This is a genomic window from Paraburkholderia eburnea (assembly GCF_002917095.1).
Taxonomy (GTDB): Bacteria; Pseudomonadota; Gammaproteobacteria; order Burkholderiales; family Burkholderiaceae; genus Paraburkholderia; species Paraburkholderia eburnea.
This window is the reverse complement of sequence record NZ_PQGA01000006.1, coordinates 230,107-287,777: the sequence shown is the minus strand read 5'-3', so window position 1 is coordinate 287,777 and position 57,671 is coordinate 230,107. Positions and strand designations below refer to the sequence as shown.

49 protein-coding genes and 1 pseudogene (2 of these 50 only partly in view) are annotated in these 57,671 nt (G+C 62.1%); 24 read left to right on the top strand and 26 right to left on the bottom strand.

Annotated elements, in window-relative coordinates; all coding sequences use genetic code 11:
• Positions 1–1,031 carry the 3' portion of a vWA domain-containing protein gene (locus tag B0G62_RS14670; RefSeq protein WP_167401254.1) on the top strand. Its footprint begins 337 nt before the window's first position, so 1,031 of the gene's 1,368 nt are visible here — the last part of the coding sequence; its start codon lies off the left edge, out of view; its stop codon occupies positions 1,029–1,031.
• A gap of 93 nt (positions 1,032–1,124) precedes the next feature.
• Here the strand turns inward: B0G62_RS14670 and B0G62_RS14665 are convergent, their stop codons facing one another.
• Positions 1,125–2,141, bottom strand: a complete 1,017-nt coding sequence (locus B0G62_RS14665) for a helix-turn-helix domain-containing protein (protein ID WP_244193250.1) — start codon at positions 2,139–2,141, stop codon at positions 1,125–1,127.
• 133 nt (positions 2,142–2,274) lie between these two features.
• Between B0G62_RS14665 and B0G62_RS14660 the strand changes: the two genes are divergently transcribed.
• The 3 genes from B0G62_RS14660 to B0G62_RS14650 all read left to right on the top strand — a co-directional run bounded on the left by B0G62_RS14660 (position 2,275) and on the right by B0G62_RS14650 (position 5,679).
• Complete coding sequence (locus B0G62_RS14660) at positions 2,275–3,051, top strand: SDR family NAD(P)-dependent oxidoreductase (RefSeq protein WP_103704920.1); 777 nt, start codon at positions 2,275–2,277, stop codon at positions 3,049–3,051.
• A 64-nt stretch (positions 3,052–3,115) separates the two neighbouring features.
• Complete coding sequence (locus B0G62_RS14655) at positions 3,116–4,663, top strand: amino acid permease (protein WP_103704919.1); 1,548 nt, start codon at positions 3,116–3,118, stop codon at positions 4,661–4,663.
• 221 nt (positions 4,664–4,884) lie between these two features.
• The gene (locus tag B0G62_RS14650) at positions 4,885–5,679 is read left to right on the top strand and encodes a metallophosphoesterase (RefSeq protein ID WP_244193248.1); all 795 of its coding nucleotides are present in this window, start codon (positions 4,885–4,887) and stop codon (positions 5,677–5,679) included.
• 34 nt (positions 5,680–5,713) lie between these two features.
• On the opposite strand, the gene B0G62_RS14645 is transcribed toward B0G62_RS14650, so the two are convergent.
• The gene (locus B0G62_RS14645) at positions 5,714–6,424 is read right to left on the bottom strand and encodes a FadR/GntR family transcriptional regulator (protein ID WP_103704918.1); all 711 of its coding nucleotides are present in this window, start codon (positions 6,422–6,424) and stop codon (positions 5,714–5,716) included.
• 267 nt (positions 6,425–6,691) lie between these two features.
• Here B0G62_RS14645 and B0G62_RS14640 point away from each other — a divergent pair, with 267 nt between their 5' ends.
• The 3 genes from B0G62_RS14640 to B0G62_RS14630 all read left to right on the top strand — a co-directional run bounded on the left by B0G62_RS14640 (position 6,692) and on the right by B0G62_RS14630 (position 9,644).
• A complete protein-coding gene (locus B0G62_RS14640) occupies positions 6,692–8,026 on the top strand; it encodes a C4-dicarboxylate transporter DctA (RefSeq protein ID WP_103704917.1) in 1,335 nt (444 codons plus the stop codon).
• 63 nt (positions 8,027–8,089) lie between these two features.
• On the top strand, positions 8,090–9,118 hold the full coding sequence (gene alc, locus B0G62_RS14635) for an allantoicase (RefSeq protein ID WP_103704916.1): 1,029 nt from the start codon (positions 8,090–8,092) through the stop codon (positions 9,116–9,118).
• Between the two features lie 13 nt (positions 9,119–9,131).
• Complete coding sequence (locus tag B0G62_RS14630; RefSeq protein WP_103704971.1) at positions 9,132–9,644, top strand: ureidoglycolate lyase; 513 nt, start codon at positions 9,132–9,134, stop codon at positions 9,642–9,644.
• Between the two features lie 23 nt (positions 9,645–9,667).
• Here the strand turns inward: B0G62_RS14630 and B0G62_RS14625 are convergent, their stop codons facing one another.
• The gene (locus tag B0G62_RS14625) at positions 9,668–10,735 is read right to left on the bottom strand and encodes a phosphatase PAP2 family protein (RefSeq protein ID WP_244193247.1); all 1,068 of its coding nucleotides are present in this window, start codon (positions 10,733–10,735) and stop codon (positions 9,668–9,670) included.
• 251 nt (positions 10,736–10,986) lie between these two features.
• Between B0G62_RS14625 and B0G62_RS14620 the strand changes: the two genes are divergently transcribed.
• The 3 genes from B0G62_RS14620 (at position 10,987) to B0G62_RS14610 (ending at position 12,999) form a co-directional block, all read left to right on the top strand.
• The gene (locus tag B0G62_RS14620) at positions 10,987–11,589 is read left to right on the top strand and encodes a DUF1326 domain-containing protein (RefSeq protein ID WP_103704914.1); all 603 of its coding nucleotides are present in this window, start codon (positions 10,987–10,989) and stop codon (positions 11,587–11,589) included.
• A gap of 49 nt (positions 11,590–11,638) precedes the next feature.
• On the top strand, positions 11,639–12,430 hold the full coding sequence (locus tag B0G62_RS14615) for a DUF2182 domain-containing protein (RefSeq protein ID WP_103704913.1): 792 nt from the start codon (positions 11,639–11,641) through the stop codon (positions 12,428–12,430).
• Between the two features lie 269 nt (positions 12,431–12,699).
• The gene (locus B0G62_RS14610) at positions 12,700–12,999 is read left to right on the top strand and encodes a hypothetical protein (protein ID WP_208624227.1); all 300 of its coding nucleotides are present in this window, start codon (positions 12,700–12,702) and stop codon (positions 12,997–12,999) included.
• Positions 13,000–13,021: 22 nt separating this feature from the next.
• Here the strand turns inward: B0G62_RS14610 and B0G62_RS14605 are convergent, their stop codons facing one another.
• From B0G62_RS14605 to B0G62_RS14595, 3 genes are all read right to left on the bottom strand, one after another.
• Complete coding sequence (locus tag B0G62_RS14605; protein ID WP_103704911.1) at positions 13,022–16,219, bottom strand: EAL domain-containing protein; 3,198 nt, start codon at positions 16,217–16,219, stop codon at positions 13,022–13,024.
• Between the two features lie 544 nt (positions 16,220–16,763).
• On the bottom strand, positions 16,764–17,153 hold the full coding sequence (locus tag B0G62_RS14600) for a DUF4148 domain-containing protein (RefSeq protein WP_103704910.1): 390 nt from the start codon (positions 17,151–17,153) through the stop codon (positions 16,764–16,766).
• A gap of 131 nt (positions 17,154–17,284) precedes the next feature.
• A complete protein-coding gene (locus B0G62_RS14595; protein ID WP_103704909.1) occupies positions 17,285–18,037 on the bottom strand; it encodes a pentapeptide repeat-containing protein in 753 nt (250 codons plus the stop codon).
• 221 nt (positions 18,038–18,258) lie between these two features.
• On the opposite strand from B0G62_RS14595, the gene B0G62_RS14590 reads away from it, so the two are divergent.
• Both B0G62_RS14590 and B0G62_RS14585 read left to right on the top strand, forming a co-directional pair.
• Positions 18,259–18,681 (top strand): hypothetical protein, encoded by a 423-nt coding sequence (locus B0G62_RS14590; protein WP_103704908.1) that lies wholly within the window; start codon positions 18,259–18,261, stop codon positions 18,679–18,681.
• Positions 18,682–18,838: 157 nt separating this feature from the next.
• Positions 18,839–19,966 carry an aminotransferase class V-fold PLP-dependent enzyme gene (locus B0G62_RS14585; protein WP_103704907.1) on the top strand — a complete coding sequence of 376 codons (1,128 nt, stop codon included), beginning with the start codon at positions 18,839–18,841 and terminating at the stop codon, positions 19,964–19,966.
• A gap of 18 nt (positions 19,967–19,984) precedes the next feature.
• Here B0G62_RS14585 and dinB read toward each other — a convergent pair whose 3' ends face one another.
• From dinB to B0G62_RS14500, 17 genes are all read right to left on the bottom strand, one after another.
• Complete coding sequence (dinB, locus tag B0G62_RS14580; protein ID WP_103704906.1) at positions 19,985–21,148, bottom strand: DNA polymerase IV; 1,164 nt, start codon at positions 21,146–21,148, stop codon at positions 19,985–19,987.
• Between the two features lie 97 nt (positions 21,149–21,245).
• Positions 21,246–22,235 carry an FUSC family protein gene (locus B0G62_RS14575; protein WP_167401252.1) on the bottom strand — a complete coding sequence of 330 codons (990 nt, stop codon included), beginning with the start codon at positions 22,233–22,235 and terminating at the stop codon, positions 21,246–21,248.
• A 454-nt stretch (positions 22,236–22,689) separates the two neighbouring features.
• Positions 22,690–24,270: an isocitrate lyase gene (locus B0G62_RS14570; protein WP_103704904.1), complete on the bottom strand. Its 1,581-nt coding sequence runs from the start codon at positions 24,268–24,270 to the stop codon at positions 22,690–22,692.
• 324 nt (positions 24,271–24,594) lie between these two features.
• The gene (locus B0G62_RS14565; protein WP_103704903.1) at positions 24,595–26,064 is read right to left on the bottom strand and encodes a caspase family protein; all 1,470 of its coding nucleotides are present in this window, start codon (positions 26,062–26,064) and stop codon (positions 24,595–24,597) included.
• Between the two features lie 49 nt (positions 26,065–26,113).
• Positions 26,114–26,914 carry a hypothetical protein gene (locus tag B0G62_RS14560; RefSeq protein WP_146055285.1) on the bottom strand — a complete coding sequence of 267 codons (801 nt, stop codon included), beginning with the start codon at positions 26,912–26,914 and terminating at the stop codon, positions 26,114–26,116.
• 25 nt (positions 26,915–26,939) lie between these two features.
• Positions 26,940–29,357, bottom strand: coding sequence for a tetratricopeptide repeat protein (locus B0G62_RS14555; RefSeq protein WP_103704901.1), 2,418 nt, complete (start codon positions 29,355–29,357; stop codon positions 26,940–26,942).
• Positions 29,358–29,411: 54 nt separating this feature from the next.
• On the bottom strand, positions 29,412–31,121 hold the full coding sequence (locus B0G62_RS14550; protein ID WP_103704900.1) for a SulP family inorganic anion transporter: 1,710 nt from the start codon (positions 31,119–31,121) through the stop codon (positions 29,412–29,414).
• Complete coding sequence (locus B0G62_RS14545) at positions 31,122–31,508, bottom strand: hypothetical protein (RefSeq protein ID WP_103704899.1); 387 nt, start codon at positions 31,506–31,508, stop codon at positions 31,122–31,124. It lies immediately after the preceding gene.
• A gap of 15 nt (positions 31,509–31,523) precedes the next feature.
• Positions 31,524–32,204, bottom strand: coding sequence for a hypothetical protein (locus B0G62_RS14540; protein ID WP_103704898.1), 681 nt, complete (start codon positions 32,202–32,204; stop codon positions 31,524–31,526).
• Positions 32,197–32,379: a hypothetical protein gene (locus tag B0G62_RS14535; RefSeq protein WP_103704897.1), complete on the bottom strand. Its 183-nt coding sequence runs from the start codon at positions 32,377–32,379 to the stop codon at positions 32,197–32,199. Before B0G62_RS14535 ends, B0G62_RS14540 begins: the two co-directional genes overlap by 8 nt.
• Positions 32,380–32,401: 22 nt before the next feature.
• The gene (locus B0G62_RS14530) at positions 32,402–33,106 is read right to left on the bottom strand and encodes a hypothetical protein (RefSeq protein WP_103704896.1); all 705 of its coding nucleotides are present in this window, start codon (positions 33,104–33,106) and stop codon (positions 32,402–32,404) included.
• A gap of 87 nt (positions 33,107–33,193) precedes the next feature.
• Positions 33,194–34,966 carry a zinc ribbon domain-containing protein gene (locus B0G62_RS31915; protein ID WP_103704895.1) on the bottom strand — a complete coding sequence of 591 codons (1,773 nt, stop codon included), beginning with the start codon at positions 34,964–34,966 and terminating at the stop codon, positions 33,194–33,196.
• An 18-nt stretch (positions 34,967–34,984) separates the two neighbouring features.
• Positions 34,985–36,526 (bottom strand): hypothetical protein, encoded by a 1,542-nt coding sequence (locus tag B0G62_RS14520; RefSeq protein ID WP_103704894.1) that lies wholly within the window; start codon positions 36,524–36,526, stop codon positions 34,985–34,987.
• A 216-nt stretch (positions 36,527–36,742) separates the two neighbouring features.
• On the bottom strand, positions 36,743–37,846 hold the full coding sequence (locus B0G62_RS14515) for a zinc ribbon domain-containing protein (protein ID WP_103704893.1): 1,104 nt from the start codon (positions 37,844–37,846) through the stop codon (positions 36,743–36,745).
• Complete coding sequence (locus tag B0G62_RS14510) at positions 37,846–38,997, bottom strand: hypothetical protein (RefSeq protein WP_103704892.1); 1,152 nt, start codon at positions 38,995–38,997, stop codon at positions 37,846–37,848. The genes B0G62_RS14515 and B0G62_RS14510 overlap by 1 nt, the downstream gene beginning before the upstream one ends.
• Positions 38,998–39,518: 521 nt before the next feature.
• Entirely contained in the window at positions 39,519–40,172 is a 654-nt protein-coding gene (locus B0G62_RS14505) for a DUF445 domain-containing protein (protein WP_103704891.1), read from the bottom strand.
• Positions 40,169–40,813: an RNA polymerase sigma factor gene (locus B0G62_RS14500; protein ID WP_103704890.1), complete on the bottom strand. Its 645-nt coding sequence runs from the start codon at positions 40,811–40,813 to the stop codon at positions 40,169–40,171. Before B0G62_RS14500 ends, B0G62_RS14505 begins: the two co-directional genes overlap by 4 nt.
• Before the next feature lie 249 nt (positions 40,814–41,062).
• Between B0G62_RS14500 and B0G62_RS14495 the strand changes: the two genes are divergently transcribed.
• The 6 genes from B0G62_RS14495 to B0G62_RS14470 all read left to right on the top strand — a co-directional run bounded on the left by B0G62_RS14495 (position 41,063) and on the right by B0G62_RS14470 (position 46,352).
• Entirely contained in the window at positions 41,063–42,265 is a 1,203-nt protein-coding gene (locus B0G62_RS14495; protein WP_167401250.1) for a caspase family protein, read from the top strand.
• A gap of 261 nt (positions 42,266–42,526) precedes the next feature.
• Positions 42,527–43,267 carry a hypothetical protein gene (locus tag B0G62_RS14490; RefSeq protein WP_146055283.1) on the top strand — a complete coding sequence of 247 codons (741 nt, stop codon included), beginning with the start codon at positions 42,527–42,529 and terminating at the stop codon, positions 43,265–43,267.
• 132 nt (positions 43,268–43,399) lie between these two features.
• Entirely contained in the window at positions 43,400–44,689 is a 1,290-nt protein-coding gene (locus B0G62_RS14485; RefSeq protein ID WP_103704887.1) for a hypothetical protein, read from the top strand.
• A 148-nt stretch (positions 44,690–44,837) separates the two neighbouring features.
• A complete protein-coding gene (locus B0G62_RS14480; RefSeq protein ID WP_103704886.1) occupies positions 44,838–45,455 on the top strand; it encodes an ABC transporter ATP-binding protein in 618 nt (205 codons plus the stop codon).
• 95 nt (positions 45,456–45,550) lie between these two features.
• Positions 45,551–45,835 (top strand): CppA family protein, encoded by a 285-nt coding sequence (locus B0G62_RS14475; RefSeq protein ID WP_103704885.1) that lies wholly within the window; start codon positions 45,551–45,553, stop codon positions 45,833–45,835.
• Between the two features lie 202 nt (positions 45,836–46,037).
• Complete coding sequence (locus B0G62_RS14470; RefSeq protein ID WP_103704884.1) at positions 46,038–46,352, top strand: helicase; 315 nt, start codon at positions 46,038–46,040, stop codon at positions 46,350–46,352.
• Between the two features lie 67 nt (positions 46,353–46,419).
• Here B0G62_RS14470 and B0G62_RS14465 read toward each other — a convergent pair whose 3' ends face one another.
• The 3 genes and pseudogenes from B0G62_RS14465 to B0G62_RS14455 all read right to left on the bottom strand — a co-directional run.
• Complete coding sequence (locus B0G62_RS14465) at positions 46,420–47,082, bottom strand: hypothetical protein (RefSeq protein ID WP_103704883.1); 663 nt, start codon at positions 47,080–47,082, stop codon at positions 46,420–46,422.
• A 37-nt stretch (positions 47,083–47,119) separates the two neighbouring features.
• Complete coding sequence (locus tag B0G62_RS14460; RefSeq protein ID WP_103704970.1) at positions 47,120–47,482, bottom strand: translation initiation factor Sui1; 363 nt, start codon at positions 47,480–47,482, stop codon at positions 47,120–47,122.
• 204 nt (positions 47,483–47,686) lie between these two features.
• A pseudogene (locus tag B0G62_RS14455) lies at positions 47,687–47,884 on the bottom strand (PadR family transcriptional regulator); the annotation flags it as partial.
• 274 nt (positions 47,885–48,158) lie between these two features.
• Between B0G62_RS14455 and B0G62_RS14450 the strand changes: the two are divergent.
• From B0G62_RS14450 to tssF, 6 genes are all read left to right on the top strand, one after another.
• Entirely contained in the window at positions 48,159–48,593 is a 435-nt protein-coding gene (locus B0G62_RS14450) for a hypothetical protein (protein ID WP_146055282.1), read from the top strand.
• 551 nt (positions 48,594–49,144) lie between these two features.
• Positions 49,145–51,949, top strand: a complete 2,805-nt coding sequence (locus B0G62_RS14445) for a type VI secretion system Vgr family protein (RefSeq protein ID WP_103704881.1) — start codon at positions 49,145–49,147, stop codon at positions 51,947–51,949.
• A 2-nt stretch (positions 51,950–51,951) separates the two neighbouring features.
• On the top strand, positions 51,952–54,150 hold the full coding sequence (locus B0G62_RS14440; protein WP_103704880.1) for a T6SS effector phospholipase Tle3 domain-containing protein: 2,199 nt from the start codon (positions 51,952–51,954) through the stop codon (positions 54,148–54,150).
• Between the two features lie 7 nt (positions 54,151–54,157).
• On the top strand, positions 54,158–55,780 hold the full coding sequence (locus tag B0G62_RS14435) for a type VI lipase adapter Tla3 domain-containing protein (protein ID WP_103704879.1): 1,623 nt from the start codon (positions 54,158–54,160) through the stop codon (positions 55,778–55,780).
• A 12-nt stretch (positions 55,781–55,792) separates the two neighbouring features.
• Positions 55,793–56,053 carry a PAAR domain-containing protein gene (locus B0G62_RS14430; protein ID WP_103704878.1) on the top strand — a complete coding sequence of 87 codons (261 nt, stop codon included), beginning with the start codon at positions 55,793–55,795 and terminating at the stop codon, positions 56,051–56,053.
• Positions 56,054–56,113: 60 nt separating this feature from the next.
• Positions 56,114–57,671 carry the 5' portion of a type VI secretion system baseplate subunit TssF gene (tssF, locus tag B0G62_RS14425; protein ID WP_103704877.1) on the top strand. 296 nt of this gene lie beyond the right edge of the window, so only the first 1,558 of its 1,854 coding nucleotides appear in the window; its start codon is at positions 56,114–56,116; the stop codon falls past the right edge of the window.

Here is a 57,671-nt window from a genome sequence, read left to right as displayed (position 1 = left end):
CGTCACAGGCTGTATCGACGTACAACGGCATTCAGGTTATGCAGCAGGCGAATGTGCCGCTGTTCTTTGCACGGATCTTCGGCATCAATAGCAAGACGATTTCGGCGACCTCGAGAGCGGGAGCGGGCTTTGGCGCCGCGCCGTACAACGTCATGATCGTGCTGGACACCACGCGGTCGATGGCGACGACGACCGACAGCCACTGCAAGAATTCGAGCGGCGTGACGCTGACGCGGCTGGCGTGCGCCGAGGCCGGCGCATTGCAACTGCTGGCCGGTCTATCGCTTGCGGGCGACAACGTCGGCCTGATGGTGTTTCCGCCGATCAGCCCTTCTTCGTCGGGTTACAGCTTCTCTTGCTCGTCGACGGAACCGGGCGTGGTTTCGACGGGACAGAACGGCTATTCGGCGGTGGGCGCTTCAGGTTCGAACGCCACTTATCAGATTTCGCCGTTGGGCGGCGGATACCTCAGTGGCGGACAGCTCAGCACCGCTTCGGGCGTCGTGCAGGCGCTGGGCGGCGCATCGAGCAAGTGCGGCGGCATCAGCGCGCCAGGCGGGTTGGGCACTTTCTACGCGCAAGCGATCGCTTCGGCCAATGCCGCACTGACGAGTTTTTCGCGCGGCCAGAATCCAGCAGGAAAGAACGCCATCGTGTTGTTGAGCGACGGCATCGCGACAGCGACTACGGCGCAGCTGGGGAACGTCTACGGGAAATCCGGCGGATCGAGTTATGTCTACGGCAGCGAGTGCCAGGCGGCGATCAACGTGGCGAGCACCGCGAAGAGCAGTGGCACGACGGTATACACCGTGGCGTATCTGGGCGGAGAGAGCGCGAGCGCGCCGTCATGCGGTGACGGCGCAGACACGCTCACGGCCTGCGGGACGATGCAGTCGATTGCGACCAGTCAGGCCGACTTCTACTCGGATACCTGCACGAATGCGAGCAGCACCCAAAGCCTGAACCAGATTTTTTCGAGTATCGCGTATAGCCTGACCAAGGCGCGCCTCATACCACCGAACGCTACGTGATTGCCTGAGCGTGCGAGGGGCAGAGATGCGCGGCTTATTGATCAGGTTACCGAATTAAGTCAATGAGGACAGACCGCAGCGCCGCGAAAGCAATCAGCTTGCTGCCTGAGCACGATTTCTTCGCCACGTTTCACTAGGCAATTCGCCGTATTGCTCGCGGTATTCGTTGGCGAAATTGCCGAAATGCCAGAACCCCCAGCGCGTGGCTACCTCGGTGACCGTCGCGGCATGCACGAGGTCCTTGCGAACTCTCGCCAGCCTCACCGCGCGCATATAAGCCAATGGGCTGATCCCCGTGGTCTCTTCGAAAGCGTATTGCAAGGTGCGGCGGCTCGCATGCATGCGTGCGCAAAGTTCGGCGACGGACAGCGGACAATCGGGCGCCCCTTCGACGATATCTCGCACGCTGCGCACCAGTTGCCAGCTTCTTGCGATGCGTGCTTCACCGCGTTCCTGCTGCGTGATATCCGGAAAGTCGTGGAGCGCATCGCTCAGGCCATACACGATGGACTTCTCGAAGGATACGGCGCTTTCGTGCTCCCGGAGCACGCGCGGGGCGCTCGCTACGCTGTCGAGCAATATTCTCAGCACTTCGCGAAACGGCTCCAACCGCATCGGAGCGATATTCACGACGCCCGCTTTTACGCCGATGCGCGCAACGATCGAATCCAGTTGGGCGCGCGTTGCCGGGTCCGCGACGGCGGCAGGCTCGATTTCGAGGTTGACGAAGACGTGCTGATCCGGAGAAAGGAATTCGAATCCGTCCTTGCCGGAGAAAACGTGTAGCGCGTCGAGATGGCTCGTTTGCCCCGACAGGAGCGCGTGTCCTTCGAGGTGAAACGGAATGCCCACGGCGAATTTGTTCCCGTCGACATGTCCGCGCTGATAGACGGTCCGGTTCAGCTTCTCGACCAGCACCTTCACGGCGCCCGCCATGAACCAGGTCACCGAGCCGTCGAAAAGACCTCGCGAAAGCTGGCAATAGCTCTGGTTCCATGTGTCGAGCAGCGCCGCCTGTTCGTCGACGCTGCGGCAGCTCCGAAACTGTACGGCCTCGTCTGGCCAGTGGCCCGCTTCCATTGTGTCTTCCTCGACAAAGCGTTCATGCATCGCAACAACGCCGCTCTCCACCTGCGTGATCCCTGATTTTTACGGCAATTTTATTTTTTTGCCAAATTTGGATAGTTGCGGTTTTTTTGCGCACCTAATTTGTGCATACGGTGGATTCGACCAGGAGCCAGGCATGAATGAAAGGGCAAGAAAGCTGGAAGGGAAGATCGCGATCGTATCGGGCGGGGCGACAGGAGCGGGCGGCGCGGCGTCACTGCTGTTTGCCCGTGAAGGCGCGCAGATTGCCGTCGTCGATGTGAATCGCGGCGCGGGCGAGGAGGTCGTGGCGCGTATACGTGCCGAAGGCGGCGTGGCCGAACTGTTCGTGGCGGACGTCTCGCAACGCCCGGCGGTGGACGCCGCTGTGGCCGGCGTCGTCGAACGCTTCGGCCGTATCGATACCTTGTTCAACCACGCGGGCAGCATCGTGGTGAAGCCGTTTCTGGACACCAGCGACGAAGAATACGACTGGCTCATGAACGTCAACGTGAAGAGCATGTTCATGATGACGAGAGCGGTCCTGCCTCATATGCTCGCGGCGGGCCGCGGTTCGATCGTTTGTACGGCATCGATTTCATCCGTCGCGGCCACGCCGCTGGAAGTGCTCTATTGCACGACCAAGGGCGCCTGCGCGATGTTTGCGCGTGCGATTGCCGTCGAATACCGCGATCGCGGCATACGTTGCAATGCCGTGTGTCCGGGCTTCATCGACACACCCCACGGCCAGCGAGAAATCAGTGCGCTGGCGAAGTACGGCTTCGATGCCAGCGAAGCGGCATTGTCGCTTCAGCAGGGACGCCTGTGCAAACCAGAAGAAGTAGCGCAGGCCGCCTTGTTCCTCTCCAGCGACGACGCGAGTTTTATCAACGGCGCGCATCTCTTCGTCGATAACTGCTTTACGGCTGCGTGATACGGAATCCTGATTAAGGATAACGAGTTCGACGCTTCAATCACCTCGTTTGAAGGAACGTCATATGGACGCGAATACACTCGAACCAGCGGCTGAGCAAGCCGGACATGCCGACCAGGATGTCTCGTTGCTGCACAAGATGGGCTACGCGCAGGAGCTATCGCGCCGCATGGGGGCGTTCTCCAATTTCGCTGTTTCTTTCTCGCTGATCTGCATTTTGTCCGGCGGTATTACTTCGTTTCAGATGGGCTTTTCCGCGGCAGGCGGCGCCTCGATCGGGCTGGGCTGGCCGCTCGGTTCGCTGTTCGCGCTCGTGGTGGCGGCAGCGATGGCGCAGATCGCGTCGTCCTATCCGACTGCCGGCGGCCTCTATCACTGGGGCTCGATTCTTGGCGGCAAAACGTGGGGGTGGCTTACCGCCTGGCTGAATCTGCTCGGTCTGGTGTTCGTCGTCGCGGCGATCAATTACGGCACCTACGATCCGTTCTTTCGCACGCTGATTGCACCGATGTTCGGCGTCAAACCTGATTCGCTCGGCTGGTTGGATCAGACGATTTTCCTCACGCTGATCACGGCATCCCAGGCATTCCTGAATCATCGTGGCATTCGCATCACCAGCAAGATTACCGATCTGTCCGGCTACCTGATTTTCGTCGTCACGGTCGTGCTCGTCGTGTCCTTGCTCGCCTATTCGCCGGTGAAGCTGGACCTTTCGCGTCTTTACACGTTCACGAACTTTACCGGCACGGACGGCGGCGCATGGCCCAAGCAGACGATGGCCATGGCGTTCCTCTCGGGCCTGCTGTTAACCGCGTACACGATCACCGGCTTCGACGCCTCCGCGCACACTTCGGAAGAAACGCATGAGGCCGCGCGCAATGTGCCGCGCGGCATCGTCGGGTCGGTATTCTGGTCGACGACGTTTGGTTATGTCATGGTGTGCGCGTTCGTGCTCGTCATGCCGGATCTCGGCGCGGCGGTCAAACAGGGCACGGGATTTTTCGAGGCGATCCTCGCGCCGATTCCCACGCCATTGCGCATCGTCATTGAACTGCTGATGTTCTTTATCAACTACGCGTGCGGGCTTGCCGCCGTCACATCGACGTCACGCATGATGTTTGCATTCGCGCGTGACGGCGGTCTGCCGGGATCGAAATGGCTTCGCAAGGTGAATCCGGCTCACCGGACACCCGGCGCTGCAATCTGGACGTCAGCCGTTCTCGCTATCGCAGCGACGCTCTATGGCGACGCCTTCACGGTGCTGAGCGCCGGCAGTGCAGTGTTTCTTTTCGTCTCGTACGCGATGCCGATCGCAGCGGGTATTTTCGCGGAAGGCCGCACGTGGACGGAGAAGGGACCGTTTCAACTGGGCAAACTCTCGAAGCCGTTCGCCATTGCGGCCGTCGGCGGCGCACTGATTCTCGCCTATGTCGGCATTCAGCCGCCGAACGAGAAAGTCCTGTATCTGATCGGCGGTCTTCTGGTCGTGCTCCTCGCGATCTGGTACGTGGGTGGCGTACGCCATCGCTTCGCGGGGCCGCCGATTGCCCAGCCCTCGCGTGAACGCGAACAGCAGTTGAGTCTCGCCGAACACGAAATCAGCGCGAAATAAGGTAGTGAAATAAGGTAGTGAAATAAGTTTGTGACGCCGCTGCATCGCTGGATGCGAATTGTCATTCCTCGATGCAGCGCAACCGATAGAAATGCAGACGCATGGTGCCCGTAAGCTGATTGCTTGCACGTCCTTACCGCTCGTTACACATATAACAAGTTCGTCCTCATTTTCGGGCACCGCCTGAAATATGATGGGCCGATTGTCGACGAGAGATGAGAATGGGCCCGAACAGTCATCAGCAGCCGCTACTCAAGCGCCTGGGTTTGCGCGGTATGCATGCCCTGCAGCAAGGGGCTGCGCGCGCAGACGCGGCGTATCCGGATCCCGTCGAATCCGGAGTCGTGCGACACGGTGCGAACGCGCTCGGCCGCGATTTCGTAATTGGCGATATTCACGGCTGCATGACGGCGTTCGAGCAATTGCTGGCTGAAATCGATTTCGACATCCAGCGCGACCGGCTGTTTTCCGTAGGTGACCTGATCGATCGCGGCAAGCAGAGCGAGCGTGCGTTGAGCTTGCTGGAGAACGACTGGTTTTATCCGGTGCTCGGCAATCACGAAGAAGCGTTGTGCGCTGTGGCCGATGGACGGTTGCCGCGTAATCGCTGGTACGAAGTGGGCGGCGAGTGGGCGCAATCGCTATCCGATGGCGAACTCGCGGGCTATGCCGCGAAACTGAATCTGCTGCCGCTCGCACGCATCGTGGGCGTCGGACCCGCGCGCTTCAATGTCCTGCACGCCGAATTCCGTGGCAACGACGAGCAACTGGCCGCCGGCAATTTCGAAGCCGCCGTGCGCCGCCGGATGCTGTGGGGACGCGATCTGGCGTTCAGCGTGGCGCCGGCCCGGCAGGCATTGTCGATCACCTACTGCGGGCACACGACGATGCGCGAAGTCCGCCAGATTGGCGCGCACATGTACATCGACACCGGCGCATGCAGTCCAGGCGGCAAACTCACCCTCGTTGAACCCGCCACCGGCCGGCTATGGTCGAGCGGCGCGCTTTGCGCGTGACGGCGCGCCGCTATTCCTTCGTCTATTCCTTTGTCTACCCCTGATCGACGGCCGCACGGCCGGGCACCGGAAAATGCACGCCCGCGCGCTGGGCGGCGGCCGTGATGTGCGCTTCGATCGCCTCCCCCGCGATGGCCGGATCGCGCGTCTTGAGCGCCGCTACGATGGCGCTATGTTCGCGGTAAGTCGACAGCACCAGTTCGCGCCGGTAGAACGGCATGCGCTGGCTCTCCTTCATGATGTCCGCGCTGCTGCGCAGGATCGATTCGATCGCCGCATTGCCCGCGAGACTCACGATCCGCATGTGGAATTCGAAGTCGAGCTGTGATGCTTCGTCGATTTCGTCGTGACTGAGCGCCGCGTGCAGCGCTTCCACATTTGCTTCGAACCATGCCACGTCGGCGTCGCCAATTGCGAGCGCGGCCATGCGTGCAGCGAAACCTTCGAGCGCGTAGCGCATCTGGTAAGTGTCGGGCAGCGACGTCTGGTCGGCGAAGCGCCACGGATGCGCGCTCGCCGCCTGGGCGCTCGTCACATACACCCCTTTTCCCGCGCGGATCGTCAGCATGCCGAGCGCCTCAAGCGTCGACAAGGCCTCGCGCAGCGACGCGCGGCTGATCTCCAGTTCCTCGGAAAGCTGGCGTTGTGCCGGCAGCAGGCTGCCAACCGGATACAGGCCGTCCTCGATCCGGGCGCGGATCGTGGCGATGGCGGCGTCGGTGACGGTATGCGGAACGTTCTTCATCGGTGGCGGGGCTGGCGTGGTCTGACCGGTATTGTAGTCCTGCGCGGGCCAATCCACGCATCGGACGCCTGCCCGTAGCCGACCTTGCAAGGGTAAACACGGTTTTTTGACGGCTTGACGCGACTATATCGGCTTCCTACTATCCGTTATAACAACACTGGTCAGACCAGTCCGAACAGTTGAAACGGTTAGCCGATCCCCTGCCGGCTTTGCATGGGACGGGACCAGGCGCTCAAGCGTCCAGTCCCATCGACAAAGGAGAAAGTCGTGACGAAGTTCTTCAATTCGCTGTTTGGCCGGGTCGTCATTGCGCTCGTCGTGGGCATTGTCGTCGGGGCGATATTTCCCCATTTCGCCCAATCGCTCAGGCCGCTTGGCGACGGTTTTCTCAAACTCATCAAGATGGTGATCGGGCCGATTGTGTTCTGCGTGGTCGTGAGCGGCATGGCCCACGCGGGCGACCTCAAGAAAGTCGGGCGGGTCGGGCTTAAGTCCGTGATCTACTTCGAGGCGATGACGACGATCGCGCTCGTGATCGGCGCGGTGCTCGCTTACGTGACGCGTCCCGGCGCGGGCATGAATGTGAACCTGCATTCGCTTGATGCGGCCTCGCTCGCGACTTACACCGAGAATGCCAAGAGCCTTAAGGACACCGCCGCCTTTTTGCTGAAGATCATTCCCGATACTGCCTTCGACGCCTTCGCGAAAGGCGACATCCTGCAGATTCTGGTGTTTTCGGTGTTGTTCGGCAGCGCGCTTTCGCTGCTCGGCCCGAAGGCGCAGCGCGTGAATGCGATCGTCGACGAACTCGCGCAAGTGTTCTTCCGCGTCATGGGATTCATCATCAAGCTCGCGCCGTTTGGCGTGCTGGGCGCGATCGCCTTCACGACGGGCACGTACGGCGTGGCCTCGCTCAAGCAGCTTGGCCTGCTCGTGATCGTGTTCTACGCGAGCTGTATCGTGTTTGTCGCGATCGTGCTGGGCGTCGTGATGCGGCTGGCGGGCTTCAGCATCTTCAAGCTGATCCGCTATCTGCGTGAGGAACTGTCGATCGTGCTCGGCACCGCGTCTTCGGATGCCGTCCTGCCGCAAGTCATGCGCAAGCTCGAATTCATGGGCGTCAAGGATTCCACCGTGGGTCTCGTGATTCCGACCGGCTACTCGTTCAATCTCGACGGTTTTTCGATCTACCTCACGCTGGCCGTGATCTTCATCGCTCAGGCGACGAATACGCCGCTGTCGGTGCATGACCTGATCGTGGTCGTGCTGGTTTCGCTCGTGACCTCGAAGGGCGCGCATGGCATTCCCGGCTCGGCCATCGTGATTCTCGCCGCGACGCTTTCGGCCATTCCCGCGATTCCCGTGCTGGGCCTCGTGCTGATCCTGCCGGTGGACTGGTTCGTCGGCATCGCACGCGCAGTGACGAACCTGATCGGCAACTGTGTCGCGACGGTGGTGGTCGCGGTTTGGGAGCGCGATATCGACAAGGCGCGCGCCAGGCGCGTACTGAATTTCGACGAAGGCTATCTCTACGTGCCTGGCGGCGACGAAACGGCAGTTGCACACGACGATGTGCTCGGCGGGAGCGCCGCGCATGCGTGAGCGCCGGTGCACCACGCGCAATTGATTCGAATAACTGAATATCTGGTTCAAAAGGAGACAAACATGGCGATTCCTACGCTCGACCCTAACGCACCGGCCTTTACGCGCCGCTACATGAATCTCGCGGACGCACGCCTGGGCGCGCGCGCACTGGTCGCAAGCGACGAGTTCTTCGCGCCCAAGGAACGCATGCTGGAGCCGCAGGCCGCGGTTTTCATTCCCGGGAAATACGACGATCACGGCAAATGGATGGACGGCTGGGAAACGCGCCGCAAGCGCACGACCGGTCACGACTTTTGCATCGTGCGGCTGGCGCGGCCGGGCGTGATTCACGGCGTCGATCTCGACACGAGCCACTTCACCGGCAACTTTCCGCCGGCCGCCTCGATCGAGGCGTGCTATGCAGAAGGTAAAAACGGCAGCAACGACGACGCGCCGCCCGAAAACGCCGACTGGCAAACCGTTGTTCCCGCAACGACGTTGCAAGGCAACCAGCACCACTACATCGAAGTGAGCGATACGCGCGCATTCACCCATCTGCGCGTGAACCTTTATCCCGATGGCGGTCTTGCGCGCCTGCGCGTGTACGGCCAGCCCAGGCGCGACTGGAGCCGCGTGGAGCGGGGCAGTCTCATCGATCTCGCCGCGATCGAAAACGGCGCGTATCTCGTGGCGGCGAACAATCAGCACTTCGGCATGGCGTCGACCCTTCTGATGCCGGGGCGTGGGGTGAACATGGGTGACGGCTGGGAAACGCGCCGTCGCCGCGAGCCGGGCAACGACTGGGCCATCGTGGCGCTCGCGCGGCCGGGCGTCATTCACAGGGTCGAGGTCGATACGGCGCACTTCAAGGGCAATTATCCCGACCGCTGCTCGCTGCAGGCCGCGACCGTGACAGGCGGGACCGACGATTCGCTTGTCACGCAGGCGATGTTCTGGCCGACGTTGCTCGGCGAACAGAAACTGGAGATGGACAAGCAGCACTTGTTCGAGACCGGCATTGCGGCGCTGGGCCCGGTCACGCACGTGCGTTTTAACATCTATCCGGACGGCGGCGTGTCGCGTCTGCGTCTGTGGGGCGAACTCGCCTGAACGGAGAATGGCGATGGAAACTACGCTTGGCTTGCGGCTGGAAACCCTCACGCGTGATGCGTTCGCGCCGTTCGGCGATGTGATCGAACTTGACGGTGCGCGCCACTTTCCGATCAACGGCGGCACGACGGAGCGCTTTCACGATCTTGCATCCATCGACGTATGCGACGCGGGCGGCCGGCCGCTCGTCAGCGTGTTTCGCGCACAACCGCGCGCATGGCCCGTCCCGATTGCGATGATGGAGCGGCATCCGCACGGTAGTCAGGCCTTCGTGCCGCTTGGTCCCACGCGCTATGCCGTCGTGGTGGCCCCTGCGGGCGAGTTCGACCCGGCGCGCCTGCGGGCGTTCTGGGTGGACGGCACGCAGGGCGTCAACTATGCGAAGGGCGTCTGGCACCATCCCTTGCTTGCGTTCGATCGCGTCAGCGATTTCCTCGTGATCGATCGCGGCGGTGCGCAGCCGAATTGCGACGAGATCGACCTTGAGTTGGCGCTGGAACTTCACGAGCCGATTGGCGCACGCTGAGTTAAACAGCCTCAGGCGTGGCTTTACGGACTATCCGCCGTATCGGGCTTCGTGAGCGTAACCAGATCGACACTACGAACCGGCGTCTCGCCGTATGCCGGTTCGACAAAGATCTTGCGGACGAAATAAATCACTGCCAGCCCGACGACCAGACCTGCCAGCACGTCGGACAGATAATGTCCCCCCTGCGTAGGCGTCGAAAGAATCATCAGGGAATTCAGTCCAATCCCAACGGGGAACACAAAGCGCACATGACGTAGGGCGTACGCCAGGCACAGGGCGAGAATGGCGTGGAGCGACGGAAAGGAAACGAGCCCCTGGGCAGACGCGAAAGTCAGCGCGTGGGTCTTTGCGCTGCGCAGAGAAGTAAAATCCGACACGGTGGAAATCGTGCCGGGATCGTGAATGTCGAATCTGATGAATGCGCTTTCGGCCGGAATGAATAGCGCAATCAAAATCACCAGCGTGGCTGATACGATAAATTGCACGGCAAATTCTGCGTAGTCTTTCGTGTTCGAAGTCACCGCGAGAATGATCGGGATAACGAAGAGTTGAACGCCGCCAGAAGCATAAGCCAGTTCAAGAAGGACATGAATCCATCGATGCGTCGCCACCCATCGGTAGGCTTGCAGCCAGTGAAATCCAATCGCGTGGTCTGCCGATACCAATACGTTGCTCACGAGCGGAAAAGCAGCGGATACGCAAAGATATTGAAATACGATGCCGACATGTGTGAATGCGGCCAGAAGGGTAATCCACATGAACAGGCTGGCCGCATTTTGATAGAACGTCTTTCTGGCCGGCATTCCGGACGATCTGCGTGACATGATCCAGAGCAATCCGGTGATGGCGGCGACGAGGGCCACTATTCGCGCGCCTTGCATGGCGCTCGCCGTCTCGATGCGAACATTGCTGCGGCGCATCCAGATGATGTCGACAATCAGCAGCAGGGCCGTGATCGACCACATGGCCCTGTATATTGCCCATATTTTCTTCGGCATAGACCCGTCTCTATTTTTTATGGTTTCCGCATCTGCGCGTGGATGCCCGGGATTGTCGGCGATGCGGGAAACCGTGTCGAGCGGGGCCAATAGGTCAGGTCAGGCCGGGCCGAAAACACCACGACTGTGCCTTGCATACCTCTTGCGTCTTTCTACAATACAAGTCGAAGCCTGCTTTCCGCATCGACAAAACCTCCCGAATTCCATCCGGGCAGTTCTGCGCACGCCTTTCTCTTCTCGCCATCCCATCTCTATCCGGCGCAACCAGGCGCTACCAGGCGCTACCAGGCACCAGCCAGCGGGTAGCCAGCCGTGATCGACCGTGCCCAACGGAGGCAATGATGAGCTATCACCTTGAAGGCCGTCTGCTTGAGGTTTGCAACTGCCGCGTGTTGTGTCCATGCTGGATCGGCGAAGACCCTGATTTCGGCACCTGCCAGTCCATCGTCGCCTGGCACTTCGACCAGGGCGCGATCGACGGCGTCGATGTCGCAGGCAGCACGATCGCCGCGGTGTGCAACATTCCGGGCAACGTCTTGCAGGGTAACTGGTCGGTGGCGATCTACCTCAACGACGAGGTAACCGACGAGCAGGAGGCGGCGCTCCTCAAGGTGTACACGGGGCAGGCGGGCGGGCCGGTCGCCGACCTCGCGAAGCTGATCGGCAATGTCGTGTCGGTGGAACGCGCGCCGATCCAGTTCGATGTCGTGGGCGGGAAGGGGACGCTCAAGATCGGCCAGGACTATCACGCCGATCTGGAGCCTTACGTGGGGCCAGGCGGCGTCACCACGACCTTGTCGGACACCGTGTTTTCCACGGTTCCCGGCGCGCCGGTGTTTGTCGGCAAGGCGCCGCTATATCGTTCGATGAATGCCGCGCTTGGCATCGACGTGAGTCTGAAGGATCACAACGCGCTGCAAAGCACCTTCCGGTTTGACGCCTGAGGCCTGACGCCTGACGCGACACCCGGCGCTCGCGAAGCCCGAGTCGAACATGCCCGGCACCGCGCGTCATCGACGCATCTTCCTGCCCGTGCTCGGCGCCATGGTCGTGCTTGCCTGGATGACTTTGTGGCTCTGGGCGCGCAGTCCTTACGGGCGCTATCTGGCCCATGGCGATGCGCTGTCGTCGGGGCCGGCTGCGGGTTTGTGCCGCGCCATCCCCGGCGGCTCGCCGGTCCTGCAGGCCGCCCTCTACGCGCTCTCGTGGACGCTCATGATCATGGCGATGATGCTGCCGACCACGCTTTCCCTCTCCGGCGCGGTCGAGCGCATCGTCGCGGGGCGGCCTCACCGGCTGCGCGTGTTGGCGCTGCTTTACCTCGGCTATGTCGCGATCTGGAGCGCGTTCGGCCTGCTAGCGCACGGGCTGCACACGCTGCTGTTGAGCGGCGTCGCGCGCGTGCCGGCGATGATCGGCAATGGCTGGCTGATCGGGGCGGCGACCCTGGCCTGCGCGGGCGCGTTCCAGTTCAGCAAGCTCAAGCATCGGTGCCTTGAGCAGTGCCGCACGCCACTGAGCTTTGTGATCGGGCATTGGCGCGGCCGCGCGCCGGAGCGTGAAGCGTTCGCGTTGGGCCTGCGCCATGGGCTCTTTTGCGTCGGCTGTTGCTGGGCGCTGATGCTGCTCATGTTCGTCGTCGGCGCGGGGAGTCTTGGCTGGATGCTGGCGCTCGCGTGCGTGATGGCGATCGAGAAGAACCTCGCCTGGGGGCGGCGGATCGGTGCGCCGCTGGGCGCGGCGTTGCTGGTGTGGTCGGCGGTGCTTGTCGCCGTTCATGGCTGAGTGCGTGGCGACGATATGGCCGATCGTTCGAAGAGGGCGTTCACGAATTATCATTGACGGCCTGACTCTGTCCCTACTCGACGTCGCCGCGTCTGCACGAATCGAGGGAGAAGGGTTACGCTTGAGAGTACGACGCCGAACCCCATTTAACTTTCGTGAACCAGCGAATCCGTCCCCCTTTGCCCCCTGCCTGGCCATTTCCACCGAGCCGCGACGTCGCGGGTCGCGCTTTCGGCGATCTCGTTGCGCTGCAATATCGGGGCGCCAATGTGTGGCTCTGGAAGTGCCGCTGCGGCGCGCATCTGAGCGCCACGCTGGACCAGGTGGAGAGCGGTCAGACGCGGGATTGCGGCTGCCGGGCGCAACGCCAGGTCTGGCGCTCGCGGCCGGGTTCGCCGTCGCTCAAGGGCGGCGAGGTTTTCGGCCAGTTGACGACCGAACGCTACGCCGGCGACGGTTTGTGGGTCTGCCGCTGCGAATGCGGCGCGGAAGTGAGCGTGAGCGCCGGTCGCCTGCGCCTGGGGCAGGCGCGTTCGTGCGGCCGCTGCTTTGGCGCTTCGAACGACTGAGCGGCAAGCGGCCTTGCACCGATCAAACGGCTTCGTCCACGCACGCGGCGGCGCGCGTTTGCAGCCAGTCCGCGAGCGCTTCGTCGCGCATCGGCCTCGCGTAGAGAAAACCCTGCAGCTCGTCGCAGCCGATGCGCCGCAGCGCCTGCGCCTCGTGGGCCTGCTCGACGCCTTCGGCCACCACGCGCAAACCCAGTTCGTGGCCAAGCTCGACGATGGCGCGGATCACCGCGAGATCGGCGCTCGCTTCCAGCCTGCCGTTCACGAAGGCGCGATCGATCTTGAGCCGGTCGAGCGGGAAGCGATGCAGATAGCTCAGGCTCGAATAGCCGGTGCCGAAGTCGTCGAGCGAAAGCTTCACGCCAAGCGCGCGAATCTCGTTGACCACGCCCAGATAGCGATCGACGCTTTCCATCAGCACGGTTTCCGTGATTTCGAGTTCCAGACTGCCCGCTTCGACTTGCTGCGCCGCGAGGCTCTCGCGCAGCCGGTTCACCAGTTGCGCGTCGTCGCGCAGTTGCACCACCGACAGATTGATCGAGACGCGTATCTCCGGCAGGCCTGCCGCGCGCCAGCGCGCGATCTGGCGGCACGCTTCGTCGATCACCCATGCACCGATCGGCACAATGAGCCGCGTGTCTTCCGCGATCGGGATGAAGTCCGCCGGCGACACCAGCCCGAGATGCGGATGCTGCCAGCGCAGCAGCGCCTCCACGCTCGTCAGCTCGCCCGTCGCGGCGTGCACGCAGGGCTGATACGCAAGCCATAGTTCGCCGCGCTCGATCGCCGTGCCCAGATGGGTTTCCAGCTCCAGGCGGTGGCGTGTGTTTTCCGCCATTTCGCGCGAGAAGAATTTGACGAGATTGCGTCCGGCCGATTTGGCGCGGTACATGGCGCCATCGGCGTTTTGCATCAAGGCTTCGATATCGTCGCCGTCGTCCGGATACAGCGCGATGCCGATGCTGCAAGCCACCTGCAAGGTCATGCCGCCGATCATGTGCGGCTCGCGCAGGAGCGGCAGGAGCCGTTCGTCGATGAGGCGCGCCACGTCGGTGGCGTCGCCCGCGTCGCCGAGGAGCACCGTGAATTCGTCGCCGCCCAGACGGCTGACCGTATCGCCCGCGCGCACCGACTGCAGCAGGCGCCGCGAGACCGAGCGCAGCAGGCCGTCGCCCGCGTGATGGCCGAAGGTGTCGTTGATGTCCTTGAAGCGGTCGAGATCGATGAACAGCACGGCGACGCGGCCGCGCGTGAGCCGCGCCTGCTCGATGGCGGCACCCACGCGCCGGGTGAAGAGCGCGCGGTTGGGCAGCTCCGTGAGTACGTCGTGCTCGGCGAGGAACTGAATGCGCGCTTCGCTTTTCTTGCGGTCGGTGATGTCGATCAGCGTGCAGATATAGTGCGAAACGCCGCCGCGCTTGTCGCGCACGGCGCTGATCATGAGCCACGCGGGATAGTCGCCGCCCCCGCGTCTGCGCACCACGGCTTCGCCGTTCCAGACGCTGGCGATATCGACCAGCGCCGTCAGTTGCGCCATCAACGGTTCGCCGTTGCCGCTGGCGACGATGAATTGCGGCAGCTTGCCGCTGATGTTGCCCGCGCGATAACCCGTGGCGCGATAGAAGGAGGCGTTCGCGGTCAGCAGGCGGCGTTCGCTGTCGAGAATGAGGATGGCCTCCGACGAAGCCTCGAATACTTTCGCCCACAATTCCAGGCGCTGCTCCATCAGCTTGATCTGGTTGATCGGCGTGAATGCCGTGAGCACGGCGTCGCGACCCTGGAATGTGAGGCGCCGCGCCGAGAGCATGGCCCATGTCGGCTCGACGCTTGCCATCCAGCGCACTTCGAATTCGTCGATGGCGCCGCGATCGGAAAGCTGCTGGAAAAAGCGCGCCCGCACCGCGGAATCGAGTCCGTACGCCCACGGGTCGGAGGTGCAGCCGTTGAGCCAGTAGAGCGCGGGATGATTGGCGTGCAGCACTTCATGACCCGGCACGGCCGTGACCATCATCGGCACCGGCGTGGCTTCCACGATCGCATGTTGCGCTTCCGAGGCGCGCGCGGTGGCCGCGAGTTCCTTTTGCACGTCGCGTTCGTGGTCGAGCTGCGCGAGCATGTCGTTGAAGCCGGTGACAAGCTGGCCGATCTCGTCCTGGCTATGCCACGTCGCGCGCCGGCGGTGATCGCCTGTGCGCCGCACGGTGTCCATCACGCGCGCGAGGTGGCGCAGCGGCCGCGAGATCTGCTGCGCGACGAGATAGACCATCGAGAGAATCCCGCACAGCAGGAACAATGCGGTGCCCAGATGCAGCCACATGCGCGAAAAGAGGCCGCTCACGCGCGCCTGCAGCAGCGTGCCGAGCTTCGCGCCGGTTGCGCGCCAGGCATCGCCCACGCGAGCGACCAGCGCTTGCTGGGCCGCGTCCGCCGCTGCGCGCGAGGCGTCGTCGGCGCCGCCCTGGGCGACCGCCAGGCGCGCAGCCCCGCGATAGGTTTCGATCGCCGCGAGCAACTGCGCGACCGGCGCGGCCAGTGCGAGCTTCACGTCTTCGTTGGCTGCGCCCGCCTCGGCGAAGTCGGAGCGCAACCCTTGCGCGACCGCGTCGAGCTGGCCTTCGAGCACGAGATAACGCGTGCTTAGCTCGCGCTGCGTCTGCGCATCGCGGCTGCCTTCGTGCAGGCGATGACCGATACCGTCCACGGCGTCGAGCAATGCGGGATAGCGCAGGATCGAAAGCGACATCGAGTAATAGCTGTCGAGGTCGGGATCGAGAATGAGATTCGACTGATTGCCCACGCGCGTGATCAGATCGCGGCAGGCCTCGAGCGCGTCGCGTACCGCGCCCGATTCCGCAGCGCGTGGCGCATGCGAGAGCGCATCGAGTGCGCTGATAAGGCGTGCATTCAGCTCATCGCTTTGCAGGTTGGCGCCGTATTGCTGTTCGGCGTTGGAGAGCGCGGCGCGGGTTTGCGCGATGTGCGCGGTATCGAAGCGCCCGCCCGCGCCGCGCATGGCGACATCGACCAGCGCTTCTCGCACCGTGGTCAGATAGGTATTGCCGATGATTTCTTTCTGCGAGAAATCGATCGACATGTATTTTTCGTGAATCAGGATGCTGCTGATATAGACAACCGCGCTCAGATCGAGCAGATAGATCAGAAGCAGCTTGCGGCCCACGCGCAAACGCCCAAGCAGTCGAATAATCGGATTGTGCTTCATCGCATGCGCCAGATGACACCAAGGTTTACACCGCATTCTGAACTTTAAACCGGCGTGGTCAATATCAGCGCCATGTTTTAAAACGCGGCTTACCACTGCGTAACGGCAACACCGCCTGTGTGCTTGAGCGAAATGGTTTCAATTCACCGCGCTGGTGTGCGGATTCATCGATATGGTGCGCTCATGCACTCGTGTGGCGCGCAATTGAATGCCAATGAGCTGCGTATTCCGTTGCTGACGCAACAGGTTGTGCGCGGGCAATCGTCAACCGCGATGGTTGCGCCTGCATTGAAGCTTTCACAGAACTTTCATTTCTGGCCGGCACCCTCGTGTGGTTTTCGCCGGACCTCGTGTCCCTGAAGTGTGGGGCGCGATTCACGGCTGGCGGCGTTGGCAGATTGAGGGCCTGTCTCTTTCCCGGCCCTGGTGTTCATTGGTGACTTTCACATTGATGTGTAAAAACGCGGCACCGGGTTAAACGATGCCGCATTTTACGTATTGACGCTTATTGCTACGTTTGCGATTGATGACGCATCGTGCTGCATCAATTGCCGAAGTAGGTCGGCTTCATGCCGGGTGCGCCGGTATGCGCGGGTTGTGCCGGGCCGCCCGAAGCATCGGAACCCGGCATGGCGCCGCCATAACCGCTGCTTGCCTGCGGTGTGTATTCGCCGCTCGTGGCTTCACGCACCTGTTCGTTGCCCACACGTGCTTCGGCGGCCTGGACCTGGCGCGGATACGAGGCCTGATCGCCTGTCGAAGTGTCGTATCCCGAGTGCTCCAGACGCGCCTGATCCTGCTTGACCTGCGAGCGCGTCAGCGCATCGTTGCCAGCGAGACCGGGCTCCACGATAGGCGTCTGGGCCTGGGCGAGAGCAGCGAGCGGAACGGCAAAAAGTGCCGCGACGGCGGCAATGTGCTTGATCGTCTTCATCAACGTTCTCCCATGGAAGTGGCGAAGGACACGCTCACTAGCGCATGTGCTGTGCCACGTATGCTGCGAACGATGAAAAAGTCCCACGTAGACGTCGGCGCGCTTCGACAGGTTGGCGTCGCCGCCGTCGATCACATCACGCGCACGCCGCAGTCGCCGACCAGCATCACGGCCTGATCGACAGAGAGTATCGTGCCTTTGAGGTGCTGCAGCACGTCGGCCAGGCGCAAACCGCTTAGGTCTACAGAGCGTAGATCCGCGCCGTCAAAGCGGCTATTGCGCAGCAATGCGTTTCTCAGGCTGCCGCCTTCGAATACCGCATCGCGAAAGTCGCAGCCGGACAGATCGGCATCGGAGAAATTCAATCCTTCGAGCGTCTGTTTGCGAAAGGACAGTCCGCGCAGATCGGCCCCGACGAGCAGGGAATCGTGAAAGTTAAGCCCCAGCGTACGGGCGTCGACGAAGCGGGCGCCCGTGAGCTTCACGCCGGTAAAGGTCGCCGATGCGAGTTTCGAGCCGGTCCAGTCGGTATTGTTCAGATCGCTTTGGCAGAAGCGGGCGTCACTCGCATTGGCGTATCGAAACCTGGCGCCCGCGCCTTTGCACGCCAGCCAGCGGCTTCTCACGAGTTCGCAGTGTTCAAGGACGGTTTGCTCGAAGCTGCACCGTGTGAATCGGGCGCCACGGAAGTCTAGCCTGGATAGATCTTCACCGCTGAAATCGCAGTGTTCGAACGTCGGTGCGTCACCACATTCTCGAAGCAGGCGGGCGAGACCTTCGCGGTCGAAGGTCAATTCGCTGAACAGCCCTCCCTCCGCGGCCGCCGTTTCCTGGATTGCCTGGATTGCCTGGATTCCCTGGATTCCCTGGATATTGCTGCGCATCTGTGCAGACTCCTCATCAGGGAGGGGCGCGCAGCGTCTGGTCCACAGCGCGTCCCCTCAACTTGGTCAAAGTAAGGTTGACGCCGCGGCGTAGTAAGAACCCAATGATTGGGCGCAGGAGATACCAACCTGCCACTCTATTTTCGGCGGACAGGATTTTATCGCCCTCGCGCGTTTGCGCACAAGAGAGGCTATTCTGCGGATTACGTCAGGAGAGTGAGATGGCAGAAACATGGCAATTCCAGATTCGGATCACGGTCACGCCCGAACTGGCTGACGCCTTGCGCTCGCACGTCCGGCATGAGCCGCTCGAATGGCTGGATGCTGTCTTGCGTGAGCGCGATGCCTCGCTGAAGTGCCAGTACGACGCATTCGCCGATTATGTCGAAGAGGCGCAGCGCGTGGGTGAGGACCCATATCCGCTGTACCAGTGGACGAAGGACACGATCGAAAACCCCGAGAAAAAGGCGAAGTATCTGAAATCGTTTACCGTGTACGTGAACGGCGAGGAAGTCTACGACAGGGAAAGCGCCGAATGGCTGCATGTCCAGCTTTCGGCGCTCATTGGCAAGACAGGCATCGAAAGCGTGAGCCGCTTCGATACGAATCCCGCCAATAACCCGCAGCCGCCTGCGCGCAAGTGAAGCAAACGCCCCGATATCCAGCGCTTTAATCTGTTGCGTCGCACCATCGCCATTGATCGCCGGCTTTCGCTAGAATCGGTTTTCGTCGGCGCAAAAAAAGCATATCTGCAGTGTTGACGCTGCGGCTCACACTGTTCATCCCCTATCGGAGGCGAGCGTGCCAGGTTTACTCCCCAATGTCGATCGCGAGGGACTCCTCGAATACTCAGTGGTTTACACCGACCGCTCGATCAATCACATGTCGCAGCTCTTTCAGTGCGTCATGCGCGATCTGTCCGATTCCCTGAAAAAAGTCTACAACGCGAAAGCGGTCGCTATCGTGCCGGGCAGCGGGACTTTCGGCATGGAGGCCGTTGCACGGCAGTTCGCGACGAACAAGAAATGTCTCGTCATTCGCAACGGCTGGTTCAGCTTCCGCTGGACGCAGATTTTCGACATGGGCAGCATCCCGTCCGAATCGATCGTGCTGAAGGCGCGACCGGTCGAAGCGGGCCGGCAGGCCGCGTACGCGCCGCCGCCAATCGAAGAAGTGGTCGCGGCGATCAAGGAAAACAAGCCGGACCTGGTGTTTGCGCCGCATGTCGAAACCGCATCCGGCATGTTGCTGCCCGATGCTTATTTGCGCGCGGTGGCTGACGCCGTGCATGCCGTCGGCGGCATGTTCGTGCTCGATTGCATCGCCTCCGGCACGATCTGGGTCGATATGGAAGCGACGGGCGTCGATATCCTGATCAGCGCGCCGCAAAAAGGGTGGAGCGCGTCGCCGTGCTGCGGGCTCGTCATGTTCAGCCCGCTTGCCCGCGAACGAATCGATGCCACTACCAGCACCAGCTTCGCCTGCGATCTGCGCAAATGGCTGCAGATCATGGAGGCCTACGAGAACGGCGGCTTCGCGTATCACGCGACGATGCCCACCGATAGCCTCGCGACGCTGCGCGACGTGATGAAGGAAACCGAAGCCTACGGTTTCGACAAGGTGAAAGCGGAGCAGCTCGAACTCGGCAAGCGCATTCGCTCGCTATTGGCCAAAAAGGGCTTCAGGAGCGTGGCGGCCGAAGGTTTTCTGGCGCCGGGCGTCGTGGTCAGTTACACCGACGACGACGGCATTCGATCCGGCAAGAAGTTCGCCGATGCGGGTTTGCAGATCGCGGCCGGCGTGCCCTTGCAATGCGATGAACCGGCGGACTTCAAGACCTTTCGCATCGGCCTCTTCGGCCTGGACAAGCTGCATGACGTCGAAGGTACGCTCGCCAGGTTCGCCAAAGCGCTGGACAGTTTTAGCTAAAACGCTTCGCGAGGCGCCTTAGCCGTCGAACGGCAATTCGGACTGCCTCGGCACCGCTGCCGGTGCTTCACCGGTGGCGGCTTCAAGCGAGCCGATGCGTACGCCGATAAGGCGGATTCGTCGATCCAGCGCGACCCGCTTGAGGCACTCGCCAACCGCTCGCCGGATCGACACGGTGTCCGCGACCGGCTCGGGTAGCGAGAGGTCGCGGGTGACGATCTTGAAGTCGGCGAATTTGATCTTCAGGCCTACCGTGCGGCCGCGATACCCTTTGCGCTGAAGATCGTCGGCGACCCGCTCGCAAAGACGTGTCAGCGCCGGCGTGAGGGTGGCGCGGTCCCGGGTCACGTGCATATCGCGCTCGAAGGTGGTTTCGCGACTCATGGACTTGGGCTCCGAGGACACGACCACGGCACGCTCATCGAGTCCTTGCGCGATTCGCGCCAGCCACGCGGCGTAAGTGCCGCCGAAGTGCTCCTGCAATAACCCGAGATCCGCTGCGGCCAGTTCGCCGATCGTGCCGATGCCGATGCTGGCGAGCCGGTCGCTGGCACGCGGCCCGATGCCATTGACTTTTTTTGCGGCAAGCGGCCAGATGCGTGATTCGAGATCCGCCATCGAGAGAATCGTGAGCCCGTCGGGTTTGTCCAGTTCCGAGCCGATCTTGGCGAGCAGTTTATTCGGTGCGATCGCAATGGAGCAGGTCAGGCCGGTGGCTTCGCGAACCGCATGCTTGATGCGAGCGCCCAGCGCTTGCGATTCACCTTCCACGAGCGTGAGGTCGACGTAAATCTCGTCGATCCCCCGGTCCTCGATCTGGTCCGTGAAGGTTCGCACGGCATCCTTGAACAGACGCGAGTAGCGCCGATACGAGTCGAAATCGGTCGGTAGAAGAATGGCATCCGGCGCGAGTTGCGCGGCTTTCATCATGCCCATCGCGGAGAACACGCCGAACGCCCGCGCCTCGTATGTCGATGTCGTGACGACGCCTCGCCCGGCGTAGTCGCGAAGCCTGGCGAAGCGGCGCGTGCCGTCGGGCTGAAGCTCCGGCGTGGCATCGCGCCCGCCGCCAATGACAACGGGCTTGCCGCGCAACTCGGGATAGCGGAGCAGTTCCACGGAAGCGTAGAAGGCATCCATGTCGACGTGCGCGATGCGACGTACCGGCGGTGGGTTGCTCACGTCGACTTTCCCGCGCGAGGGAGGGCCATAGCGATTCTATATACTGTATATGCGTACAGTATTTTAGAGATATTGGCGGAATCGCGCAAGAAGAGCGTCAGGTGAGCAAGGCCTCCTCCCGGCGAGCGGCGCTGGATGGCATGAGCGACACGGATAGCGCAAAGGCAATCAGGCAACCGAGTACGACCTCTTCGACACGAAGCACGGCGAGCGCCACGATGGCGAATCCGAGTTCCCCGTACACCAGCCCAACCAGCAGCGTAATGAAGAATACGCCGCGCGTATAAGCGTGCAGGATGAAGTAGGCCCAGCCGAAAACACACAAGGCCATCAGCCCCACGAGCACCCAGGGTTCGCCTTTGAACAGGGCGACCAGCAGCACGCTCGCGGCAGCGCCCGCCAGTGTGCCCACAAGCCGCTTGCCGACGCGCGCCACCGTACCCTCGCGCGAATGCGTGCCGAGGAAGACGACGAATGTGCTGATGACCGCCCACATCGAGCGCTCGCTGGACATTTCATCGCCGGCCAGCAAGGCGAGCAGCGCGGCTATGGTAGCCAGCACGGCGGGGCGCCACGCAAGATGATGGCGATGGCGCGCGAGCGTATCCAGGTCGCGTTGCAGCCGCGTCTTGCAGCGGTTGAGCGCATGCGCCAGGCGCGAGCGGCGGCGAGAGGCCAGAGCGGGCGCGAGCCGCGCTTGAGCCGCGCCTCCTGGCGGCGGCAGCACGCGAGCGACCCACGCCACCACGAGCGGCGCGAGCGTGGAGAGGGCCAGCATCGCGTGGAGCATGTGGGGGGAAGGATGGAGGTAAAGCCCCAGATAGAACGCGACGAGCGCGAGCAGGGCGCAGCCGGCTGCGCGAGGTCCAAGCGCATGGCACAGCATGCCCATGAACACGATCGACAATAACAGCGCGCCGCGCACGAAGGGATGCGAGGCGGCGAGCGCCGGGAGGGTAAAACTCGCGCAGGTGCAAAAGTAGAGCAGGCCCAGCGAGACGAGCCAATCCGCGCGGTTTCGATCTCTCAGGAAAAGCGGCGCGATCATGGCAAACAGCGTGGCCAGCGCCGCGAGTGTGATGGGCATGTGGCGCTCCACCAGCCACGAAATGCAAAGGGCCGCCGTCAATACGCAGGCGAGTGTCGAGCGTGTCGCGCCATGAAGTCGCGTGAATTCGGGATCGCTTGCGCGCATCCGTTCACGGACGCGGCCATACGCGGCAATCATGTTCAATGATCTCCGGGGTCGCCGGTGATGCAGCTTGTGACTGCAGGCCGGTCTGCCAGCAGGAATGCCGGCGTTGAGAGAGCGTCCGGAATGCGTCTCTCGCAGGGATCTCCCGCGATAGCCGGCAGAACGGACCGTGGCCCGCTGCGGCGGCTCGATCGATGGGTAGCGATACAGAGCCGACTATGCAGCGAATCGACGAATCATAACCGGCCAAAAAACGGTCGAAATTCGATTAAAGCTGGATTGCACTCGCTGGATAAAAAAAACGCCAACCCGTATGGGTTGGCGTTTGCGAAGAGTCGTGCGGCAATCAGAACTGGTTCATGGTGTTGTCTTTACCTGCCGCTTTCAGCGCCGCTTCGCCGCTGAAATATTCCTTGTGGTCGTCGCCGATGTCCGAGCCGGACATGTTCTGGTGCTTGACGCAGGCGATGCCCTGACGAATCTCCTTGCGCTGCACGCCCGCCACATAACCGAGCATGCCCTGATCGCCGAAGTATTCGCGGGCCAGATTGTCGGTCGACAGCGCGGCGGTGTGATACGTCGGCAGCGTAATCAGGTGGTGGAAGATGCCGGCTTCGCGGGCCGCATCGGCCTGGAAGGTGCGGATCTTCTCGTCGGCGGCGATCGCCAGTTCGGTCTGGTCGTATTCGGCGCTCATCAATTGGGCGCGATCGTAGGACGACACATCCTTGCCTGCGGCCTTCATCGCGTCATACGCCTGCTGGCGGAAGTTCAGCGTCCAGTTGAACGACGGGCTGTTGTTGTACACCAGCTTGGCGTTCGGGATGACCTTGCGGATCTCGCTGACCATGCCGCCGATCTGGCCGATATGCGGCTTTTCGGTTTCGATCCACAGCAGGTCGGCGCCGTTTTGCAGCGCGGTGACACAATCGAGCACGCAGCGCGCTTCGCCCGTGCCGGCGCGGAACTGGAACAGGTTGCTCGGCAGGCGCTTGGGACGCAGCAGCTTGCCGTCGCGCTTGATGACGACGTCGCCGTTGCCCAGTGCGTCAGCCGACAGTTCCTCGCAATCGAGGAACGAGTTGTATTGGTCGCCCAGGTCGCCCGGCGTGCTGGTCACGGCGATCTGCTTGGTCAGGCCGGCGCCCAGCGAGTCGGTACGGGCCACGATGATGCCGTCGTCCACGCCCAGTTCGAGGAAGGCGTAACGGATCGCGCGGATCTTGGCGAGGAAGTCCTCGTGCGGCACGGTGACCTTGCCGTCCTGGTGGCCGCACTGCTTCTCGTCGGACACCTGGTTTTCGATCTGAATGCAACATGCGCCCGCTTCGATGAACTGCTTGGCCAGCAGGTAGGTGGCTTCCGCGTTGCCGAAACCCGCGTCGATGTCGGCGATGATCGGCACCACATGCGTGACGTGGTTGTCGATTTTTTCCTGGATGGCGGCCTTGGCCGGCCCGACCGCTGCGTCCAGCTGGCGGAACAGGCCGCCCAGCTCACGGGCGTCGGCCTGACGCAGGAACGTGTACAGCTCGCGGATCAGCGCGCTGACGGAGGTTTTTTCGTGCATCGACTGGTCCGGCAGCGGACCGAACTCCGAGCGCAGCGCGGCGACCATCCAGCCCGACAGATAGAGGTAGCGGCGTTCGGTGCTGTTGAAGTGTTTCTTGATGGAAATCATCTTCTGCTGACCGATGAAGCCGTGCCAGCAGCCCAGCGACTGGGTGTACTTCGACGGGTCGGCATCGTAGGCGGCCATGTCGGCGCGCATGATCTTCGCGGTGTACTTCGCGATATCCAGGCCCGTTTTGAACTTGTTCTGGGCGCGCATGCGGGCGGCCGATTCGGGGTTGATGGCATTCCAGGCGCTGCCTTGTTTTTCCTTCAAACCGGCAACTGCCTTGATGTCGTCTTGATATTGGGCCATGAGTATCTCCTGAGAGGAAAGCGCGTTTGACTAGCTAAGTTGGATGTTTCGCTGCGTTCTGTCGAAGCGAACTGCATGACTAAATAGTAGCGCTGTTCAGCTAAGTCTTATATAAGACATAAGACAATATTTATTGTTATTTTTCAATGAGATAGGTGGCGTTTTTTGCGATGCAAAACATGTTTTCAAGCGGCGAAAAGGCGCCGCGGCGAAAATTCAGCGAGAATTTCGCGATGTGAAAAGCGCTTTCAGCTTTTGGAGCGGCACGCGAGGATGAGCTGGCCCGATCGCATCACCGTCACGATCTGTCGCTGGCTCCGCGTTTCATCGCCGTCCCGTGTCCGTCAGTTCGAACTTGCGCCCATGGACTTGCTGAAATAGCGCCTCATAGCGAGCGAGGGCGTCCGGATCGTCGATTTGCGCGAGCAGCGGAATCAGCCTGTCCAGTGCCCCCGCAAAACCATCGTCCACTGCGCGTTTCAGGAAGAGGGTGGCCGTATACAGCCGTTCAGGCGAGTTGCTTTCGTCCAGCATGAAATTGCCGTATAGCGCTTCCGCAAGCGGATAGTGCCGTCCTGCCGCATACACCGCGTACTGGATGGCGAGGGCGTGCGACCTGTACCAGAGCGCGTCTGACATGTTCGGTATGCGAAGGCGTAGCGCCATGGCTAACGCCGTTTGCGAGAATAGATCGCCGCCTTCGGCGTCGTCATGAACCTTGTTGGCGAACTTGGGGTCGGCCCAGATTTGAGGCAGCAGCTTCAGCATCCGGTCAAGTTCGGCATCCCAGCGCGCGCCCTCGGCCGCCCGATCGCCGATCGGTGGGCGCTTGCTGACGCTCCAGTCGGTCTCGCCGGTGTCCGGTTCCGAGGGTTGCGCGCCGCGAGCCACGACGCCTGAAAGCGCGACTGGATGCTGGGCGCTATCGGCAATCTGTGGCGCTGCTTCAGCCAGTCGAATCTCGCCGACCAGACCGTCGTTGAACCACGGGCGCTGGGCGTCAGACGTGACCGCCGAGACCATGATTTGCGTATGACGCAGAACGGTGATGAGTTCGCCGCCCGCGCGCATTTGCTGGCTCAGGTAATAGCTGAAGGGACTGTGTTCGTAATGCGTGCCGCCGAGCCAGAATGTGTCGAGCGCCGACCCGCCCGGCTGCGTCGCAAAGGCAATCAGCTCGCCGCGGCCTGCATCGACGGGCTTCAACGATTGCCTCGTGGGACCGCGCACCGTGGCGGTGCGGCACGTGTCGAGAAACATGATCAGCGCGCGCGGAGCACTGCGGTTCACTGTGGCGCGGACGTAGCGCAGCGGCACGCCGTAGCGCGCCAGATCGCTTTTTGTCACGTTGCCGATCGGCACGGGCAGATCGACGGGGATCAGGTAGTTCTCGCCACTACTCTCGAAACCGTGGCCTGCATAGTAAATCAAGGCGACGGAGGCGTTCTTCGCACCCGCGCCGAAGCGATCGAATGCGTCGAGCATCTGGGCGCGCGTTTGATCGGTTTCCAGATCCACATCGAAACCGGACGATCGCAGGGTCTGCGCGACGAGACTGGCATCCGATACGGGGGAGCCGAGGCGATCGACCCCGTTGTACAGCGCATTGCCGATCACCAGCGCCACGCGGGGAGCGGTCGCGACGGGCGCCGGCGCAACGTCGGGCAGCGTAGCCGCCATGCCGCGCCTGATAACGCCGGCGAGCAGGCCCACCAGCAAAACCCTTCTCACGGCACCGTTGCCTCTGGCAAGCAACGTTACCGATGGCAGGTTCAGCCTGCTGCTAAAACCCATTTCTTGCCCCTACGGAGGATGCGGGCAAACACCGTCCGCACGATCAAAGTCAATGTGAGTCGTCGAGATCGATATGGACCGGTGTGCGATTGCTGCTGTCGGCCGTGGAGATTTTCTGCGGCGTGCCGACGACAGACGCGCCAGCCAGATGACGGGCGCCGCCTGTCGGATCGGTGCCGGCATCCGTGGCGTTGGCGCTCACGGTGCCGCTATTGGCCGATTTATGTCTGAGCGGCGTCCGATGCTGGCTTACCGATGCCGATTCCGACCGGCCCGCGTTACCGGCGCGCGACGGATGCACATCAACCAGCGGCAGCGGCGACGGAACGATCGCGCTGACAACCGTTGTGTCGGTCATCTTCCAGTAGCGAGCATTGAAGGCTTTTTGCTGGACGGCCAGCAGGTGCCCATCTTCCAGCGCAAAACTCACCGGTGTCGAACAGTCGGCCGGGATGTCGTAATGATCGACTTCGTTCTGCTTGACAAGCAGCGTGCGATAAACGAACGGGCACGCGGGGCGTGGGATGCGCAAGGTCACATAGGTTTCGTTGTTGGCGGTCAATACGCTGTCGACCACGACGCCGTCTGTCCGCGCCACGTCAAAAATGGCCTGACGATCATAAAGCTTGATCTGGTAGCGGCCATCCAGCGTGCGGCGCAGAACGGCATTGCCAAAAGCCGTCTGGAACGGGTACAGCTTGCTGGCCGTCAGCTCGTCGGCATCGAGCCGGTAAGCGCCGTGCGAATCGACCGCGCATCCGGTCAAGAGCACGGACGAAAACACAGCCGCACATAACAGAGCACAGCAAGTGCGCAGGGGAGTATTCATATCGAAGTAAAAAGACGTCATTTTCTGGCGGCGTTCTACCGCTTCCTCAAACGGGCGGATGCCCCTGGGCCACTGCACGAACGGCTCGCGCCTCGCCCTGCGCCGCTGCCTGTTTCCACAAACGCATGGCTTCCGGGCGATCCGGTTGCGGCATTCCGTAGCCGTACCAGTCCATCAAGCCGAGGTTATACATATCGACCGCCTGTCCCGCATTCGCGCTCGCCGCGAACCACTTGCGCGCTTCGCTCAGGTCTTGCGCAACAAAACGTCCGCTGCCGTATAGCATCCCCAGCAGATGCATCGCATCGGTATTGCCGAGACTGGCCGCGCGGTTCAGCATCGGCAGGCCATTGCGCACATCAGGCTTATGGCGCCAGTCCGACACCAGAAGCTCGCCCGCGGCTTCGAGCGAGACGGCATCGGCGGGATTGGCCTGCACGCCGCGCTGCGCCCACTCCAGGGCTTGCGCACGAAGCTGTGGCGTTTCGTGAGTGAGCGAATGATGGTCGTCGTCGTACATCAACGAGACCGCGTAGGGTCCGAATGCCTGTGCATTGCCGGCTTGCGCCTGCTGGCGCAGCAGGGCACGCGCCTGGGTGAACTGGCCTTGCCGGCGCAATGCCTGCGCCGCCATGACCTGAGCGTTTTCTCCCGGCGTGGGGACAACGGCGGGCTGGATCGAATCGGCGGCCGCAGCAGGCGATCCCCATAACCCGTGCAAGGGCAACAGCAGCAGGAGTGCGGCGGTGGCCGCCAGCGGCGCGCCGATCAGACTTTGTGCGAGGCGATGCTTGCGGCCTTTCACAATCAGGCTCAATGCGCGTTCGCCCTGTTGTTTGCCGCCCAATGCTTTCGCCAAAACCGAGCGCACCCGGCTTTTGAAAACAAGGCCGGCGACAGGGATCGAAGCAAGACTGGCCAAGGCCGCCCAGCGGCCGCCTGCCAGAACGCCGACACCTATCCCTAGCGCCGCCACGACAAGCGGAATGCGCCATGCCAGCCTTTTCGCTTCCCGCGTGTAAATCTGCCGAAGCGCGGCCAGCATGGAATCGTGCACCTGCGTGACGTATTCGGCGGACGTCAGAACATGCAATTTATCCAGCGCCTCGCCTGCCAGCGTCGCTTCGACGATCTCGGTGTTGATTTCGGATAGGGTTACCTGGTGCAGAGGGTTGGCCAGCGTCTGAACCGACGTAGCAAAAATGCCTTCGCCGCTCGCAATCACCAGCGCGTTGCGCAGCGACTCCAGATCGGCACGCAGCAAGGTTTCGACGATATTGTCGAGGTCGAGCCATTCGAGCGATGGGCCGTAGGCAACCAGGTGATAGTCGCGCTGATTGCAGAGCGCGTCCAGATGCGCAATGCGCATGGACGCGCCGTAATTCGCCGTGATGGCTTGCGGATTGCGTTCGTGATCGAGGCGCAAGCGCGTCAACGTTAGTCCCGCCGTCTGCGAAGCGACGCCATGCAGGCCCAGCTTCGCTTCGATGTCGGCCGCACGCGGGTCGACCTCGCCGGCGAATGACAGCCTGTAAGCAGGCGTGCCATGCACGTCCGTCCAGGCGCAGCTACCCGTTTTTCCGGAGCCCGCGCAAGGCGAGCAGGTGACATTACCCTTGCCTTGGCAGTAGTCGCAGGTCAGCTTGCCCGTCGCGCGGCATGTCGCGCACTGCACGCGCGCCGTGCCGTTGCACTGGCCACAGGTGACTTTGCCGTAAGAGCAGCCGTATGCCGTACAGGGATGGGTTTCGTGGCGCGTCTGGTAGCGGCTTTCGTTGCGGGATAGGCCGTCCGATCCCGTGACCGTGATGTAAGTGGTGTAGCCCACTTCCCGCGTCACGGACCCGGTTCCGTGGCAGTTGCCGCAGGACTTCTTGCCAAAAAGACATCCGAACGAGGAGCAGGTCGTCTCGCGCGAACCGGAGCAGCTATGGCACGTCGTACTTCCCATGCCGTAGCATGGCGAGCAACGGTTCTTGCCGCGCCCGCTGCAGCCGCCACAGGTATCCAGACTCCAGAACCGGCCGGCATGGCCGAGATAGAGACTGCCCTCGGATGCGAAGTTATAAGCCGTGCCCGGGCGCTTGAGGGTTGCGCCCAGCGATTCCTTCGCATGATGCAGACGACTGGCGATTTGCGCGGCCGCGTCTTTGAACGGGTTATCGCTGCGTTGATCGACGGGGCTTCGCGAGGGGATGAAGTGCCCGTTAATGTCGATCGACTTCACCCGCGCGTCGAGCGTGTGACAGACCTCGATGCTCATCGCCTGCTCGACGGCGCTTTCCGCGACGCACTCGACGTCCGCCGCAGTGAAGCGCGTGCGCGAACTGATGAGCGCGCGAATCTTGCCCTGCAGCGTGGCGCCTTCGTCCGGGTCCTGCTGGAATGCGGATTCCCTATCTGCAGGCTCGATTGCCACGGCGTTCCCCGCAGGGGCCTCTTGCTGACCGTCCAACGTGCTCATCTACTTCATCCCGTTTAATGATTCAACTGCGCTAGCCGGTGGCTCGCGCCGACATCAGCTTGTTTGCACGACGTTGTTCGTTTCGTCCACGCTGCCCACGCTCGCGCCGAGGAACGATGCGGGCGGCGCCTGGCCGCTGCGGATGGCGGCAAAAGCGGCGCTCACCGGCGAATCCGGTTTCAACCGGTAAAGCACGGCGACGCCCCGCGCGCGCGACAACGCTTCGAATTGCATCAGCGCCTTGCAGGCGGAAAGATCGATGCGCTGCAACGCCCGCAGGTCGAATTCGATACCTTTGCAACCGGGCTGCGCCGCCACGTGAGCGAGCAGGGGCTCGCATATCTTGCGGTCGACGGCATGCCCCAGCAATGCCCCGCGCAGCGCGACGTCGATTCGCGACGCGTGGGCGCTGAGCTGCACATCGAGCCGGCGCGGCGGCCATAGCAGCGGCAGCAGTCCCAGCGCGCAGCCTGCGGCAAAACCGTCGCCAGGCTCGCCGGTCACGATGGTGACGAGCGCAACCGTCACGAACAGCCACATTGCCGCCGCGACGACCTGGCGCGGCTCCATGGCGGAGAACGTGAGGCGCGTGATGAGCTTCGACCAGTCGTCGAGCATGTCGAGCGCCATGGCGATCATGACGCTGGCCGCCGCGAGCTTGGGCACGTAGGAGAGCAGCCGACTGCCGAAGAGGATCAGCGCGAGCGTCAGAAGGGCGTGCAGGATGGCCGTCCAGCGCGTGCGTGCGCCGGCTGCAAGCGCCATGTTCGAGCGGGTGAGCGAACCGACGACCGGCAACAGGCCGGCAAGCGCGCAAAGGAGATTGAGCGCGCCATGCATGAGCAGATCGCGATTGGGCTGGCTGCGCGCGTGTGTCGCCGACTCGATGTTGGAGATCGCAATGAGCGTGTCGAGCGAGGCGAGCACGCCGATCAGCGCGCCATAGACGGCGATCTGCGCCAGAATCGCGCCGTCCAGCAGCGAGAACGTATGCGTCCAGCGTTCTACGACGCCGGCACCCAGCGCGGCCGGATCGAAACCGCTGATGCCGAGTGTGCGGCAATCGGCGGCGGGCGGCGAAAAATTCAGTACGACGTAGTAAGCGGCGCTGGCGGCGAGCAGCGTCCAGAACAGCGACAGTCCTTTGGGCAGGCTGTAACCGCGCCGTGCCGCGAGCCCGACGCCATAGACCCAGCCGAAATGCGCCGCGAGTCCCGCTGCGATCACGACGAGCGCGGGAGGCCATTCGAGCGAGCAGTGCGTGATCGTCTGCACCTGGCTTTCGATGGCCAGCGCCGCCGCACCGAACAGCAGGCCCGAAAACACCGGCGCCGGCACCATGCGCGCAAGCGTGCCGGCCTTGAACGCGGCCAGCAGCAATTGCGTGACGGCCGCGACGGCCACGGCGAGCGCGGCGCAGCCGAGCAGCGCGGGCAAGCCGTGCGCGGCCAGCCGGGGCTGTGCCGCGAGCGTTGCGATCAGATTCGAAAACAGCACGGTGGCCGCGACGCGCGGCCCCGAAATCAGCGGCTGGATCGAGCCGCTCAGGGCGATGCCGATCAGGCCCACCACGGCGGTCAGAACGCCCATCATCGCGCCGAGCGCGACGGCCTGGCTGCCCGGCAGGCTCGAAGTCGCCTGGGTGCCGAGTCCGATGTATTCGGCGCACGACGCGACCGTCAGCAAAATCGCCGCAAGCAGTTCGGGCACGATGCGCGCGGCCAGCGACGGCGCGCTACGCGGCGGGGCAAAGGGCGTGCTCATTCAGTTCGTCCTGCACGCGCTCTGGGGACGCACATCGTCGATCACGGCCGACTCGCGCAGCGCGGCGGCGGTCTCGGCGAGCGGCAGGGTGTCCGGCAGGCGCACGAGGTACGCACTGTTCTCGTCCGGCCCGTACACGATGGTCGCGCCGTACTGCGTGAGCAGCAGCGTGATATCGCGTTCCGTGGCCGTGCGCCGGAAGGTCAGGGCGAGCGTGCTGCACGTACTCGCGCCGCCGACGCCGCGCGTCGTGGCGACGCCGGTGGTCGAGGCGTGCAACTGCCCGACGCCCTTGAGGAGGCCCGCCAGCATGCCGGCCTCGAGCAGGACGAACACAAGGACAAAAGCGCTGCGTCGGCTCAGGAAATCGGACAGTCGGGTCAGCATGGGGGCCTGGCGGGTTCAGGGGGTAGGGCGGTTTGCCGGGGCATCGGCTGCGTGAACCCCGATGACCGTAGAGCCGTGAATGGCGCTGATCGGGATCTGGCCGAGCACCGCGTCATGGGCGTTGGCGGCGAGAAGCCGGGGCAGATTCCATTCACAGGTGGGGAACATGCCGAGCGGACAATTGCTGCACGGATCGGCCGTGCGACGGTTACGCCACGCGAGCAGCAGCTTGAGCATGGCGCCGAACGCGAACACCACGGCCGCCTTGAAAAGCCAGACCGGCGCGAAGTAGCTCACGCAGAACAGTCCGCTCACGAGATAGCTGCCGCTCGCGAATCCCAGCAGGGTGCGCGCGATCATCTTGAAGCGCTTTGCCTGTAGCAGCGGCTGAAGCGCGGTCGGCACGAGCAGCAGCAGGTGAAACACGACCCACTGCGCCATCGACCAGCTTTGCCAGCCGATTTGCCACTCGATCGCGCAGGCCGCGCCAATGCCGAGCGGCGCACCGAGCGCGACGCACGTGCAGCCGAGGCACAGGGGCCGCCCGAACGGCCGCACCAGATGATGATCGTGGCGCTCGCAATGCGGGTGATGCGCCCAGCGCAGCATCCCGGAGCCGGGCGCGAGGCGCTTGATTTCGCCCAGCGAAGGCATCGGAACGAAGCCCTCGCCCAGGCCGTTGCGGGCCTCACTCATTGCGGCGGAACACCATCACGAGGACGCTTTTCGAGCCGCCGCAGGTGGCCGTCGACGACTGGTAGACCTGCACGAGCCAGTAGCCTTCGGCTGCCATGCGGTTGGCGTGGCGCTCGCAGGAGGCGGTGTCGTACGGCTTGCCGCAGGCACCTTCGATCGTGATGAACTTGTACATGGATGGCCTTTGTTTAAGTGGATCAGTTGAGCGCGTGCGTCGAGAGCATCGCGTACGTGTGGGTGTCGGGATTGCTCGCGACGACCTGCAGATCGACCTTGCGCTCGGCGACCTGCACGCCGTTGACGTACAGCGTCGATTTGACCGGATAGGCGCCCTGCGGCACGCCTTGCGGCATCGGGATCGTGAAGCTGCTGCTGAACGCGCCCGCGCTGGCCGTCTGGGTCACCGGCTTGCGGACCGATTTGGCGATCGAGCCGTCAGGCTTGTAGATCGTCGCTTCCTCCTCGATCGTCGGGTCGGCGGCGTCGCGCTTGCCCTTGACGACTTCGATATACGAATGCAGCGTCGCTTTCTCGCCCGCCGAAATGGACGCGGGCGTAAACGACGTGTTGTACTTGACCACCGACGCCTGTTCCGGCAGCCGGCCGCCGTGCCCGGCCTGGTAGTCGGCCTGGGCTTGCTGGGCCGTCTTGATCTGCTTCGCTTCATAGTCCACCGCCGCGCAGACCAGCGCCGCGATGCCCGCGCCGATCGCCGCACCGGCGACGCGATTGCCGCCCGCGACGATCGCGCCGATGGCGGCGCCGCCCACGCCCGCGATCAACGGGTTGCACGAGATATTGGCGAATTTCGCTTTCGCGTCGTTCATGTCGGCGCATCCGGCCAGCACGGCGGCGAGCGTGACGCCCGCGATCAGCCGCTTCGAAACGTGGATCACTTCCATTGCTTCCTCGGAGTTTCGGTCAATCGGAAAAGGTCGGAAAAGATTGGCAAAGGTTGGCAAAGGTTGGAGTCGGCAGCCGGGCGCCGGCTACTGAACCTGGGTCCCGCAGTTGTCGCAGAAACGCGAATCGGCTTCGAGCGCTTCGCCGCATGCGCTGCACGCTTTGGCGCCGCGCTGTGCGGCGGCCTGGCCGCCGAGGATGTCGCGCATCTGCGGCGACAGCAAATGCTCCGTCGCCCCTTCGCCCACGCGATTGAGCGCGTTGGCCACGGCGATTTTTTCGATATCGCGCTGCGAAGTCGGCGCGACGACGATGGTCTGCTGCTGCGCGCACTGTTCGATGAGCTGGCGGATTTCGCGCGCTTCGTCGGGCAGGCCGCGCATACCGACGATCATGCGGCGATGGTCGCGGCCGAAGGTCACCGAGTCGATCTCGGCCACCCATACGCGCACCGACATGTCGTGCACCGCGATCACGTCGCTTTCCGTGCGCACGCGGTCGCTGAACTGCGCACCCAGATTCATGCGCGAGCGCTGGAAATTGCCGTCGAACTGCACCCAGACGAGCTTCGACAGAAAGTCGAAGCGCGCCCATAGCATGTGTCCGGCGCGCAGACAGAAGGCGCCGACCGCGAGCATCGCGCTGCCGAACGTGGCCCAGCCGAGTGCGGCCGATTGCACGTCGGCGGGCGAAGCCGCGAACGCGGTGGCGAACCACAGCAGGCACAGCACGGCGATGGCGATCAGCACGACGCCGAACGTGTTCAGACTCACCAGCCAGCGGTAGCGCGGCTCCGTAAAGGCGCGCTTGAGATCCACGCGGCGCATGTCCTCGCGCGGCAGCGGCTGGGTTTCCTCGAACAACTGGCCGGTGAACTGACCGGACTGGCCGCTCACGGACGGCGTGTGGCGCGCGTAACGGCGGTTCGGAATCTGCTCGACCCAGCGCCGTTGCAGATGGCGCTCCAGCTCGTCGAGCAACTGCTTGGGCTGGCCGTTCATCGACACCGTGGCGATCTCGCTGCCCATGCTCGTGCGCGGCGTGACGACGGTTTGATGCACCAGCGCGACGAAGAACAGCACGACGGCCACGCCCGCGCAGATGAGCAGGGCGAAGGTTTGCGTGGTCAACGGCAGCCAGCTCAGGTCCGGCAGATGCGTGGAGACGAGCGGCACCACGATCGGCGCGAACACTGCCACCAGCAGCAGGCCAATCAGTCCGGCCGGGCTGAGCGACGTGCTGGCCTGGTTGCCTTGCTCCATCGGCTTGAGCAGCAGGAAAAACGCGAAGCCGAAGAACAGCAGCGCGACCCAGGCGCGATCGGACGGATTGTCGAACCCCACTGCGGCGATGATGAAGCTCAGGAACGTCGCCGCGAGCGCGAGGCCCGACTGGAATTGCAACTGCGCGAGCCGCCGGATCGGGATCGGCGCGTAGATGAGCGCCGGGATCAGCGAATAAAGCAGGCCGTTGAGCGCGCCTTTGGGTTCCTCGAACCACAGCGCGCCGGAGCGCATGCGGTTTTGCAGTTCCGCTGCGCCTTTCGTGACGCCGTCCTGATTGCTGGCCTGGATTTCGTCGCTCAGCCCGAGCGGCTGGCCGCGCCCGAAGTAAAAGCGCAACTGCATCATGCCGATACGGGCGTAGTTGATGCCGCTGCCGAGCAGGAAGATGCCCATGGCGAGTGGCAGAAACGCCCAGAGGCCATGATGGGCCGCGAGGTTGTGACGGCTCAGCAGCAACGCCGCGATGCCGCCGAGAAACAGCAGCGCGGCCGCCGCGAAACGAAACCAGTTCTCGACGCGGAACGGATTGGGCAGGTTGAGGCGATCGCCTTCGGAACTGAATTCAAACGACATGGATGGCTCCGCCGGACATCATTCGATCGACATGCTGTTGAGCGCGCTCTGCTGCGCGGCCCGGGCGCGCTTGCGCAGCGAGAGAGCCTGCGCGTTGTGCGGGTCGAGGCGCAGCACGGCATCGGCGTTCGAGATCGCGCAATCGAACTTCTTGTTGCTGAAGCAACCATTGCCGTCCGCGAGGTTGCCGGCGATGGCCGCGCGGATCGTGGCGTTTTCGCTGCTGTTGGCGTTCGCGTCGGCGGGCGCGGCGCTCTTTTTGGGCTTTTCGCGCACGTGAGGCGCGGGCGCGGCGGGTTCAGGCACGGCGTTTTGCGCCGGTGCTGGCGGTTGCGTCTGCGCTTGCGGTGCGGACGCCTGCGGTTCGGCTTGCGGCTGCGTTTGTGCGGGTGTTTGCGGTTGTGCCTGAGTTTGCGATCCCGTATCGACGATCGTGGCGCCCGAGGACGGGGCGCTCGTCTCGCTCGCTGCGTCCGCTTGTGCGCCGGACGACGGCTCGTTCAAGGCCGCCGCAAGCGACGGGGCGGGCACGGACGCCGGGGTGGCAGCAGGCGCTTGCGACGCAGCGTCGACGAACGGCGGCGCGGATGCCGCGACCGGGGCGCTTGCCACCGTGTCGGCGGACGTGGCGGGTGCGTGATGCGAGCGCAGCATGAGGCCTGCGCCGACCGCAACGCCAACCACGACCACCGCAATGCCGCCGATGATCCACTTCTTCTTCCCGTCGCTTTCTTCCGCGGAGGAGGCTGCCGAAGTCGCGGCAGTGGTCTGACGATCGGTATCCGCCGTCTTTGGGGCTGGTACGTCCGGCGATTGTGCTGTGGCAGAGGACGCGCCGAAGCCGTTTTCGCGCGGCGCTTCGGCTGGCTGTTCCGGCATCGCCGGTGCAGCCGTGTCAGCGGGCGCGCTGGGCGTCGTGGATGCCGTGTAGCGCGCGGCAATCGTTGCGTCATCGGCACGTACATCGGCGGTCTGCGTCGGCGTACTCAGGGGTGCTTCGGAAACGGGCGATGTCGCGACTTCGGCCAACGTTTCGATAGGTTCGCCAACCGTGACGGGCGGCTCCGCGGGAATCTCGTCGATCTGCTTCGACACGGTGAAATCGAAGCGGCAGGTGCGGCAAAAGCGCTTGCCCGGCGTGCGTGCGCTCGCGCATTGCGGGCAGTGCTCGACTGCCTCGGCATCGCTCGCGAGCGGCGTTGCAGGGGCGGTGGCTGCAAACGCCTGTTCGGCAGGCGCGGCATCGAGCGGCGTGTGCGGCTGCGTTGCCGGGGACACGGGCGTGTCGATCGTCGCCAGTTCGGGTTCCGCTGCCTGCGTGACGACCGGGCTGACCATTTCGCGCACTGCTTCAATCGGCTCGGGCGCGGCTTGTTGCAGCGGCGCGGCGTCAATCGACTCGATGGACGGCGACGCATTGTCGAGCGCCGCGAAATCGAAACGGCACTGGCGGCAAAAACGCTTGCCGGCCACGCGCACAGTCGCACATTGCGGGCAGGCCTGCTGCGCGGAGTCTTCGGCGGCGCTGGCTGCGGGTGCGCTCGCCAGGGCCGCTTGCATCGCCAAGTCCCGATTGGTTTCAGGCGCCGGAACCGGAGCCGGGGCCGCGGTAAATGCTGACGGTTCTGCGGGCGCGGCGGCTGCGGTAGCGGCGGCGCGTGGCATGCTCATGCCGCACTGCTTGCAAAACTTCGCGGTCGGGCTATTCGAAAAGCCGCATTTCTGACAACGCATGCTAGGTCTCTGTGGTCGTAGTGGCTTGGTGGGGCGTGTCTGTTATTCGACGCGATGCAGACGCGCACCGCCGAAGCCCAGGGAAAACTCGATGTGATCGTTGTCGATCAGCCGGATCGTGGCGACGGCAATGCCCCCACGCATCAGATGAATCCGTTTGCTATCCTGATGATCGGCTTCATAGGTCACGGGCGTTGAATGACCGTCGAAAATGGCGTTTTCGCGCGTGAACTCGACCACCGTGCCGCTGCTGTCGTCATCCCGCCATTTGCCGATATACGCGGGTCGCGCGGCAAACAGGCCGGACACCGCGTTGGCGATCTTGCTGAAGAAGCCGCCACCCGTGCTTGCGCTGCTGTTCACGCGGCCTTGCATGCCGTCGAGCAAACCGGGATCGTCGCTCGTGGCCATGCCGTTATCGAACTGCCAGCCGTGGTCGCCCTTCACGAGCGATACGAAGGTGGTTTTGGGCAGATTGGCGAAGCGATCCGGTTCGGCGCGCTGCGCTTCGGGCGTCTGGATCCACGCATCCGCGTTGCGGTAGGTATAGCCATAGCTGCCTTGCGTGTGCCAGCGTTCGCCAATCTTCACCGGCTTCGTGAACTCGACGGTGGACACCGTGAGTCCATCGGCGAAGCACAGCTTGCCGTCATGGATCTTCTTTTCGCCCAGCGGCGTATGCGAAAACTGTTGACCGCCGCCGAACAGGAACGGGTTGGCGACCGGCTGCGGCGGCCCGTAGATGCCCGCTTTGGAGAGCACCTGCAGCCACTGCAGGGTATTCGTGTCGAAGCCTCCCACCACCACGGGGTTCTTCCCGTAAGCGAAGTCGCTCAGACACGTTGCATTGGCAACCTTCGTTTTGTCGGCATTCAACAGGTCGGTCAGCTCGGACGCGGACGGCGTGGACGGCGGCATGGCGAGAAACGCCGCGACGCCGCCCGCGACCAGCAGGACCGCCGCGCCGATACCGCTCCACACGCCCACCTTGCGCCAGTTGATGTCGACCGGCGTTGCGCTGGTTGTAGCCGCAGCAAGGGTCGTAGCCTGAGCGGCCGGGCGCGCACGCACCGGCGCGCCGCATTCATCGCAGAAGCGCGCGTCGGGATCGAGCCCGCTGCCGCACTTGACGCAAAAGCGTGCCATCACACACCTCTCGGCAGGTCGGCGCCACATTCGCCGCAGAACGCGTCTTCCGGTTGGGCGCTCGCACCACAGGCCTTGCAGGCAGGCGCTGCAGCGTCGGCAACATGAGGCTGTGCTGCCGGTGCATACGACGGATCACGCGGACTGACCGTCTCGGGTGCGAGCGGCGAGCGCGGCGTGGGCGAGGTGGGCACATCGCCGATTGCGGGCGGCGCGCTGTGCGTACCGGCAAGGTTCAGGAAGATGTTGCAGATGCCGGCCAGATAGACGAGCAGCGGGAACGTGTAGGCCAGCGCGCCGAGGATGCCCACGCCGACGAGCGTCGCGAGCAGATAGCCGCTCATGCCGCCGCCCATGCCTCCCATGCCGCCGAAGCCGCCAAAACCCAGGCCCGAATAGAGCGACAGGAGACTGCCGCCAAAGCCGATGATGCCGCTCGCGAGCGCCGCCACGAATGCCGAGCCGCCAAACACGATGGTGGACGCGATGAAGGCCACGACACCCACGACGAAGAGCAGGACCATCTGCTGGACGATCGGCGGCAGCAGACGGCCAATATTGAGCGCGCCGCGATTCATGCCGAGTGTGCCGAGCGCGGCGCGCACGCCGTAGCCTTCCCAGAAGGCCGGCGCCGCGAGCGGATTCACGACGAACATGAAACTGAACCACAGGATGCCGCCGATCACGGAGGCGATCGGATAGACGACCGTGTAGAGCAGCGGCCCGAGGAACGGAATCTTGCAGATGAACAGCACGATCGCCAGCACGATCATGAACGCGAGGAAGATTGCGATTTCGATCAGGAAGATCGCCGCAAGCTTGGGCAGCGTAAACAGGCCGGCGATCAGGGCGTCGCGCGCGCCCAGCGCGGGGCGGCCCTGAATCTGGTCCATCAGCGTCTTGCCAGCGGCCGATACACCGGTGGCGACCAGGATCGCGGCTGCCAGTGAACCGACAAAGGAAAACAGTCCACCGATCACGAATGCGCCGTTGCTGGCGAGCGTACCGGCGATGCCGACAAAGACGCCTGCTACGACGAGCGCGGCGATCGCGCAAGCGATAAAGAGCAGAAAAGCGCGCGTATTACGTGCGGCATCCACGGCTTCAAGGACGACGAGCGATCCGCGGATCGCGTCTTTGGAAGATGACATTGTTTCCCCGGCAAACAGATTCAAAAGCAGGCTTGATAACCCGTCAGCTAAAGCAATAGCGCGCTTTAAGCGAGAACGCCAAAGCGTGTTTACGGATGTATTGCAAAAAACTTAATGCGCGTCTAAAGGATTGTCCCGTGAAACGGCAAAATTTTCCGATCAGACGCGGAATAAATGGTAATGAAATGGCATTGCGCTGACCGCCTGAGTCGCGCAATGGTATTGAATACCCCGTTTTCCCATTTTTCTGGTCCCCTTTTTATGCTGCTTGCATATGCGCAGCCAATGCGCAATGTCCGGTCGGGTTTTGTCTTTTTAAATGCCGAATGTGAAACCGATTCTATGACGCCATTAAAATGTGCGGTAGAGGCGCAACGAAAAAGAGTCTGTCTGGCGAGCTTCATGGCGGTCCCTCAGGTCCCTAAGGTTGTCTGTCATGAAGCTATTCGCAGGCACCCGCGAATTTGTTCGGTCGCGCAGCCGCGCTCGCGTGTCTGGGTTGCCGAATGCGCGCCGCGACATTACTGGGCGGCGCAGCCCGGCGGCGCATCCGTGCGCGTGGCGATCTGTTGCAGCAGCGAATCGTTCAATGCGGCCTTCAGGCTCGCCATGTCGGCGAACGCGATATTGACACGGCCCGACGCGTCCGGGCCGCCCGCGAAGCTCGCTCCATACAGCGTCATCCAGCGGCGCAGGTCGGCCATGCGCGCCGTGTCGCGCAGATCGACCCACACCGTCAGGCAGGAGGGCGCGGCGCCACGGAATGCACTGGCGGGCGCCGAGCTTGAATCTTGCGGGTTGTCATGCGTCGAGATCAGGCCGATCACGCCCGTTTGCACCAATACGAGCGCGATCAGCGCCGGTTGCAGCACGTTGGCATGCTCGCGCAGCCATCGCGCGGCGCGCGCCAGCCACGAGGTCGAAGTGGATGCCGGTTTGGACGCCGGCAAGGGGCCGAGCGCATCCTGCAAGGCCGCGAAAGCGCGCTCGGATGTCTCGTCGACATAATGTTGTTGCTGCGCATCGGCGAGCGCCTGCAGCCAATCCAGTTCGTCGCGCAGCGCCGCGTCGTGGGCAAGCCGCTCGACGAAAGCCTGACGTTCGGCGGCCGAGAGTTCGCCGCGCAGCCAGGCCAGCGCCAGTTCGGTTGGGGCTTCGCTGGAGGGCTCGCTCATGAGGTTTCCTGTGCGTCCCGGCGCGCGCAATCGATCAGCAGGGTCTTGGTTTCCGACACGCGCCGGCGTACCGCGACCGTCGAGGACGAACCCACGCGGGCCTGAATTTCGACATCGGTATAGCCGCGCAAGGCGAGTGCGAACGTCTGCCGCGCCAGCACGGTGAGCTTTTCCATGCAGCGCGCGAGAATGCGGGCGCGCCGCGTCTGCTCGTGACTGTCCTCTGGCGTCGGGAACGGGTCCGTGTCGGGCCACGCGGCTTCGCGCACCGTATCGGGCTGGTCGAGCCGGCTCTCGCCTTCGTCGTCGAGGGGCACTTCCCGATCTTCCTGTTTCGCGCGCTCGCGCAGACGGGAGAGCAGTTTAAAGCGGCCTGCGCCGATCAGATAGGCGGCCAGTGCGGTTTCGAACGCAAGCGGATCGCGCAGGATCTGGGATGCGGCGCTAAAGTCGCCTTTATTCTGACTGAATAAGGCAACAAAAGCGTCGTTAAGCGATTCGTCAATCTCCGCGTCGTATGCCCATGAATAGCTGCGCCGCGCCAGGCGATGAAAGTCGCGGCGCAGCTTGTCGTAAAAGCACCGGAATCGCGCCGGTTGGCGGCGCAGGCGCTCTATCGATTCACGAACAGCACGATCCATCGAATTGGCGAATAAGATTGCGTGGGTTTGTTCAGCGCGACGATTAAAAGCCGCCTGAAAGACGCGAAGCGTAGCAGAATGTCAGAACATTTGAAACCTTCCGATACGATGCGCATCAATTCGAGTACCTCGACTCCATCTTTGGGTAAAAAGGTGGCTAATTCGCTGAAAAGCGCGCTCGCAAACGTTTTAATTTGCACATTTATGTCTGCAATGGCGGTGGGTGCGCACGCGGCGCTCGCGCCCAGAATGGCACTTGTGATCGGCAATGGCGCCTATCGCAACGGCGACAGGTTGCAGACGCCTGCCGCCGATGCCCAGTTGATCGCGGGCAGCCTTCAGCGGCTGGGTTTTATGGTGCGCGTGCTGACCGATCGCTCGCGCGCCCAGATGTTGCAGGACCTCGACGGTTTTAGCGCGGATGCTAGCGGCGCGCGTGTTGCGCTCGTGTACTACGCGGGTCACGGCTTCGAAACGGATCAGAAGAACTTCCTGATGCCGGTGGATCTGCCAGCGAAACTCGCGTCGCTTTCGGCGGTGCAGTTGCGCGGCGCGGCCATTCCGCTTGAATACGTCATGACAACGATCGAGCGCGGGCATCCGCAGGCGATGGTGGTGATGGTCGATGCCTGTCGCGACGAGCCGGGGCGAGGCGTGACGGGCACAAGAGGACTCGCCGCCGAGAACGCACCGCGCGGGACGCTCGTTGCGTTCTCAACCAGCCCGGGCGGCAAGGCCATGGATACGATGCGCAATATCGGCAAGCCGATCGACCACAGTCCATTCAGCTATTACCTGAGCGAGAACCTCGCGACGCCCGGCGCCACGCTGATCGACGTGCTGCAAAAAACGCAGGTGGCCGTTGCGGCCGCAACGGGCGAGGGACAGCGTCCTTGGTATGTCAGCGGCCTGGTGGGGCAACTCGTGCTTTCCGAAACACCGGCAGCGGCCCCGCAACCCAATCCGCAGCTTTTCGCGCAGGCAGGGGGCACGCGCGGCGCGGCAGCGGTGGACACCAACGCGTCGCGCTCGCTATGGGACAACGAAGAGCAGAACGTGACGAACAACGCGGCGACGCTCGACGCGTCTGCGTTCGCATCGCTGCAACGGCGCGCGGCGGGCGGTGACGCGCAGGCGCTCACCACGCTCGGACTGGCCTACGAAGAGGGGCATTACGTGCGGGTCAATCCGGCGCGCGCGATGCAGTACTACCAGCGCGCCGCGAATCAAGGCTATCCGATCGCGGCCACGCTGCTTGGCGAGCAGTATCTGAGCGGCAACGCCGCGACAGCCGTGGACCGCGCCAGGGCCGAACGCTGGCTTCGCTCGGCCGCCGATGCAGGCCACCAGCGCGCTCAACTGGATCTGTTCCAGTTGCAGGCGCAGCGCGGCGACCCCGAGGCCGTGCGCGATCTGGCGAAGTCGATGGCCAGGATGTTCATGCCGCACTGAGTTGCACTGAACTGCGCTGGACGCCTGCACATGGACATACAGGCGAACAAATCGTTGCCTTCCTGCGAATGAGCAATCAAGGACGTGTCGTATGCGGCACGTGCGAGCCACGCGCGTGTGCGCCGTGGCCTTCCTTGAACTCATTCGATAAGGATAACGACCATGATTCCGTTCCGTCTTCGCCTGTTGTGTGGCGCGCTCGCCCTGTGTTCCGTGCTGGCCGCGTGTTCCCGCTCCGCGCAGCAGAACGATACGCAAAGCATGAACAGTGCTTCCTCTTCTGCGCCCGCCGCCGCGCCCCAGCCTCCTGCCACCGCCGCCACCGGCGTGAACGCCGCGGCGGCCCAGGCCTTCGCCAATCAAAACGCGGGTGCGCAGCAACCCGACGCGAACGTGCCGCTCGCCAATTACACGCTCATCGACCAGAATGCGCTGGGCGTGCGCTGGCTTACCTATATCGCCGTGGCGCATGGCGGACAGACGCTGAGCGACGAAGAAAAACTCAACCTGCTTTCTCCGCGCTATTACAACGAGCCCGACGCGTTTCGCAAACACCAGATGGCAAGCGCCGAACTCGCGGAGATCAATGCAAACCTGGCGCGCTACAAGGCGCAGCGCTATTACGCGCTCAAGCTCAACGACTATCTGACGCGCGGCATCGACATCACGCAGAGCCTCACGAGCGGCTACGACTTCGACAGCAAATCGTTCGCCGTGTTGGGGCGCAACTGCTGGAACATGCCGTATAGCACCGCGCAAGGCGTGACATTGCGTTTCACCGATACGAAGCAGGGGACCTGCGCGATTCGTGTCGCCGATGAAAACGCCGCGCGCGCCATCGAGCAGGCGCGCGCAAGCTTCCATCTGAATACGCTGGGCGGCGTGGTCTATTTCTTCGTTGCCGGCGTCGACAACGGCAATAGCGTCAATGTCCAGGTCACGCATGTTCGCTACGACATCACCACGTTGCAACAGCAGGCGCTTGGTTCGTTCGAAGAATAGGCGCGAGAGACGCGCTTGCGCGAATTCGGGCGAACAAAAAAGCGCCGGCGCGCGAATACCGGATTGAGCGCCTCACATGAGGCGCGACAAACGACATTTCGCTTTGCGACCTGATTGACAAGAGGAATAACGATGATGATGGCGAAGATGAAACATAAGGCGGGATGGGCGGCGCTCGCGTTTAGCGCCCTGTTGACGGCGTGCGGTGGCGGCTCGGGTGGCTCGGGTGGTACTGGCAATGACGGCTCGACGGGCAATCCGCAGCAGACCGCCGCGGCGCTTCAGCCGTTGCCCGGCGGGAGCACCTATGTCGGCACCGTCAGCTTCGGCGATACCGTCAAGATCGCGCTGGACAGCCCCGCGAAGGGACAGTTGACGCTGAGTTTCGTGAATTCGCAATTCGGGCTTGCAGGCGACGTGGTCGGCGCCTACACGCAGGCCAATGGTGTGCTCAGCGTATCGGGCCTCACGCCGGCTAATGGCGCGACGTTGTCCCAGGCGCAGGCCGCCGCGCTGAGTCTTTCGCTCGTCGTGAGCACGGCCGCCAATGGCCCGGGGATGCTGAGCGGCACGATTGCCCAGGTGCCGAATCTGTTGGGCAGTGGGACGCTCGCCGGGCAATTCGCGTTGACGAATAGCGGCGTGACCAGCGTTGCCGACCTTGCCGGTCAGTACAGCCTGGTTTCGCTCACGGGCGATTACAGCGTCGATGGTGTGCCGACCGGAGCGCAAAATCCCGTGGCAGGGCAGGCGAATATCGACGCGGCGGGGGCGGCGCGCTTCTGTTTTGGTCAGGCCTACTCCGCAAGTTGCACGGACGTGGACGACACGCCGGGCGCAACGGCGCGCGTGACGGACGTGGCCAGTTTCACGCCCGACCCCGACCAGACGACTTATCCCGGCGCGTTCGACATGATCGTCGGTGGTCAGACCGTCGGGCGCGCGTTCGTCGCGGTGCAGGGGGCAAACAAGACGCTTTTCATCGATCGCTTCGGCAAGTCGCCTGAAGGCACGCCGCGCACGGGCTCGATGGTGATGACGACGACGCAGACGCTTCCCACGGGTGCGTTCGATGGAACGTGGAGTTGCGCGGAACCCAATACCGACGACAAGAATCACCTGCTGGGCGACATTGCCGTCTCGACCGTGCAGATCAGCGGCGGCACGGGTGCGGCCAACGGCCAGCCCGGTTATCTTTCGCTGACGTATAACGCGGCGTTCGACTATGCGGCGGCGTCGAAGTCGAGCGCCAATCCGTCGGTGGCCTCGGGAATCGGCGGCTTGATCGCGGGACAGATTTCGATGCCGGCTGGTGTCGCCGGATTGTCGTTCCTGCCGGTGGGCAGCGCGCAGATGTACTTCATCGACGAGCCCAACGGCTCGGGTTTCTTCGTGCAAGGCTTGTGCACGCGTAGTTCGTAACGCCGGGCGTGCGCGATTCTTCAGCGATGAACGGGAGCCGTCGACTGCGGTGCAGCGGCTCCCGCATCTCGACCGCTCGTGAACGGGGCGTTTTGGATCGGGCCATGTCGTCAGGCATCATGTGATTTTTTGCTTGAACAACACCACCATGCTCCGATTTGAAAACATCAGCAAACGCTATGGCGATCACGTTATTTTCAAGGGGCTGCATTACGCTGCGCACGCCGGTTGCGTGGCGCTATGCGATGAGAACGGCAGTGGCAAATCCACCTTGCTCGGCATCCTGGCCGGCACCATCGACGCCGACGAAGGCGAGGTATGGCTCGATGGCCATTCGCTGCGTAAAGCGCCGCTCGAGGCGAAATCGGCGTTGGCTTACGTACCCGACGACTGTCTGGAGTATCCGCTCCAGACCGGGCGGGAATTTCTCGATCTCGTGGCATCCGCAAAAGGGACCGCCGTCGATACCGCCACGCTCGATCTGGCAGACCGCTTTGGTCTGACTCCGCACCTGGAGAAGCGCTTCGAGCAGATGTCACTCGGCACGCGCAAAAAATTTTTCGTGACGGCGACGATCATCGGCGCGCCCGCCGTCGTCATCGCTGACGAGCCGGTTAATGGACTCGATGCGGCGGGACGTGCCGTTCTTGTCGAACTGTTTAGGACCCTGGCCGCCGACCGTACGGTCTTGTTTGCGAGCCATGACTTGAAGTTTGCGCGAGCCTGTGAGGCAAAGATGGTCAATTTTGCCGATCTAGGGGCTTGAGACGGCGGAAGCGCGCCCAGGCGACTCGAACTTGCGGACGAGCAAAATACTGTATAAATTAACAGTATGTGTATACGTCCAGTAGGGAGGGTCACATGGAATTGCTTATCCGCATCGTGAATGACGACGATCGTCAGACCATTGACTGGCTGCTCGCGAACGTGGGCGCGAAGCGCGTCGAGGCGGCTGTGCAACGTCTGGCCGTAGGAGGCAGACGGCCGTTCGTTTCCGCGCTGTGCCGTTACCTCGGCGCATGGCCACCGTTCCCGCGACGGGCGATGGCAGGCGAGTCGGCTCACACGGCTGTCGGTGACCGGCACCTCGCGCAGATACGCCAGTTCCTTGCGCGAAGCAACCCCGCGAAGATTCGCGCAGGCTGACTTGGTTGGCATCCGGTCCGCAAGTCTTCTACAAGGCGGTTGGCAGTGCGTAGCGAATTCATCGCGACGGCGTGCGGATCCGGCCATTGGCCGCACGCCCCGTTCATTCTTCGATACGTCACGCTACGTCCGGAGCGTGCCATGCAGGAAGGGCCATTTCCGCCCACTGTTAGAATGGCTGCCTTTTTCCAGGGAGAGGCAAATGAGCTGGTTCATTTATGAAGTGGCCGAGTACAACGAAGACGGGGCGCGCATCGAACCCTTCAGCGACCTTCGTAGCCGCGTCGTCAAAGTCAGTGGGCAGGCGATGGCTGACGAACTGGAGAGTGTCCGCGAAAACGCCGCGGTAACGGCAAACTCGCCCACGCGCTCGCTGCTGGCCGTGGAAAATCCTCATGTATTCCCGATCCCCTACGCCGATTCGATGATCCTGGTCGGGTTCATTTTCGAATTGGAGCGGGCGGGCCGACAACTGGTGGTGTCGCCCGTGGAAATGCCCTGGCTGAAAGACGCATAAGGAAACCGGGTGTTGTCCAGCCGGAATGCGCGAGTTTGCTGTGCAAGAGTCGAACCGCGAGGTTCGCCTAGTCCTGGCGATTTTCTTCGCAATCCTTCCAGTAACGCAGCGGGTCCAGATGCTGCGGATAGTTTGAGTTGAGCCACACCGACAGCCTGCTCCAATCCGGATGGTTGGTGCCCGTTTTAGCGGACCAGATCGACGATCTTTCGAGAATCCGGTTGTTTTCACGATCGCGAACCACCAGGCTGCCCAGCCCATTCGAACTGTTCGACTGCGATTCGACCAGATATCTGGGCAAAATCCTGACTTCGGCATCCTCGGCCCATCCGTACAGCGCGCGGACCACGCCGGAGGCGTCTCGCAACTCGATGGGGCCGCTCTGCGGGCGAACGGCTGTCCATCCTTCCGGAAATTCGGCCACAACTTCGTTGTTTCCCTCCCGCACCCACTTCATGCGCCATGCCCGCGCCATGGCCTCGCGTATGCCGGATACCGTTTCGTAGCCAGCGGGCAGTTCGATGCCCACTGGGAGCGTGACCAGGTTGTCTTTCCAGAGCCGCGATTCGTCGTCGGCGCGCTTGACCGGGTTGACCTGCTTCACCGCATCAAATGCCCCGGTTTCGAACGGGTTCTGGGGCCGGCTCGATACTTTCACGTCCCCAGCGGGTAGTCCCTCGAAGAGTCGTTCAGCATCAAGACGCGTAAGTTTGGGCTTTCCTTTCTTCATTTGTTCCTCTTCAGCATGACTGCGCGTTTCGAATGCGTCAGCCTCCGGCCCGCTTCGCGCTATGGCCGGCTTTTTTAAGTTCTTCGATGACGCGCTCGCAATGATCGCCCTGGATTTCAATCATGCCATCCTTGACCGTTCCACCTGAGCCGCACGCTGTACGCATCTGTTTGCCCAGCAAGGCGAGGGCAACGGGGTCGAGCGCTAAACCTTTGACGATAGTGACGCTTTTTCCGCCCCGGCCTTTGGTCTCGCGAGTGACCCGCGCGACTCCGTCCCCGGCCGGTCGGCCTTTGGCCGTGGTCTTGCATACGCATTGTGCGAGCACGCGCCTGCATTCGGGACACATCCGGCCACCGTCTGTCGAGTAGACTAGGCCGCTTTTCGAACCGCTATTCATGATTGCTTGACTCAAGGACTTCAGAAACTTCAAAACCGGCAATCGCAAAGTTTTGTCGGCTGTTCCTGTGGAATATAACGCTTATTTGCGTTCTCTCTTGCCGATGACCGGCCCCGGCTTTGCGCGACCAGACCGGGAAGCGCGGACGGGCTTCTGAAGCGCAGCCCGGGCTTCATTGAGCAGCTCAAGCCAGTTATCCTGGGTGCGTTTGCGTCCACGTGTGGATTCTTCCTGCGGCGGCCCGGTCAGACCCGCCCCTTTTCGGGTGCGCCGGTTCGCGATAGATCTGTCGATGGGATGCGTGCCAGAAGTAACCGATCGAGCGGTCAAGGCGGGCGGCAAGTTCCGATCCGGAGCAGGACGTTCGACCGGTGCGGTGAGTAAGGCGTGCGGGAGTGACATCCAGTCGATGAGCCGACAAGTTAGCCTGGTTATAGAGGAGGCTTTCGAAATTCTCGCATCCGCTTGGCTCTCTATGCAACCGATTGCATTACTATCGATCGCGCCTTCGTGCAACCAGTTGTATAAGCATAGCAAATCCCTGTCCCCAGGTCGGTGAACGGCGATTGACGTCAGGCGTGCGACGAATGGGGCTTATCGACCCGAAGCAGTCCCTTTAATCGTTCACGCGAATGCCCGTTCACCGGTGCAAATCCGTCATTTGTTTGGGAGCCTCATGTTGCCGCCGCTGGCGCGGGAGATGTCCTCAGGAGCCATCATCGCCGTCTGGGAGCAACGAAGGCTCTTGCAATACTGGGCGGCAGCGGACAAGGCGTTAACGGCTAAATTGGTAACCCGCCTGACCGAACACGTTGCGGCGATTGACGCCGTCAAGGCTGTGTCTGTATTTCACGCTCGAGAAAATAATCGCCGAGCGCTCGCGGAAGCCGAACTTGGCACATTTTCCGAAGCGTACGCACTGCTGATCGTCCCGGCCGGCGAAAGTCGCCCACACGCGGACGGTGCGGTCGACGACACGCTCGACGTAGAGACCGGCAGGGGCTGGCGACGAGGGTCGGCAATGCCAGGGATGTTTGGATTTTTTGAGTTTGGGGTGTTCTTTGACTGCACCGGGTGGGCTGTGTTTCGTGATCTTCCAGAAACGCTTTAATAACAATTTAAATATCGCCATATTTAAAGACTAATTTTTGGCTTCGATTTCTTACTGTTCCTGGAAATCTCTGGTTTAGATTATGTCTTCCGCGCTGAGTTTTTATACCTGGTGAAGAGCTGGCGCAGCGAGGCCGCCCCTCTCGATGGCTGAGGGATACGGCTAACCCCAGCTACGATTGGCTGCGACAGAGGACCTGGTGATCAATCGGTATGGGCGTCGTATCCGCGCCTTTAGTGTTCCGGCAGGCTGGGGCAAGGGAGGTGAGCGGGGCATTCCACGAATCCCCGGCGCGGCCTGACGACTCAAGGCGCATTATTGTCAAATCCACTTGGCCGGAATTTCTTACCTCTCGTTGAAATGCGATAAATTAATCGGAAAGAAATGCATATTTTGTCATTTTAACTCTGTCAATAATTGACAGCCCATTTTAGCCCTGATATTTTCGGCGAAAAACTCCTTCGCGCAGCTTTCTGTGTAACAACAAGCGATAGATTCAAAGAATCTAATTCAAGTCGCATAACACCGATAATCCTTCCGGGGAGCAGGATGTGAACATTCAGCGAGTATTCATCGGCGCGCTCCCGTCGCAGGACACGCGCCCATTCCGGCTGTACTGGCGTGATTCGCAGTCAGACCTTGCCAATCTGCTGTTTTTGCAGCGGCTGGACATCCGGGAAGACCTTTGCGGGGGTATCGAAGGGCGACTGTCGTGCATCTCAACGAGCGCGGGCGTCGCACTTCAGAACTTTCTCGGGCAGCCAATCACGGTCCAGCTCGTCACCGATGCTGGGGGCGTACAGTCAATCTGCGGGATCGTTACAGATGCCCATGAGGGCGAGGCGGACGGATCGCTAACCACATATCAACTGGTTGTGCGCGATGCGCTGTCGATCCTTGAGCGCCGGGTGAATACGCGGATATTCCGCACGAAAAGCACGATCGACATCATTCAGACACTGGTTCGCGAGTGGCGCACGAAAAGCACGACGCTCGGTGCGACTTTCGACATCGATCTCTCGCGCCTCGACACATCGAAATATCCGGTGCGCGAGCAGACCTTGCAGTTTGACGAATCCGATGCAGATTTCATCCGGCGGTTGTGCCGCCGTGAAGGCATCGCGTGGTTTGTCAAATCTGGCGGTGGCCAAGGCAGTGCGGATTTGAGCCAGCAGCCCTTTCACTCGCTTGTGTTGTTCGATAGCGTGGTAAAGCTGGAACAGGCTCCTGCCAGAACGGTGCCTTACCTCTCCGATGCAACGATAGGAACCAATGACGCCATAACGCATTTGACAACTGGCCGCCAGCTAGTGGTCGGTTCGATACGGCGTGTTAGCTGGGACTACAAGCCCAGCAGCATGGACCAGGTACAAGGGTCAACGCGAGTCGACCAGGGTTCAGCCGGTAACGACCTTGGCAAGCTGCTGTCTGACTCCCGCATCGACTCGCCGCACATCGCCGATTCGGATGACGACAACCAGCGGCTTGGTCTCGCTCGAATCGCAGCGCAAGGCGGGCAGGCTGTGCGTATGGACGGTGCAAGCGGTGTCCGCAACCTTGCGGTGGGCACGTGGGTTGCCGTAACCGGTCACCCCGAGCTGGATCGGCTCGACGAAGTCGATCGGCGCGTGATCATTACGTCGCTCCATCATCGCGGCGAAAACAACCTTCCCAAAGACCTGTCTGAGCGCGCCCAGTCGTTGTTCACAGCGAGTCGATGGCTTTTCGACTCGCCGCCGGCGTCGGCAAACACGCGCATGCGACCATCGACGATTGATGGTTCTGATTCGAGCCGATACGAGAATGTATTCACTGGGGTGCCGCGTGGTACCCCTCTCACGCCGCTCTACGACCCGCGCGTTGACCTGCCGCGCGTCTACCCGATCACGGGCAAGGTGACGGTGCCGGACGGCGAGGAGGTTCATTGCGACGAGTACGGGCGGATCTTCGTTCAGATTCAAGGCCTCGACGAAGTCGACCACGCGCACGCGGGCGGCGCCGGGACACAAGGCACGCCGGCTGATAGCGCGGCGGTGCGCGTGCTCGGCGGGCTGGCTGGCGCCAACTTTGGCCAGCACGTGCTCCCACGCGGCGGCATGGAGGTGCTGCTGGACTTCATGAATGGTGATCCGGACAGAATGTACGTTTCAGGCGTGTTCGCCAACGGCCAAAACATGCCCGCTGCCTTCAGTCGGGCTGGGGCATTGCCAGGGAATCGATACCTGACTGGAGTCGTCAGCAAGGAGATCTCCGGTTCGCGTACCAATCAGCTGCGACTCGACGATACGCCGGAGCAGATTAGTGCTCAACTTGCAAGCGAGCACGCACATTCCCAGTTGAATTTAGGGTATCTGACGCAGCCGCGCACGGATGGCAAAGGAGATGACCGTGGGGAAGGTGCGGAACTCCGTACCGATGCAGCGGCTGCGGTGCGAGCAGCACGCGGCATGTTGCTGACCACCTACGCGCGTACGCAGGCTAAAGGCACCCATCTCGATCGCAAGGAGTTGCAGGAGCTGCTCGACGAGTGCACGTCGCTCTTCGCTTCTCTCGGCGAATATGTGAGCCAGAACGGTGGTACGGCCTCCGATCCTGCGGGCCAGAAGGCGGTGGCCGCCGCGTTCAAGGATTGGGAATCAAGCAGCGGTACCGGCAGTTCGGCAGCAGGATCGGCCGCTGGTTCCGCCAGCCAGGCGCCCGCGATCGTGGCTGTCGGGGCCGAGGCTGGCTCGATGGTCATCACGCCCAAAACCGCTCTTGTGTATGCGAAGCAGAACGTGGACCAGGTCGCCGACCAACATTTGCAGATGGCTGCGGGGCAGCGTATCACTGCAACCGCAGGCAAAGGCATGCACATGTTCGGGCGTGGTGAGGGTGTGAGTGCCATTGCGGGTGAAGGGAAGCTGGTGCTTCAGGCGCAGAAGGATGAGATAGCGGCAACCGCACAAAAGGGCATCCAGATCATGTCGATCGGCGACGAAGTGGTGGTCAGCGGCAAGACCATTCGTCTCGTTGCAGCCGACGGCAGCTTTATGAAGATCGGCAGCGGCATCACCGTGGGTTCCAACGGTGCTTTCACGGCGCACACCGCCGGCCACGACTTCGTGGGTCCCTCAACTGACAAGGTCACGCCTCCGTCTTTCGGGGCCAAGGGCGCGGATCAGAAGTTCCGATTACGATATCCCGGCACCGATTCAGCGGAGAACCCGCACCCGGTTCCTAATCGCCCCTACGAGATTGCGTTGAGCAACGGGCAGGTGATCAAGGGTGTCTCGGATAGCCAGGGCCTGACGCAACTGACGGCGGACGACGCGATGCATATCGCGAGTGTGAAAGTTTTTGACGCGGTGAAATAGAAATGAGCGATCAGAGCAATCAGACAGTTGTAGGGGAGGGGTCGGCTCCGCTGTATCCCAATCGGAATGACCTCATGTGCGTTCCGGTTGATGTGAAGTCCCGGTTTCCCTGCACGACAATCCTGATTCACGGGGTGAATGATCTCGGGACCGACTTTGGCCACGTAGAGAAGGGCTTCTGTGAAGGCCTGAACGATCGCTTGGGTCGCAGCGACTTTGTCGCCGCGGAATATTCGCATGGACGCATGGCCAATGACGCGAGCCCGGTCACGTCGAAGGACCTGATGAAGGACCTCGACGACAAAATGTATCGACGGCTTGCCACTGACAATACGTATAGCCCGTTGATCCCTTTCTACTGGGGCTTCAAGGCTGGGAAGGATGACTTATCAATTGATCCGGCGAAGCAAAAACGCAACGGACAGAACATCGATAAGTACGGTAACCGACTGGACCCTGGATTGTGCAAGAACGGCGGTATGTTCGCGAACGCGACCACAAATCTTGTGGACATGTTCAACACGGCCTTCAAGGGCGGTTTCAAAACGTGGACCTTGAACAAGCTTCAGGGTGACCCTACGCATCCGCTCTATGCTTGCCCAAACCGGCACTACATGATTCTCGCGGCTAAGCGACTGGCCGCGCTGGTACGTCAGATCCGTCTGGTTGACGCGAATGAGACGGTGAACATCATCGCTCATAGTCAGGGGACCATGATCACCCTGCTGGCTCAGGCGTTTCTCGCAGAAGGCCTATTGGGTAGCAAAGGCGCCGCTGATCGGCCCGCTGATAATCTGATCCTGATCGACAGCCCTTACTCGCTGCGCGAAGAGTTGATGGATCGGCTCACCCAGACAGGCGAGACGCAACAGACGACCTATGCGCGCGCAAAGACTCTTGGAAATATTGTCGGGTTGGTGAACGCGGCAAAACACAGTGCGCCACCTCTTGGAGATCTTCAGTGGACGCCGGGTCAGGATAACTATGGCATTACCGGTCCCCAGTGGGGGCCAGCGAAGGCTGTGCGTCTGACCGGGCCGCAAGAGGTTACCGGTACCGATTCGGAGAAAATGAATCTTCAGTTTGCCGAGCGTGATAATCGCGGATTCGTCACGATATATTGGTCCCCTGAAGACGCGACCGTGGGACTTACTGGCGTGGCTGGTATGGGCACGTTGGGGTTGCCGGAGTCGCAGGACGCGACCCCTGCTGCCGGAGCCAAAGAGACAATCAAGCTGATCTCCAGTCAGTTCTTTCAGCGTTTATTTACGCGGCGCAAACGCAATGGGCAACCGGAGAAGGTCGGTACTGCGCCTCATCAGTACACGGTTCGCGAGCCGGGGGAATCATCCACCATGACAAGCATGTCCGACGAAATGCTTAAACGCGCTAGCGTCAAGGTCGGTACGACCCGGCACATCAATGCGCCTGAACTACCCAACGCCTTTACGCCCGCGATGGAGGACAACACCGTGGTAGGTACGGGGGGCAAGAAAATTTGGGGATACAGCGACAGCGATATTTCAGCCAACATCCAGTCAACGGACGAACTGGAAGCGTCGATCGCAGTCGCTGCCAGCGACCTGCAGACGCTTGCGCCAGAAACTCAGGCATGGCCATCGTACGGACCCAACGGGGCCGCTTTGCCGTCAGTTTCGGAGGTACAGGAAGCGCTCAATGAAGGCAAGGGTGAACTCGACCAGACAAAGGTGTTGGACGTTTTTAGCACCCGGCCGCCAACTGCGGGGCAGATCATGGTCATTCGCCAGGAGACACCCAACGAGGGCAAGCTTCGCTTCATGAACGAGCATACCGGTCCGAGTTCGTACCATTCTGCGGTAATGAGTGGTGAATTGAACCATCGGTGTGCGACCGCCTTCGATGTTTCGATTGGACAGGCGAGGGCGATTGATGATGCCAATCGCGCGTTGGCGCTACGTGCAATTGCAGATTGGCGAATTCCGTCCAGTAAGTTTTCTGATGTGGGGAACGGCGCATATGACCAATTCGATGCGATCACAAAGCAGTACGTTGAGGCCAACAGCAAATACAACGTAGCGGGTGTGTTCCCAGACGAGGACCTTGTTCCTAAAGCGCCGCACGAAAGCCTCGGAGTAGTTAACGAGCAACGCGCCGAGCGTACCAAGCCGTTGCTCGATGCGATGGCAAAGAATCCGATGAACTCCGTCCCGCTCCCCTGATAGCGATATGGCTACGACACTGACACGCCCTTCGGGCACCCGCCTGATCGCCCTGGTCGCGATCATCGCCGCGCTCTGGCTGTTGATCATCAAGGTCATGGCTTCCCAAAACTTTTTGACATTGGACGACCTCTCCATGCCGCAACGTTTGCTTCTGTTTTTTGCTCCGGTCTTGTTGGTCGTAGCGGGTGCGCTCGCCGTCACTGGCTTCGCGCGGTCCAGTAACGCCGCCGAGAAAGATACGGGTAACGGCGTACCCGCGGCTGACACGGCTTTATCGGCCGCTACGACTCAGTCGGCCGGAAACCCACAATTCACTCTTGAAATTCGCAGGGTAGGAGTAACGGTAGACCGCTTCCGGCAACGGGCTTTGCTCATGCGGCTCGACGAGGTTGGCCCCAAGGGCGCCGTGCTCTTGGCGGATCCCAAGGAATACGAGTGGTCTTACAGCACGCGGTGGGACCAGTTCACCACCCGCACCAACAATATAGTTAGCTATACCGTCCTGGATTGGGTTCAATATTGGCCGATCCCGACCGTACTCGTAGGACCGCCAAGCGATGTGACCAGATCCAACGCGGTACAGTTGGGCGCCCTCCTGGGCGAAGCCGACAACGGGTCCGGCGTAGGCAACAGTTTCTACATTCGGGTGAACGATCTCAACACCTCTGACGGCTCGGAAGTGGTGGGAAAGCTCTTCAAGCTTTTCGATGAGCACCCTGACCTTCCGGCCGTGTTTGTCTTGGCCCTTGACGGTTCAAGCACCCGAGGGTTCTCCAAGACGCCCGGTAGTCCGTTACCCGAGTTCAACAAGGACGGGAACTTTGTACCCACGCAACCTGATGCCCTGGTTGGTCTGATTGTCACACGCAAGGACCGCGTCGATCAGATGATCCGGCCATATGCGACCGAGACATCGGGCACCATCGACAAAAGCAAAACGCAGTATGACGTTGTCAAATTGTCGAATTTCTACTGGAAGGAGGCACGGGCTTATCCGAGTCCTTCACGTGGAGTCTACGACCCAACCAGTGAATATTGGCAGTCGAAGTTGCCTGAGTTTTATAAGACTGAACCCCTCAAATTGCCAAAGGGATTCAAACCCAATCCGTGGGTGCCCGTACCGTGGACGACATGGCAACTCAAGGAATTCGATCAGTGGCCGGTACTCGGCTATCTGCACCGCCCTGTGACGGTAGATCTCTTGGATGGGCACGGCGCTCCGGCGAAAAAGGCCGACAAGATCGAGAAGCTGCGCATTGGCTGGGAGCAGGCACTGGCAACGCTTCCGCAAGGCACACAACCGGAGCGGATGTTCTACGACACAGGCGCATCGACGGCGAACCTCGCGTTGCTTGTGCAGTCGCTGCACGACAACAAGCAGAAAATCGATCTTGACGATCCGGCAGACGCGTTCGATATGCAGCATCGCATCGGAGCCGACACGGGCGTCAGTTCGACATTTGTGCAGATCGCCCTTGCAACCATGATCGGTTACGGCGATGGCAAGACGAATGCGCTCGTGAACCTGCGTGACGCTGGACATGCGACGATTACGATGTTGACGCCGCCGGATGAAGCCTCGCGCAAGGCGAATCCGCAGGTTTTCAGCTGGAGCGTGCCGCAATAACAGGACACAGACATGGCAGGGAAGAAATATATCGTTGTTGGAGACGCACACAGCCACGGCGGCCAGGTCGTCACAGGGGCTCCCAACTCGAGAGTCGAAGGCAAGGCGATCGCGCGAGTCGGTGACGCCGCTGTATGTGCCATACACGGTCCGACGGTCATCGCTGAAGCGTCCGGCAACGCCACGTATGATGGCAAGGCAGCAGCGGTCGACGGTGATCTTCTCGCGTGCGGTGCGCGGCTTATTGCCAGTCAGTCGACGACTGGTGGTTGAACTGGCAAGGCAGCCGGAACAAGACCGGGAAATGAGAACTTAGGCAGCGTAGGGACACGGATGTCTGATCTGAAAAGCAGCTATGAGCGTGAGCTTCTGCATTTGCGCCGGGGGCTGTCTGAATTTGGCTCGCGCAACGCACGGGTGGCCGGCAGGCTGTCGGTGCAGGGCGAGCAATCCGAAGACATGCACGTTGAGCGGTTGATGCAGTCGGCTGCGCTGCTCAACGCGCGCGTCCGGGAGCGGCTGGAGGACGACGTTCCCGACTTCACAGTGCCGTTGCTCGAAGTACTTTATCCGGAGTTTCTGCGGCCGTTCCCGGCCTGCTCGATCGCTTGCTTCGAGCCGGGTGCGGCCGTCGAACGCATTGCGAAGCCCGCAATTATCAAGCGGGGCAGCCATCTCAAAACGCGTATCGGTGAATTTGGATTTCGCACCATTTACGACACGGTGATCTCCCCACTGTTCATCGAGGACGCCGCATACCGGCTGGCGTCCTCTGTTCCGTCCGGCGTGCAACTCCCAGACGGCGCAAGCGGGGTCTTGTCGATCAGTTTTGCTGTGCGATCCGAATCTGTCCGGCTGGCCGATGCGGTGACGGATAAAGTGCGCGTCTACGTAGACGCACCGGATCTGGCCACTGCGACGGTTATCGATGCGCTTCTACACCGCTGCAAGTCCCCGTTCATCGAAATCGATTCCAGTGGGAAATGGACTGCGCTTGATTCCGTTCCCGTCTCGCCGGTGGGTTTCGATGAGAGCGAAAGCCTCATCGAGCGCCCAGATGAGCCGCAGTCCCAATACCGGCTGTTGCTCGAATATTTTGGGTACCCGGCCAAATTCCATTTTCTGGACTTCCACTTCGGAAAGCTTGTGCGGGGTCGCACGATCAGGAAACAGCTGACTATTCATCTGCCGGTTTGTGGACTGCACCCGGAGACATCCGCTGCGATCTCGCTGCGGGGACTCACTGCGTCGAATTTCCGGCTCCGATGTGCGCCGGTCATCAATCTCTTCCAGTGCCAGGCCGAGCCCATTGCTCTCAAGGACGCCACGCTGCCCACGTTTCCCATGGTTCCGCAAAAGGTTTCTGCGGAAGAGACGAATGTATGGTCGGTCAGCAGCGTGCGTTTGACGTATGACAATGACGGCGACCCCGTATCCAGGAATATCAACCCGCTTTACTCGCTTGAACACTACCGCAGATTTGAAACCGCCAGCAGCCGTCGCCCGATGCTGTACTGGACCCAATCCAATCAGAAAGGCCACATGGCCTTCGCACCTGGCGGCGCGTGTGTTCTTTCATTCGTTACGGCTGGAGGTGAGGCCACAGAGCCCGCGCGTGATGAGCAGATTCATGCCACGCTGATGTGCAGTAACGGAGATGCCCCCGGCTCCCTGCAATGGGGGGCACCGGAAGGTGACTTCGCTTATCCGGATCGGAGCGTCGTTGGGAAAATTACGCTGCTGAGTCGGCCAACCGACTGCACGCCACGTGAGGTGCCTCAAAGCCAATACTGGAACGTCATCCGAAGCCTCGCCGCTGGGCCATTCAGTCTGGACCGCAACGGGCTACCCTCACTCAAGGCTCTGCTTGAAGCTCACATCCCTCCCGGAG

Coding starts and splice junctions, on each gene's coding strand:
- B0G62_RS14665 (WP_244193250.1), bottom strand. CDS start 2,141: ATGCATGAACGCTTTGTCGAGGAAGACACAATGGAAGCGGGCCACTGG.
- B0G62_RS14660 (WP_103704920.1), top strand. CDS start 2,275: ATGAATGAAAGGGCAAGAAAGCTGGAAGGGAAGATCGCGATCGTATCG.
- B0G62_RS14655 (WP_103704919.1), top strand. CDS start 3,116: ATGGACGCGAATACACTCGAACCAGCGGCTGAGCAAGCCGGACATGCC.
- B0G62_RS14650 (WP_244193248.1), top strand. CDS start 4,885: ATGGGCCCGAACAGTCATCAGCAGCCGCTACTCAAGCGCCTGGGTTTG.
- B0G62_RS14645 (WP_103704918.1), bottom strand. CDS start 6,424: ATGAAGAACGTTCCGCATACCGTCACCGACGCCGCCATCGCCACGATC.
- alc (WP_103704916.1), top strand. CDS start 8,090: ATGGCGATTCCTACGCTCGACCCTAACGCACCGGCCTTTACGCGCCGC.
- B0G62_RS14630 (WP_103704971.1), top strand. CDS start 9,132: ATGGAAACTACGCTTGGCTTGCGGCTGGAAACCCTCACGCGTGATGCG.
- B0G62_RS14620 (WP_103704914.1), top strand. CDS start 10,987: ATGAGCTATCACCTTGAAGGCCGTCTGCTTGAGGTTTGCAACTGCCGC.
- B0G62_RS14615 (WP_103704913.1), top strand. CDS start 11,639: ATGCCCGGCACCGCGCGTCATCGACGCATCTTCCTGCCCGTGCTCGGC.
- B0G62_RS14605 (WP_103704911.1), bottom strand. CDS start 16,219: ATGAAGCACAATCCGATTATTCGACTGCTTGGGCGTTTGCGCGTGGGC.
- B0G62_RS14600 (WP_103704910.1), bottom strand. CDS start 17,153: ATGAAGACGATCAAGCACATTGCCGCCGTCGCGGCACTTTTTGCCGTT.
- B0G62_RS14595 (WP_103704909.1), bottom strand. CDS start 18,037: ATGCGCAGCAATATCCAGGGAATCCAGGGAATCCAGGCAATCCAGGCA.
- B0G62_RS14590 (WP_103704908.1), top strand. CDS start 18,259: ATGGCAGAAACATGGCAATTCCAGATTCGGATCACGGTCACGCCCGAA.
- B0G62_RS14575 (WP_167401252.1), bottom strand. CDS start 22,235: ATGCCCATCACACTCGCGGCGCTGGCCACGCTGTTTGCCATGATCGCG.
- B0G62_RS14570 (WP_103704904.1), bottom strand. CDS start 24,270: ATGGCCCAATATCAAGACGACATCAAGGCAGTTGCCGGTTTGAAGGAA.
- B0G62_RS14565 (WP_103704903.1), bottom strand. CDS start 26,064: ATGGGTTTTAGCAGCAGGCTGAACCTGCCATCGGTAACGTTGCTTGCC.
- B0G62_RS14560 (WP_146055285.1), bottom strand. CDS start 26,914: ATGACGTCTTTTTACTTCGATATGAATACTCCCCTGCGCACTTGCTGT.
- B0G62_RS14555 (WP_103704901.1), bottom strand. CDS start 29,357: ATGAGCACGTTGGACGGTCAGCAAGAGGCCCCTGCGGGGAACGCCGTG.
- B0G62_RS14550 (WP_103704900.1), bottom strand. CDS start 31,121: ATGAGCACGCCCTTTGCCCCGCCGCGTAGCGCGCCGTCGCTGGCCGCG.
- B0G62_RS14545 (WP_103704899.1), bottom strand. CDS start 31,508: ATGCTGACCCGACTGTCCGATTTCCTGAGCCGACGCAGCGCTTTTGTC.
- B0G62_RS14540 (WP_103704898.1), bottom strand. CDS start 32,204: ATGAGTGAGGCCCGCAACGGCCTGGGCGAGGGCTTCGTTCCGATGCCT.
- B0G62_RS14535 (WP_103704897.1), bottom strand. CDS start 32,379: ATGTACAAGTTCATCACGATCGAAGGTGCCTGCGGCAAGCCGTACGAC.
- B0G62_RS14530 (WP_103704896.1), bottom strand. CDS start 33,106: ATGGAAGTGATCCACGTTTCGAAGCGGCTGATCGCGGGCGTCACGCTC.
- B0G62_RS31915 (WP_103704895.1), bottom strand. CDS start 34,966: ATGTCGTTTGAATTCAGTTCCGAAGGCGATCGCCTCAACCTGCCCAAT.
- B0G62_RS14520 (WP_103704894.1), bottom strand. CDS start 36,526: ATGCAAGCGGCCCTGGCGAGCGCACCCGCAGCCAGCGCCGCCGAAGAC.
- B0G62_RS14515 (WP_103704893.1), bottom strand. CDS start 37,846: ATGGCACGCTTTTGCGTCAAGTGCGGCAGCGGGCTCGATCCCGACGCG.
- B0G62_RS14510 (WP_103704892.1), bottom strand. CDS start 38,997: ATGTCATCTTCCAAAGACGCGATCCGCGGATCGCTCGTCGTCCTTGAA.
- B0G62_RS14505 (WP_103704891.1), bottom strand. CDS start 40,172: ATGAGCGAGCCCTCCAGCGAAGCCCCAACCGAACTGGCGCTGGCCTGG.
- B0G62_RS14500 (WP_103704890.1), bottom strand. CDS start 40,813: ATGGATCGTGCTGTTCGTGAATCGATAGAGCGCCTGCGCCGCCAACCG.
- B0G62_RS14495 (WP_167401250.1), top strand. CDS start 41,063: ATGGCACTTGTGATCGGCAATGGCGCCTATCGCAACGGCGACAGGTTG.
- B0G62_RS14490 (WP_146055283.1), top strand. CDS start 42,527: ATGAACAGTGCTTCCTCTTCTGCGCCCGCCGCCGCGCCCCAGCCTCCT.
- B0G62_RS14485 (WP_103704887.1), top strand. CDS start 43,400: ATGATGATGGCGAAGATGAAACATAAGGCGGGATGGGCGGCGCTCGCG.
- B0G62_RS14480 (WP_103704886.1), top strand. CDS start 44,838: ATGCTCCGATTTGAAAACATCAGCAAACGCTATGGCGATCACGTTATT.
- B0G62_RS14475 (WP_103704885.1), top strand. CDS start 45,551: ATGGAATTGCTTATCCGCATCGTGAATGACGACGATCGTCAGACCATT.
- B0G62_RS14470 (WP_103704884.1), top strand. CDS start 46,038: ATGAGCTGGTTCATTTATGAAGTGGCCGAGTACAACGAAGACGGGGCG.
- B0G62_RS14465 (WP_103704883.1), bottom strand. CDS start 47,082: ATGAAGAAAGGAAAGCCCAAACTTACGCGTCTTGATGCTGAACGACTC.
- B0G62_RS14460 (WP_103704970.1), bottom strand. CDS start 47,482: ATGAATAGCGGTTCGAAAAGCGGCCTAGTCTACTCGACAGACGGTGGC.
- B0G62_RS14450 (WP_146055282.1), top strand. CDS start 48,159: ATGTTGCCGCCGCTGGCGCGGGAGATGTCCTCAGGAGCCATCATCGCC.
- B0G62_RS14440 (WP_103704880.1), top strand. CDS start 51,952: ATGAGCGATCAGAGCAATCAGACAGTTGTAGGGGAGGGGTCGGCTCCG.
- B0G62_RS14435 (WP_103704879.1), top strand. CDS start 54,158: ATGGCTACGACACTGACACGCCCTTCGGGCACCCGCCTGATCGCCCTG.
- B0G62_RS14430 (WP_103704878.1), top strand. CDS start 55,793: ATGGCAGGGAAGAAATATATCGTTGTTGGAGACGCACACAGCCACGGC.